The organism is Streptomyces sp. NPDC057617 (genome assembly GCF_042800555.1).
Classification (GTDB): domain Bacteria; phylum Actinomycetota; class Actinomycetes; order Streptomycetales; family Streptomycetaceae; genus Streptomyces.
Genome location: NZ_JBHVGV010000004.1, coordinates 113,344 through 171,014 on the forward strand (window position 1 = coordinate 113,344; position 57,671 = coordinate 171,014).

The 57,671-nt window shown below is 69.5% G+C and carries 44 protein-coding genes, 1 tRNA gene and 3 pseudogenes (2 of these 48 only partly in view); 41 read left to right on the forward strand and 7 right to left on the reverse strand.

Annotation, left to right across the window (positions count from 1 at the left end):
• Nucleotides 1-1,224, forward strand: partial view of an amino acid adenylation domain-containing protein gene (locus tag ACFU9P_RS12065; protein WP_384080020.1) — the 3' end only. The gene continues 8,859 nt to the left of window position 1, outside the view; only the last 1,224 of its 10,083 coding nucleotides appear in the window; its start codon lies beyond the left edge, outside the window; its stop codon occupies nt 1,222-1,224.
• A gap of 194 nt (nt 1,225-1,418) precedes the next feature.
• Complete coding sequence (locus ACFU9P_RS12070) at nt 1,419-2,312, forward strand: TauD/TfdA dioxygenase family protein (protein ID WP_384079136.1); 894 nt, start codon at nt 1,419-1,421, stop codon at nt 2,310-2,312.
• A 96-nt stretch (nt 2,313-2,408) separates the two neighbouring features.
• On the opposite strand, the gene ACFU9P_RS12075 is transcribed toward ACFU9P_RS12070, so the two are convergent.
• Nucleotides 2,409-4,697, reverse strand: a complete 2,289-nt coding sequence (locus ACFU9P_RS12075; protein ID WP_384079139.1) for a peptidoglycan recognition protein — start codon at nt 4,695-4,697, stop codon at nt 2,409-2,411.
• 463 nt (nt 4,698-5,160) lie between these two features.
• Between ACFU9P_RS12075 and ACFU9P_RS12080 the strand changes: the two genes are divergently transcribed.
• Together ACFU9P_RS12080 and ACFU9P_RS12085 are read left to right on the forward strand one after the other, a co-directional pair.
• Nucleotides 5,161-11,193 carry a DNRLRE domain-containing protein gene (locus ACFU9P_RS12080; protein ID WP_384079142.1) on the forward strand — a complete coding sequence of 2,011 codons (6,033 nt, stop codon included), beginning with the start codon at nt 5,161-5,163 and terminating at the stop codon, nt 11,191-11,193.
• A 112-nt stretch (nt 11,194-11,305) separates the two neighbouring features.
• Nucleotides 11,306-11,674, forward strand: a complete 369-nt coding sequence (locus ACFU9P_RS12085; RefSeq protein ID WP_384079145.1) for a hypothetical protein — start codon at nt 11,306-11,308, stop codon at nt 11,672-11,674.
• Nucleotides 11,675-12,294: 620 nt separating this feature from the next.
• Here the strand turns inward: ACFU9P_RS12085 and ACFU9P_RS12090 are convergent.
• Nucleotides 12,295-12,801 carry a hypothetical protein gene (locus ACFU9P_RS12090; RefSeq protein WP_384079148.1) on the reverse strand — a complete coding sequence of 169 codons (507 nt, stop codon included), beginning with the start codon at nt 12,799-12,801 and terminating at the stop codon, nt 12,295-12,297.
• Nucleotides 12,802-13,631: 830 nt separating this feature from the next.
• A tRNA-OTHER gene (locus ACFU9P_RS12095) sits at nt 13,632-13,716 on the reverse strand.
• A gap of 342 nt (nt 13,717-14,058) precedes the next feature.
• On the opposite strand from ACFU9P_RS12095, the gene ACFU9P_RS12100 reads away from it, so the two are divergent.
• Entirely contained in the window at nt 14,059-14,988 is a 930-nt protein-coding gene (locus ACFU9P_RS12100) for a DUF5655 domain-containing protein (protein ID WP_384079151.1), read from the forward strand.
• A gap of 95 nt (nt 14,989-15,083) precedes the next feature.
• On the opposite strand, the gene ACFU9P_RS12105 is transcribed toward ACFU9P_RS12100, so the two are convergent.
• Nucleotides 15,084-15,830: a DNA-methyltransferase gene (locus ACFU9P_RS12105; RefSeq protein ID WP_384079154.1), complete on the reverse strand. Its 747-nt coding sequence runs from the start codon at nt 15,828-15,830 to the stop codon at nt 15,084-15,086.
• A 587-nt stretch (nt 15,831-16,417) separates the two neighbouring features.
• On the opposite strand from ACFU9P_RS12105, the gene ACFU9P_RS12110 reads away from it, so the two are divergent.
• The 5 genes from ACFU9P_RS12110 to ACFU9P_RS12130 all read left to right on the forward strand — a co-directional run bounded on the left by ACFU9P_RS12110 (nt 16,418) and on the right by ACFU9P_RS12130 (nt 24,637).
• A complete protein-coding gene (locus ACFU9P_RS12110; protein WP_384079157.1) occupies nt 16,418-17,563 on the forward strand; it encodes a C40 family peptidase in 1,146 nt (381 codons plus the stop codon).
• Between the two features lie 330 nt (nt 17,564-17,893).
• Entirely contained in the window at nt 17,894-18,535 is a 642-nt protein-coding gene (locus tag ACFU9P_RS12115) for a TnsA-like heteromeric transposase endonuclease subunit (RefSeq protein WP_384079160.1), read from the forward strand.
• Nucleotides 18,532-20,577: an integrase gene (locus ACFU9P_RS12120; RefSeq protein ID WP_376376380.1), complete on the forward strand. Its 2,046-nt coding sequence runs from the start codon at nt 18,532-18,534 to the stop codon at nt 20,575-20,577. The genes ACFU9P_RS12115 and ACFU9P_RS12120 overlap by 4 nt, the downstream gene beginning before the upstream one ends.
• Complete coding sequence (locus ACFU9P_RS12125; RefSeq protein ID WP_376376382.1) at nt 20,574-21,662, forward strand: TniB family NTP-binding protein; 1,089 nt, start codon at nt 20,574-20,576, stop codon at nt 21,660-21,662. Before ACFU9P_RS12120 ends, ACFU9P_RS12125 begins: the two co-directional genes overlap by 4 nt.
• Nucleotides 21,659-24,637, forward strand: a complete 2,979-nt coding sequence (locus tag ACFU9P_RS12130) for a TniQ family protein (protein ID WP_376376384.1) — start codon at nt 21,659-21,661, stop codon at nt 24,635-24,637. Before ACFU9P_RS12125 ends, ACFU9P_RS12130 begins: the two co-directional genes overlap by 4 nt.
• Here ACFU9P_RS12130 and ACFU9P_RS12135 read toward each other — a convergent pair.
• Nucleotides 24,626-25,111, reverse strand: a complete 486-nt coding sequence (locus ACFU9P_RS12135; protein WP_376376386.1) for a hypothetical protein — start codon at nt 25,109-25,111, stop codon at nt 24,626-24,628. The genes ACFU9P_RS12130 and ACFU9P_RS12135 overlap by 12 nt on opposite strands.
• A gap of 275 nt (nt 25,112-25,386) precedes the next feature.
• Here ACFU9P_RS12135 and ACFU9P_RS12140 point away from each other — a divergent pair, with 275 nt between their 5' ends.
• The 16 genes from ACFU9P_RS12140 (at nt 25,387) to ACFU9P_RS12215 (ending at nt 41,166) form a co-directional block, all read left to right on the forward strand.
• Complete coding sequence (locus ACFU9P_RS12140) at nt 25,387-25,695, forward strand: DUF6112 family protein (RefSeq protein WP_384079165.1); 309 nt, start codon at nt 25,387-25,389, stop codon at nt 25,693-25,695.
• Nucleotides 25,695-26,381, forward strand: coding sequence for a hypothetical protein (locus ACFU9P_RS12145; RefSeq protein WP_384079167.1), 687 nt, complete (start codon nt 25,695-25,697; stop codon nt 26,379-26,381). Before ACFU9P_RS12140 ends, ACFU9P_RS12145 begins: the two co-directional genes overlap by 1 nt.
• A gap of 29 nt (nt 26,382-26,410) precedes the next feature.
• Complete coding sequence (locus ACFU9P_RS12150; RefSeq protein WP_384079170.1) at nt 26,411-27,772, forward strand: ATP-binding protein; 1,362 nt, start codon at nt 26,411-26,413, stop codon at nt 27,770-27,772.
• Between the two features lie 96 nt (nt 27,773-27,868).
• Complete coding sequence (locus ACFU9P_RS12155; protein WP_384079173.1) at nt 27,869-29,338, forward strand: SCO6880 family protein; 1,470 nt, start codon at nt 27,869-27,871, stop codon at nt 29,336-29,338.
• A 34-nt stretch (nt 29,339-29,372) separates the two neighbouring features.
• Complete coding sequence (locus ACFU9P_RS12160; protein WP_384079176.1) at nt 29,373-29,828, forward strand: DUF6238 family protein; 456 nt, start codon at nt 29,373-29,375, stop codon at nt 29,826-29,828.
• A gap of 32 nt (nt 29,829-29,860) precedes the next feature.
• Entirely contained in the window at nt 29,861-31,390 is a 1,530-nt protein-coding gene (locus ACFU9P_RS12165; RefSeq protein ID WP_384079179.1) for an ATP-binding protein, read from the forward strand.
• A 744-nt stretch (nt 31,391-32,134) separates the two neighbouring features.
• The gene (locus ACFU9P_RS12170; RefSeq protein WP_384079182.1) at nt 32,135-32,689 is read left to right on the forward strand and encodes a hypothetical protein; all 555 of its coding nucleotides are present in this window, start codon (nt 32,135-32,137) and stop codon (nt 32,687-32,689) included.
• A 27-nt stretch (nt 32,690-32,716) separates the two neighbouring features.
• Nucleotides 32,717-33,826 (forward strand): hypothetical protein, encoded by a 1,110-nt coding sequence (locus tag ACFU9P_RS12175; protein ID WP_384079185.1) that lies wholly within the window; start codon nt 32,717-32,719, stop codon nt 33,824-33,826.
• A gap of 93 nt (nt 33,827-33,919) precedes the next feature.
• Nucleotides 33,920-34,630: a hypothetical protein gene (locus ACFU9P_RS12180; RefSeq protein WP_384079188.1), complete on the forward strand. Its 711-nt coding sequence runs from the start codon at nt 33,920-33,922 to the stop codon at nt 34,628-34,630.
• A gap of 32 nt (nt 34,631-34,662) precedes the next feature.
• A complete protein-coding gene (locus ACFU9P_RS12185; protein ID WP_384079191.1) occupies nt 34,663-35,112 on the forward strand; it encodes a hypothetical protein in 450 nt (149 codons plus the stop codon).
• 43 nt (nt 35,113-35,155) lie between these two features.
• Nucleotides 35,156-35,911 (forward strand): hypothetical protein, encoded by a 756-nt coding sequence (locus ACFU9P_RS12190; RefSeq protein ID WP_384079194.1) that lies wholly within the window; start codon nt 35,156-35,158, stop codon nt 35,909-35,911.
• Nucleotides 35,912-36,009: 98 nt separating this feature from the next.
• Nucleotides 36,010-36,777 carry a hypothetical protein gene (locus ACFU9P_RS12195; RefSeq protein WP_384079197.1) on the forward strand — a complete coding sequence of 256 codons (768 nt, stop codon included), beginning with the start codon at nt 36,010-36,012 and terminating at the stop codon, nt 36,775-36,777.
• A gap of 268 nt (nt 36,778-37,045) precedes the next feature.
• Nucleotides 37,046-37,267, forward strand: a complete 222-nt coding sequence (locus ACFU9P_RS12200; protein WP_384080023.1) for a hypothetical protein — start codon at nt 37,046-37,048, stop codon at nt 37,265-37,267.
• Between the two features lie 194 nt (nt 37,268-37,461).
• The gene (locus ACFU9P_RS12205; RefSeq protein WP_384080026.1) at nt 37,462-38,604 is read left to right on the forward strand and encodes an AAA family ATPase; all 1,143 of its coding nucleotides are present in this window, start codon (nt 37,462-37,464) and stop codon (nt 38,602-38,604) included.
• Nucleotides 38,601-40,403 carry a hypothetical protein gene (locus tag ACFU9P_RS12210; protein ID WP_384079200.1) on the forward strand — a complete coding sequence of 601 codons (1,803 nt, stop codon included), beginning with the start codon at nt 38,601-38,603 and terminating at the stop codon, nt 40,401-40,403. The genes ACFU9P_RS12205 and ACFU9P_RS12210 overlap by 4 nt, the downstream gene beginning before the upstream one ends.
• Before the next feature lie 208 nt (nt 40,404-40,611).
• The gene (locus tag ACFU9P_RS12215) at nt 40,612-41,166 is read left to right on the forward strand and encodes a hypothetical protein (RefSeq protein ID WP_384079203.1); all 555 of its coding nucleotides are present in this window, start codon (nt 40,612-40,614) and stop codon (nt 41,164-41,166) included.
• A gap of 44 nt (nt 41,167-41,210) precedes the next feature.
• Here the strand turns inward: ACFU9P_RS12215 and ACFU9P_RS12220 are convergent, their stop codons facing one another.
• Both ACFU9P_RS12220 and ACFU9P_RS12225 read right to left on the reverse strand, forming a co-directional pair.
• On the reverse strand, nt 41,211-43,631 hold the full coding sequence (locus ACFU9P_RS12220; RefSeq protein WP_384079206.1) for an ATP-binding protein: 2,421 nt from the start codon (nt 43,629-43,631) through the stop codon (nt 41,211-41,213).
• On the reverse strand, nt 43,628-44,044 hold the full coding sequence (locus tag ACFU9P_RS12225) for a hypothetical protein (protein WP_384079209.1): 417 nt from the start codon (nt 44,042-44,044) through the stop codon (nt 43,628-43,630). The genes ACFU9P_RS12220 and ACFU9P_RS12225 overlap by 4 nt, the downstream gene beginning before the upstream one ends.
• 495 nt (nt 44,045-44,539) lie before the next feature.
• On the opposite strand from ACFU9P_RS12225, the gene ACFU9P_RS12230 reads away from it, so the two are divergent.
• The 15 genes and pseudogenes from ACFU9P_RS12230 to ACFU9P_RS12300 all read left to right on the forward strand — a co-directional run.
• Nucleotides 44,540-45,820: a hypothetical protein gene (locus tag ACFU9P_RS12230; RefSeq protein ID WP_384079212.1), complete on the forward strand. Its 1,281-nt coding sequence runs from the start codon at nt 44,540-44,542 to the stop codon at nt 45,818-45,820.
• A 6-nt stretch (nt 45,821-45,826) separates the two neighbouring features.
• Nucleotides 45,827-47,128, forward strand: coding sequence for an MFS transporter (locus ACFU9P_RS12235; RefSeq protein WP_384079215.1), 1,302 nt, complete (start codon nt 45,827-45,829; stop codon nt 47,126-47,128).
• A 68-nt stretch (nt 47,129-47,196) separates the two neighbouring features.
• Complete coding sequence (locus tag ACFU9P_RS12240) at nt 47,197-48,450, forward strand: ATP-grasp domain-containing protein (protein WP_384079218.1); 1,254 nt, start codon at nt 47,197-47,199, stop codon at nt 48,448-48,450.
• Nucleotides 48,451-48,565: 115 nt separating this feature from the next.
• Nucleotides 48,566-49,225 carry a hypothetical protein gene (locus tag ACFU9P_RS12245; RefSeq protein WP_384079221.1) on the forward strand — a complete coding sequence of 220 codons (660 nt, stop codon included), beginning with the start codon at nt 48,566-48,568 and terminating at the stop codon, nt 49,223-49,225.
• Between the two features lie 107 nt (nt 49,226-49,332).
• Nucleotides 49,333-51,121: pseudogene (locus tag ACFU9P_RS12250) on the forward strand (type IV secretory system conjugative DNA transfer family protein).
• Nucleotides 51,118-52,179 carry a hypothetical protein gene (locus tag ACFU9P_RS12255; protein WP_384079224.1) on the forward strand — a complete coding sequence of 354 codons (1,062 nt, stop codon included), beginning with the start codon at nt 51,118-51,120 and terminating at the stop codon, nt 52,177-52,179. The pseudogene ACFU9P_RS12250 and the gene ACFU9P_RS12255 overlap by 4 nt, the downstream one beginning before the upstream one ends.
• A gap of 174 nt (nt 52,180-52,353) precedes the next feature.
• Complete coding sequence (locus ACFU9P_RS12260; RefSeq protein ID WP_384080029.1) at nt 52,354-53,220, forward strand: hypothetical protein; 867 nt, start codon at nt 52,354-52,356, stop codon at nt 53,218-53,220.
• Between the two features lie 36 nt (nt 53,221-53,256).
• The gene (locus tag ACFU9P_RS12265; RefSeq protein ID WP_384079229.1) at nt 53,257-53,502 is read left to right on the forward strand and encodes a hypothetical protein; all 246 of its coding nucleotides are present in this window, start codon (nt 53,257-53,259) and stop codon (nt 53,500-53,502) included.
• The gene (locus ACFU9P_RS12270) at nt 53,499-54,674 is read left to right on the forward strand and encodes a DnaB-like helicase N-terminal domain-containing protein (RefSeq protein WP_384080032.1); all 1,176 of its coding nucleotides are present in this window, start codon (nt 53,499-53,501) and stop codon (nt 54,672-54,674) included. Before ACFU9P_RS12265 ends, ACFU9P_RS12270 begins: the two co-directional genes overlap by 4 nt.
• A gap of 34 nt (nt 54,675-54,708) precedes the next feature.
• Entirely contained in the window at nt 54,709-55,308 is a 600-nt protein-coding gene (locus ACFU9P_RS12275) for a hypothetical protein (RefSeq protein ID WP_384079232.1), read from the forward strand.
• 1 nt (nt 55,309) lies between these two features.
• Nucleotides 55,310-55,492 (forward strand): annotated as a pseudogene (locus tag ACFU9P_RS12280) (DNA methyltransferase); the annotation flags it as partial.
• 64 nt (nt 55,493-55,556) lie between these two features.
• Nucleotides 55,557-55,895, forward strand: a pseudogene (locus ACFU9P_RS12285) (DNA cytosine methyltransferase); the annotation flags it as partial.
• 252 nt (nt 55,896-56,147) lie between these two features.
• The gene (locus ACFU9P_RS12290) at nt 56,148-56,489 is read left to right on the forward strand and encodes a hypothetical protein (protein ID WP_384080035.1); all 342 of its coding nucleotides are present in this window, start codon (nt 56,148-56,150) and stop codon (nt 56,487-56,489) included.
• Nucleotides 56,490-56,642: 153 nt separating this feature from the next.
• The gene (locus tag ACFU9P_RS12295; protein WP_384079235.1) at nt 56,643-57,260 is read left to right on the forward strand and encodes a DUF4913 domain-containing protein; all 618 of its coding nucleotides are present in this window, start codon (nt 56,643-56,645) and stop codon (nt 57,258-57,260) included.
• Nucleotides 57,257-57,671, forward strand: the 5' portion of a protein-coding gene (locus ACFU9P_RS12300; protein WP_384079238.1) for a glycosyl hydrolase. It continues 344 nt past the right edge of the window; the window shows 415 of its 759 coding nt (coding positions 1-415); its start codon is at nt 57,257-57,259; its stop codon lies off the right edge, out of view. Before ACFU9P_RS12295 ends, ACFU9P_RS12300 begins: the two co-directional genes overlap by 4 nt.

Here is a 57,671-nt window from a genome sequence, read left to right on the forward strand (position 1 = left end):
GCGCACGTTTTCTACGAGCCCCCGGCTACGGCAGCCACCGAGTCCGTACGCGAAACCGCCTCGCCCGCCGACCAGTTGGCGGACAGCCTGCGCCGCCGCCTGGGCGTCGACGAACTCGACCCGGCCGCCTCCCTGTACGACCTGGGCGCGGACTCGCTGACCCTGCTGGATCTGATCTCCGAGGTCAAACGGCTGTACGGGGTCGATCTGGAGCTGTTCGAACTCAGCCACCAGGTCAGCCTGAACGAGGTGCTGAGCCGGCTGGAGCAAGAACCGGAGGTCAACTCCGGCGAAGCCGACCCGGTGCCCCTGGACATCTGGCAAACCGGCACGGGACACGATCTCGTGTGCCTGGTCCACCCCGTCGGCGGCGACATCCAGGCGTACCGGGCGCTCGTCTCGGCCCTCGACCCCGGCCCGACCGTCTGCCTGATAGCCGATCCGGCGCTACGGCACTCCGACGCCGACCGCCGCCCTGACCCCGGCCACTCCGACCCCCGTCACCCCGGCCCCGGCCACCCGGGGCTCGGCGACACCAGCCGCCTGGGCCCCAACCACCCGGGGCTCGGCCACCCGGGTCTCCGCGACACCGGCCGCCCTGGCGCCCATCACGCCGACCCCTCACCCTGGACACTCGCCGAACGCGCCCGCCAGTACCACGCCGCCCTCCAAGCACGCTTCCCGCACGGGACCTGGCGCTGGCGCCTCGCGGGCTGGTCCTTCGGCGCGTGGGTCGCGCAGGCGATGGCGGCCGAGGCGGAGGCCGCCGGGTGGCCGGCGGACGCGCTGTACCTGCTCGACCCGCCACCCCCTGACGCGGGACCGCGGCTCGGCGGCTACGACGAGCGCCAGCTCCAGGAGGTATTCGCACGCGAGCTGAACCAGAACGCCTCCGGCGATCCGCTGGGCGAGGGGCCGCAGACGTACGCCAACCGCCTCGCCCAGTGCTGCCAGACCAATCTGACCAGCATGCGCGACCACCGCCCGCCCCGGCTGACCCGTACCCCCAGCACCCTGTGGCTCGCGGCCCGTTCCGTACCCGGCCTGCCCACCCCCGAACCGCCGGAGGCCCAGCTCAGAGCCTGGCGTACCCACCTGCCCGAGCCCGTGGAGGGGCATGTCGTGGACACCACGCACTACGGCCTGGTGCAGCCGCCGTACGTCAAGGATGTGGCCGACGCCATCAACGCGGCGGCGCCCCGGCAGTCCCCCGCCACCGACTGACCCGCGCCGGACCACCGACCGACCCACCGCCGTTCCGCGATCACCACCGCCACGACTCCCGCTACCGCCGCTACCCCGCCCCGCCCCGGCCCCGCTTCCGCCCCCGCACGGAACGCCCGCCCCGTACCCCCAACGCCGCCCCGTACACCCCAGCGCCCCGTCGCCCCGCCCATCCGAGAGGACATCTCGACACCATGGAACCGTTCGCTTTGGACGCCATCGAACGCGTCACCACCAGGCCGCAGGAGGTCTACGACAGCATTGTGGTCGAACCGCTGACCCCGCTGCTCGGCGCGGAGGTGTTCGACCTGGACCTGTCGAAGGAGCTGACCCCGGCCGAGACGGACGACGTCCGGCGCGCGTTCCTGACCCACCATGTGCTGGTCTTCCGCGACCAGGACCTGACCGACGAGGACCACAAACGCTTCGCCCGGCTCTTCGGCGAACTGCACCCCGTGACCCCGCCCCCGCCGGACTCCGACCCGTACATCCTGGAAGTCAGCGCGAACAAGAACTCGCGGGTCGTGGCCGGCAACGGCTGGCACGCCGACGGCACAGCCGACGCCCTGCCGTCCCTCGGTTCCATGCTGTACGTCACCCGCACCCCGGAGATCGGCAGCGGCGGCGACACCCTGTTCGCCAATATGCACCTGGCGTACGAAATGCTCTCCCCGCCCATGAGGACCTTCCTGGACGGCCTCACCGCCATCCACGACGGCCTCCTCGCCTGGCGCGGCCACACCCCGCCGCCCGGGCTGGACATCCCGAAGACCGAACATCCGATAGTGGTCCGGCACCCCGACACCGGCCGCCAACTCCTGTACGTCAACGGCGCCTACACCTCGCACATCCCCCAGCTCTCCCGCAGCGAGAGCGACGCGATCCTCAAGACCCTGTACGACCACATCGCCACGACCCCCCTACTCCACTGCCGCGTCCGCTGGACCCCCAACACCCTGGTCCTCTGGGACAACCGCTGCGTCCAGCACCACGCGACGTGGGACTACTACCCCCACACCCGCTACGCCCGCCGAGTAGCCATCAACTCCTCAACGCCCCCGTCCGCCACCCCACCCCGAACCCCCTGAATCCTCGGCGCCGCGACACAGGCAACGGCGCGACACAGGCAACGGGAAGGGCCCCGGACATGGCATGTCCGGGGCCCTTCTGCACGCGTCAGCCGGTTACTTGAGGTAGACGAGGCCGTCCGTGGTGATGGCCGGGCGGCCGGTGGTGCCGACCACGACGATCTTGACGGTGTGTTTGGCGCTCGCGGACCAGGTCTTGGTCCAGATCGCGTCGCGGTACTTGGTGGTGGAGGACTTCAGGTCGACCGTCGCGACCTTGACTCCGTCCACGTACACGTATGCCTGTCCGGACGTGGCGGCACGGGAGACGACCCAGGCCGCGGACTTCCCGGTGAACGTCCAGGTCAGGCTCGCGTTCTTCGACGAGCTGGAGTAGGACTTGCCACCGAGATAACTGGTGGAGGACTTCGCCGTCCACGTCCCGCTCCGGACCGCCGACGTCTCCTGAAGGATCATCGGCGTCACCGACGCGGAGGCGGTGGCCGAGTTCCCGGCCTGGTCGTACGCCGTCATGCTCCAGGCGCTCGCCGCACCGGACTTGGCGGTGTGCGCGGCACTGTAGGTGGTCGGGCCGTACGTCTTGGCGACCGGCGTGGTCAGACGTACCTCCTTCAGCGCGGCGGTGTCCGTGGCCTTCCAGCTCAGTGTCACGGGCACCGCGGTGGTGTTGACCGTTCCCGTCTTCAGAACGAGCGCGGGCTTCGCGGTGAAGGTGGGGGCGGTCGTCTCCGCCACGACGGTCGCTGTCGCCGTGGTGCTGGTCCTGCCGGACTGGTGGACCGCCCGTACGGCGACCTTGTGGCTCCCGACGGCGAGGTTCGCCTTGGCGGAGGTGGCGCTGCCCGCGGCGGTGGCCGCGACCTTGCCGTCGACGAGCAGCTCGTACTGCTTGACCAGGGCGGCGGGCGTCGTGGCGGACCAGCTCACAGTGACGGCGGACTTGGTGTAATACGTCGTCCCCGAAACCCCCGCACCGGTCACGGACTTCAGCGCCAGCCCCGCGACGGGTCCGCCGGCCCAGGAACGGATCGTGGAGAGCTGGTTGTAGAAGGCGTCGCCGGGGCACTGCGTGTTGTAGCCGTCCCGGTGCCCGTGGATCGTGGGGAACGACAACTGGGCACCCTTGGCCCAGGTCTTGCCCGTGTAGCTGCGGCCGCTGTCACCGGCCGTGAGGGTGGTGGTGCCGGTGGGATCGACACCGTACTGTCCGAGCTTCCACGCGGCGATACGCGCCACCGAGACCATCGCGGCCTGCGGCGGAGCGGTGTCGGTGTACGTACCGAGGACGGATATACCGGTGGTCTCGGCGTTGAAACCGTAGGCGTGCGCCCCCATCACCGGGCGGTCGACTCCGCCCTTACGGCCCTCGTAGACCGTGCCGCACTTGTCGACAAGGAAGTTGTAGCCGACGTCCTTCCAGCCCAGCTGCTGCACGTGATACGCGTAGATACCCCGGACAACAGCGGGTCCCTGCGCGCAGGTGTAGTTGTTCGACTCGGCGGTGTGATGCACAACGACCGCTTTGATCTTGCCGCCGGGAAGGTAACCGGGCTCCTCGGGGCTGATCGACTCGTCCGCTCCCCAGCCCGCGCGGTCAACGATCGGCGGCTTCGGCACGGTCGAAGGCGGCGCGGGCGGAGCCGTCACGCTCGCCGAGGGACTGGCCGACACCGACGCCGAGACGGAGGGCGACGGTGTGCCACTGCCCGGAGGAGAAGCGGACGGCGACCCGTCAGCCGGCGGCGGGGGCGTCGGTGACGCGCTCACCGTCTCCTCGGGCGAAGACGTGGGCTGCGGGAGGTCACTCGGCCCGGACGCCGTGTCGGTGGGTACGTCGGAGGGCGTGGGCAGTTCGCTCTCCTCGACCGAGAAGGCGGCGGGCTCCATGCCGGTGACCTTGCCGGTTCCGGGGTCCACCATGTCCAGGCGCAGACCGGCGGGCAATGCCGTAGAAGTCCCCTTGCCGGAACTCACCCGCACCTCAACAGCGTCGGACGGCCCGACCCACGCCGGCTCCGTACCGCCGCGTGCGGCTCCCAATTCCCCCTGCCCACTGTCACCGTCGAGCCGCAGCCACGGCGACCACTGCCCGGAGCCACTGGCACGGGTACGGGCCTCCACGGTGCCGGTGACGCGAGCACCGGGATCGGTCCACGTCACCCCCAGCATGCTGAACGGACCGGTGTCCCGCCGCACAAGCGACGCACTGCGCCCGCCGTCCCCCGACGTCAACTCAGCAGTCTCCGCCCGCACCTTCACCGGGTCGGGCTTGCCACCGGCAGCCGTGACATTCTCATCACTGCCGGTCACCCCTTGCAGTACGAGCACCCCGGCCAGCCCCGCCACGGCTGTAGCCGCGGTCACCCATATCCGACGCCGCGTCATGCGGCCCCACCCCATTGTCAGTTACTCGCCGAAAAAAGCAGATACCGGTCTGAAAAGGAAACGTTGTTGGCGCGTCTCCTGTGAACACCCCCAGCGGGAACGTACACCGCCCGCAGCCGGATCCTCCATGTGGACCGACCACGAACAGACATCGTTCAAGCAAAGTCGGGTGGACGCATGGGTTTACCCCGCGAGCATGACTGATGTCACACGCGTGTTACATGAAGTGATGCCCTGACTGCACCCTGTATGGAAGTTCGTGGTCTTTTGGTGCTCGTTACGTTCACATAAGCGCCACAGACGTGTCGCCTGCGCGGGCTGAAGAGACAGAGGATTCATGACACTTCATAGACCTGCGCCCTACAAACGGGGGCGGCCGTGGTCCGGGGAGAGCCTGCGCTACATAGCCGGCGGTCTCGCCCTGACTCTGGCTGTAACTCTGCTCGATGCCACGAGCATCGCGATGGCCGATGCACCCCAGGCACCCGCCGCGACCAACAAGCCCGCACCGACCCAGGCTGCCGACATCCCGTCCGCGCGCGTGGCGGCGAGGCTGTCCGGCAAGCGCGTCGAAGCCATGTCCGAGCGCACCGAGACCTCCACGACCTGGGTCAACAAGGACGGCTCGCTCACCACCGAACTGGCGGCGGGCCCAATCCGTTTCGAAGACCCGGCCACTGGCACCTGGCGCGACGTCGACCTCGGCCTCGTCAGCACGGACGGCACCGTCGAACCCAAGGCGCACCCCCGCGGTCTGAAACTGGCGGGCAGATCCGCCGACGGCCCTGCCGCTTCTCTCAGCGCGGCGCAGGCGTCCGAAGCGGTCGACCTGGTCACGCTCGGCACGGGCGACGAGCAGATCACCCTGCAGTGGAAGGGCAGCCTGCCCGAGCCCGCGCTGAAGGGGCCGCGCGCCGAGTACGTCAACGCCGTGCCCGGCGCGGACGTGGTCGTCGAAGCGACCCGAACCGGCTTCGAGCAGTACGTGGAGATCAAGCAGCCCCCCTCGGAGAAACGTTACTCCTACACACTGCCGCTGAAGGCCAAGGGGCTGAAGGCCAAGCAGCAGCCGGACGGCAGCGTCCTGTTCACGGACAAGAAGAACAAGACCAAGGCCGTCATGCCGGCCCCGGTCATGTGGGACGCCACCGTAGACCCGGTCTCCGGCGAACACACCCGACGCGTGAAAGTGGCGATGAAGGCCGAGCAGAAGGGCTCGACCATCAATCTGGTGGTCACCCCGGACGCCGGCTTCCTCGCCGACCCGAAGACCAAGTACCCCGTGACGGTCGACCCCTCGACCTCCACCCTGGGCAACGTCTTCGACACCTACGTCCAGCAGGGCGAGACCGTCGACTGGTCCAGCGACGTCGAGCTCGACCTCGGCAACCCCGGCACCACGAACGGCGACGGCACACCACGCACCGCGCAGTCCTACATCTCATGGAACACCTCGCCCGTCCAGGACGCGCTGGTCCTCGACGCCAAGCTGAGCCTGTGGAACTTCCACTCCGGCAACAACATCGACTGCAAGGCCTACCCGTGGGAGGTCTGGTCCTCGGGTGCCGCCTCCACATCCAGCCGGTGGACGAACCGGCCGGCGATGACGGCGAAGAAGGCCACCTCCACCGAGACACGCGGAAACACCGCGTGCACCAGCCAGCCGGACGGCTGGATCAACGCCGATGTGACAGCTCTGGTGCAGGAGTGGGCCTCGGCCAGGGCCACCCGCGGCCACATGGGTCTGCGCGCCTCGGACGAGAGCGTCGTCGCGCAGTGGAAACGGGTCAACTCCGCCAACGCGGCGTCCAACCCTCCGAAACTGGTCGTGAACTACAACTACCGGCCGCGCACCGGCACCAAGCAGGAGGCGGGCCCGCCGTACTTCTCGTACAGCGGCGCCTACACCGTCAACACACTCACCCCGACACTGCGTGACACCTTCGTCGACGCCAATGGCGACAAGGTCAACGGAACCTTCCAGATCTTCGACAACACAACCAATGCGCAAGTCGGCGATGTCCTGGTCTCACCGTTCGTACCGTCCGGACAGGTCGCCTCGGTGAAGGTACCCGCCGGGGTGCTGGCCAACGGCAAGACCTACCGCTTCCGTACGTCCCCGTACGACGGTACGCACTACAACACGGGCTGGTCGGCGGAGAAGACCTTCACGGTCGACACCACGGCCCCCTCCGCACCCACGGCGATCACCTCGACGGACTACCCGTCGACCGCCTGGGTCAAGGGCGCCGGCCAGGCCGGCACCTTCACCGTCACCCCACCGGCCACCGACCACCAGTGGCTGGAGTGGTCGCTGGACGGCGAGACCTGGACCAAGGTGACCACCAACGGCTCCGCCGCGGCCAGGAACATCTCCGTCACCCCGCCGCGCGACGGCAATCACACGCTGCACGTGCGGGCCGTGGACAAGGCGGACAACAAGTCCGAGCCCCTCAGCTACGACTTCCACGCCGGTCCGGGCGGCTTCGCCCAGCCCTCCGAGGGACAGCGCACCGCCCGTCGGCTTCCGCTGGTCGCCGAGGCCGACGCGGCAAAGTACAACAATGTCTCCTTCTCCTGGCGCCGCTCCGCCGCAGACGCGTGGGTGGTGATCCCCGCCGGGGACGTCACCAAGGACGGCGTCGCCCTGTCCGCCTGGCCGGTGCCGCTGACCGGCGGCAAGAACGCCGCACTGGTCTGGAACGCCACCAACACCGTCGATCCGGACGGCAGCATCGAGATCAAGGCCAACTTCACCGGCCCCAACTCCGCCGTTGGCGGCACCGACCCGCTGACCGTGATCGTCGACCGCGCCGCGGACGATGCCACCACCGAGGAGGTGGGCCCCGGCACAGTGAATCTGCTCAGCGGCGACTACACGCTCACCGCCACCGACGCGTCCGCTTTCGGGCTCGCGGTGGAGCGCACCGCGTCCTCCCGCAACGGGGTAACCGCCGGGCAGGCGCCAATCTTCGGCCAGGAGTGGATGAGCGGCACCGTGGCCGAGCTGTCGGGCTCGGCATACAGCCACGTGAGCAAGGTGTCCGACACCGCGGTCGATGTGATCACTCTCGACGGCGATGCCATCCACTTCACCGCCACCGCCGACCGGACCGGCTGGACGGCCGAGCCCGGAGCCGAGTACGTCACACTGACCGGTTCCACGTCGGGTACGTTCACGCTCACCGGCGACGACGGCACCGTCACCGTGTTCACGAAGCCGGCCGGAGCCACGACCTGGCAGGTGTCCAGCTCCAAGAACGACGGCCAGGCCGACTCCACGACATCGATGGACTCCGAAACGGTCACCGTCGGCGGAAAGCAACTGGCACGACCCACCTGGGTGTACGCCCCCACCTCGGCGACCACAGTGGCGTCCTGCAGGGCCGACCACACCACCAAGGCGTGCCGGGCTGTCGAGTTCGTGTACGCCACCTCCACCACCGCCACTGCCACCGCCTTCGGCGATGTGTCAGGTCAGGTGAAGGAGATCCGGCTGTGGTCGACAGCGCCCGGTGCCACCACGGCGACTGCCAAGTCGGTGCAGGCGTACCTCTACGACAGCTCCGCCCGACTGCGCCAAGCCTGGAACCCGCAGATCTCGCCGCCGCTGAAGACGGAGTACGCGTACGACAGCAGTGGCCGGGTCAACAAGCTCACCCCGCCCGGCGAGTTGCCGTGGACGTTCACCTACGGCAACGCCGGCTCCAGCAGCGCGGCCGGTGAGGGGATGCTGTTCAAGGCATCCCGTCCGGCGCTCGCGCAGGGCAGTGCGGACACCGTCTCCGGCGAGGCCGTCACATCCGTGGTCTACGACGTGCCGCTGACCGGCGCCGCGGCCCCGAACAAGATGGGAACCACCGACGTCAGGACGTGGGGGCAGAGCGCCGCGCCGGTGGACGCGACCGCCATCTTCCCGGCGGACTCCGTTCCCGCCTCGAACGTCGGCAGTGCCCTGACCGCTGCCGACTACAAACGGGCAAGCATCAGCTACCTGGACGTCTCCGGACGCGTGGTGAACGCGGCCGCCCCCGGCGGGCGCATCGCCACCACCGAGTACGACCAGTTCGGCAACACGGTGCGCGAACTGACCGCCAAAAACCGTGAAATGGCCATCGCCAGCGACGCCGCCAACACGGCGGCCCGCACCGAGCTGGGCATTGCCGCCCTGCCGTCCGCCGAACGAGCCCAACTGCTGTCCACCAACCGCACCTTCGACACGAAGGGAACTCGCCTGCTGGAGGAGTTCGGGCCGCTGCGCCGGGTCGACCTGAGCGCGGACCTGAAGACCGGCACCACCACCCTGGTCGCAGCCGGTACCTCGGTGACGGCGCGCGCCTGGACGGTCTACGGCTACGACGAGGGACGCCCGACCGACGGCAGCGCCGTCATCCGCGACCAGGGCACCAAGGTCACCGCCGGTGCCGAGGTCCGCGAACACCCGGGCATCCAGGGCGAGACCCGCGTCGTGCAGACGGTCTACGACTGGGCCAAGGGCCTGCCGACCAAGACCGTCGAGGATCCGGGCGGCCTGGCGATCACCACCACGACCGAATACGACACGCAGGGCCGTGAGACCAAGCGCATCACGCCGGGCAGCAGCGGAACCAGCGCCACCAGCCGGGTGACCACCTACTGGTCCGCGACCGGCACCGGCGCATGCGCCGGCCGCCCGGAGTGGACCGACCTGGTCTGCTCGACGGGCCCGGCCGGGGCGATCACCGGTGGTGGCTCCAACCCCGCGCAGTTGCCGGCCAAGACCACCACGTACGACTGGTGGGGGAACGCCGCCACCACCACCGAGGCCGCCTCGGGCTCGACCCGCACCACCACCGTCGGCATCGACAACGCCGGCCGCACCACCTCGGTGAAAATCACCGGAGGGGTCGGTACGGCCGCGCCCGAAGCCACCACCACCTACGACACGGCCACCGGCCGGATCATCAAGACCCTCTCGCCGACCGGCGGCACGCTCACCACCGTCTACGACAAGCTCGGCCGGGTCATCTCCTACACCGACGCGGACGCGGGCACCAGCACCACCGAGTACGACCTGCTCGACCGCAAAGTCAAGCAAAGCAACAACATTCCGTCCTCGGTCACCTACACGTACGACCACACCGCCGAACCGCGGGGCCTCGCCACCAAGGTGGTCGACTCGGTGGCCGGTACGTTCACCGCGTCCTACAACGCGGACGGCGACCTTGTCGAGGAGAAGCTGCCCGGCGGCTACACACTGGCCCAGACCATCGACGCGGAGGGCAACGCGCTTGAGCGGACCTACACCCGCGACAGCGACGGCATCCTCGTCCAGTCCGACACCGTCAACCGCTCCATCTACGGTCAGGTCATCTCGGACGCACAGATCACCGCGCAGAACTACCGTTACGACGCGGTCGGGCGCCTGACCTCGGTCGAGGACACCGCCGAGACGGTGTGCACCAAGCGCACCTACACCTTCGACGCCCGCGCCAACCGTAAAACCCTCACCAGCGCCACAGGCACTCCCGGTACGGACTGCCCCGCATCGGGAGGCTCCACCACCAACTACACCTACGACAGCGCCGACCGGCAGGTCGACAGCGGCTACGCCTACGACGCCTTCAGCCGCACCACAGCCAAGCCGGGCGGCGTCACCCTGGAGTACTACAACAACGACATGATCCGCCAGGAGACCGTCGGCACCAAGCGGCAGACCTGGCAGCTCGACGGGATCCAGCGCATCCGCTCCTGGACCGTCGAGACCAACAGCGGCGGCACGTGGACCACCAGCGAGTCGAAGGTCAACCACTACGACTGCGGATGTGACACTCCCGGTTGGGTCACGGAAGACAGCCAGGGCAGTGTGACCCGCTATGTCGAATCGCTCGGCGGAGGCGTCACCGCCACCACGAGCAAGACGGGCGACACCGTCCTGCAGCTCAGTGACATCCACGGTGATATCACCCTCCAACTGCCGCTCGACACCAGCAAAGCCCCCACCGTCCAGGACACCGACGAGTACGGCAACACGCGCGCCAGCAGTACACCGGCGCGATACGACTGGCTCGGGGTACAGCAACGCTCAGGCGACACTCTCTCCGGACTCACGTTGGTGGGCGCACGGGCCTACGACTCCACCACCGGCCGGTTCCTTCAACTGGACCCGGTGGTCGGCGGCGGCGCGAACGCCTATGGCTACCCGCCGGACCCGATCACCATGTTCGACTTGGACGGCAAGGGCTGGTTCTCCTGGGGCCGCGCCTACCGGGTCACCGTGTGTGTGGGCGCCATTTTGTGGGTCCTCGGCACCGCCTACTTCGCCGCTGCCAAGATCCGCAGAATCTGGCAGGTGATCAGGCGTTGGGGCGGCATTCGGGCCGCCGTGACCCGTGTGATGAGTGCACGCACCCGATACCTGCGCGGCCGACGCCTGGCAACGATGATGATCACCGCAGGCTCGGCGATCTTGGGTATCGACGCCGTCTACGAAAAGTGCATCAAGACCAAACTGTAGACACGGGACGCCGTGGGAACCGACTCCGACGGCGCCTCTGTCGCATCTGCCACCAGAGTCTCCTCCGGCCGGGAACACCTCCCGGCCGGAGGAGGCTGATAGAAGGATCTTTATGAATTCACCGAGCCCCCTCCTGATCATCCTCGCGCTGCTGTGGACCGTAGCCGCCGGTACGGCGCTGATCGCATCGATCGTGCTCTCCGTCCGAGGCAAACGGCGGGAGGCAGAGTTCGTCGCCTGGAATCCGGTCGGCACGGGCTTCCTGATCGCCGCGACAGCCGCGATAGCCGGCTACGTGGTCGCCGCGGTCGCCACGAACCACTTCTCGCCCAGCAGCGCCGCCTTCAGCGTTCTGTGGCCTGCCATGGCCGCCATGGCCCTCTCCTATGTGGCGGCAAGACGCACACCCTCCTGGCCATGGTGGGCCGGCGCGATCTTCGCCGCTGCGGGCGCCGCGCTGTACGGCTCCCTCCCGATGTGACCCACCCGCGCCGACGGCGCGCGCAGCTCTGCCCTGCCACCCGAAGTGGCGGGGCAGAGCTGTGTGCAGGGCGTGCGGGATCCTCTACTTGAGATGGACCAGCCGATACTCAGGGCGAGAGCCGGTTTGGTGGTGAGGGTCGACGCAGTGTCTCGGCTACGACGGCTGTCGCCGCGCTGGTCGTCACTTTGCCGGACTGGTGGACGACACGGACGGCGACCTTGTGCGGCCATCGCCGTTCAGGGCCGCGTACTTGCCGCCTCGGGCGCGGCCGTCACCATGCGACCCGCCGCTTGGGCCACCGCGATGATGCGGGCATCGACTCGCACCGACCGCCTCCCGCGGACGCCCTCGGCGCCACGCGTCGCCCGCCCGGGCACCATGCTCGGACCTCTGAACACGCTACTTCCGGCTGGGAACCCGGCGGCCGAGGCCGGAGGCTGCAGCGCGTTCCGGAGCGGGAGAGATTTTCGCCCGACTGTCGGTGTCATGTAGGCGCGCGCGCTGTTCCGCGATGAACTTCGCGCTCTCCGGCCATGGTGTCTCGGACGTGGCACGGTGGTTTCTGCGCCATGCTTTGGCGCCGTCGCCGTAGATCTCGATCGGTTCGTAGAACCACTTCAGATGTGGCCAGGCAGGATTGTCCTGGCTCCGGTAGGCGAGTTCGAAGTGTTCCTGGCTCTGCTCGTCGAAGAGAACCTTTGCGAGCTGCGCATAGGCCTCTGTCGACCCAGCATTCCCGGCGCAGTCGGCGCCTTGTGCAGCGCCCAGGCGAAGTCACCTGCGTCGAGCAGCACGAACCGGTCACCATGGAGTCCTTCGGTCTCTACGGACCACGAGCCTCGGGGCTCCCATTCGTGCACGACGAGCCATACGAAAAAGCGCATGGCCTGTCCGGCCGTGATCCCGCAGGCCAGCAGGGCATCGACGAGCTTGCGGCGCAGATTCCGTACGGGAGGCGGCTCCAGCCCATCGGGCGTTATCTGGTTCAGCGTATGAGGGAATTCCACCTTCTCGTGGCCCAGAATGCGCGTCGTCAGGATCTGCGCGAGGTCGGGCAGCAGCGACTCGGCATTGGAAACACTCAATGCCCGGTCGACTGTGCTGGAAACGAGTCTGTCTCCCATGAACAGCCTCCTGCCCCATCGGTCTTGGCAGCCGCGTCCGCCACGCCCTGCAAGACCCACTCCATGACGTGGTGCATATCCTCCTGGGGACACGCAGTCGGCATGCCTGCAACGAAATGCTCGTACGCCCCGTACCGATCGTTGCTCGGCCTCTCGCTCAGCACTCCAAGCATTGTCGTGGTATCGAGAAAACGGGGCCAGAGAAGGGTCAGCAGAGTGCCCCGGAGGCTGAGGTCGGAGTCTGTGTCCTTACTCGGTCCAAGCGTGGCCAACACCTCCTTCAAGGCGGGGACGGCCAATGCCTCATCGCATGCGAAAGCTGCCCTGGCGGCCTGCGAGCGGTTGTCGCTCGGCCACCGAGGAGCTGCCGTCGCCTTCAGCAGTAGCGGTGCAGAGTCGGTGACGGGCACTGCTCCGCCAGATGAAGTGTCACCCGAGCCCGGGCCCAGGTCGGCCAGTCGCCGAAATCCTCAGGGTCGAGAGTGAGGGCCGGAACCAGTTGGCGAGCCAGGCCGGGATGTCCGAGCACCCAGCGGGTCGGAGGCCGGTGGATTTTCACCCGTCGCCCCATGGGCAGCAACAGCCTCCTGATGAGGTGTCACGCACGGCTGTCCACAGCTTATCCACCGGGACCCCTTGCGTCAGCGTGATCCATCCCGTGCGAGCAATCAAAAGACCAGGTCAGAGCATTGGATCAACGATTTCGCCACAGAAGCCAACCCTCCGACGTACGCATTACGATGCGCAGACGGACATTGCCGGATTGGCCCGAATCCCAAGGTCATCCGAAAGAGAAACCCCAGGTCAGAAGCTTGACCTGGGGTTTGCGATGGAGCCGCCTTCGGGATTCGAACCCGAGACCTACGCATTACGAGACCGTGAGCGTTCGTGTTGCGTGGTGCCGTGTCGTGCTGCCCCGTGACGTTCTGCCTGATCAGGGTATGTACAACAAGTTGACCTGTGCCACCTCGTGGTGCACCGTCCAAAGGCGTCTGTCCACCGGCTGTCCACCGGTGGGGCTGTCAGGGCCCATCGCCGAGAATGCCACTAGGTTGCTGGCGACACTGTCGACCGGCCGGAGGGACGAGCGGAGGTCACTGTTCGACCTCTACAAGCCGTCCGCCATTGGATTCTTTCACAGTTGCCTCCCCGACAGCGCCTCGTCCTAGCCGCTGTCGGCGCCTTCGTCCCGGATCCGGAATACCTGTGGGCGCGTTTCGATTGCTTCTCCTGTAGCAATCGCAAGAGGGGGCGCGGGTGACCGACCTGAAGCTATTCCGGCTGGATGCCGATGGCGGGGACGTCGAGTTGCGGGGTTCGACGGTGGCGCTGGAGGTGGAGCTGCAGCGTCGGGTCGAAGCTGGGATGGAGGCGATGCTTGGCATCCGCTTCTTGGCGTCCGAGTATCCGACGGGGCCGTGGCACCGGGGCCGGGTCGATTCGCTCGGGCTGGACGAGAACAACACGCCGGTGGTGATCGAGTACAAGAAGGGCAGTGACAGCGGGGTTCTGTCGCAGGCCGTGTCCTACCTGTCGTGGCTGTGCTCCGCGCGTCATGAGTTCGAGGCTCTGGTCAAGGAGAAGCTGGGTTCCGAGATCGCCGAGGCGATCGACTGGCGGAGTCCGCGGATGGTGTGTATCGCCGCCGGTTTTTCGCACCATGACCGGGTCGCGGTGCGCCGTCTGGACGAGCGGATCGACCTGGTGCGCTACCGGGTCTTCGACGGCGGACTGCTGAGCCTGCTGCTGGTCGAGTCCGCCCCTGGCTCGGCCAGATCTGTTGCCTCACGGCGGGAGCCTCGCGAGCGTGAGGTGTCGGCCGGTGCCGGCTGGGCGAAGCCAGCGCGGGCAGCTCTTGACGCGGCGCCCGCTTCGCTTCGGGCTCTGTACGGCGAGCTGGATGAGGTGCTGACCGCGTCGGGTGAGGTCGAGGTTGATGTCAAGCTGCATTACATCGCCTACCGGCGGATGGTGAACGTGGCCTGCATCGTGTTCCGGTCCAAGAACGCGGAGGTGCTCGTCTACCTGAAGGTGGACCCGGGCGCCGTAAGGCTGGAGGAGGGCTTTTCCCGCGATATGCGCGGTATCGGCCACCACGGTACGGGCGACCTGGAGGTCCGGATCGCCTCGGCAGCCGACTTGGAGAAGGCGGCGCCGCTGATCCGGCGGGCGTTTGAAGCGGCCTGACGCAAAGGAAGGGCGGCGTGTGCATCGGTGTCACGATGCGCCCGCCGCCCTTCGGCCTCTGCGGTCTGTGAGCCCTGGTCTGGGCGTTCTCATGTTCATGCCTCCGGTCCGGCGAGGATAAAATCGTCCTGGGTGAGTTCAGCTCGGAGCCTGCGCTCGGCGATGTCGGCGTAGTGGGAGGAGAGTTCGACGCCGACGAAGTGCCTGCCTTCACGCAGTGCTGCGACACCTGTGGTTCCGGAGCCGGTGAAGGGGTCGAGGACGGTGCCGTCTTCGGGGCAGATCTGAACGAGTTTCCGCATGATCTCGACGGGTTTCTGGGTGATGTGGACGCGGTCCTTGCGGGGCTGGGACGCCGTGAAGTGGCCGGGGAGGTAGAGGTTGCGGGTTTTGTCGAGGCCGCCTTTGACGCCCCAGGTGATGAACTCGGCGGACTGTTTGAAGCCGCCCTTCCGGGGGCGGCTGGCGGGTTTGATCCAGGGGATGGTGCCGCTCCATGTCCAGCCCGCCATCTGCAGGGCATCGGACGTGGTGGGTTCCTGGCGCCAGTCGGAGAACACCATCGCGACAGTGTGCTCCGTCGCGGCCCGGTATGCCTCGGTGAGCAGGGCGGTCAGCCAGCTCCGGTACGAGCGCTGGTCGCGGTTCTCCCCGGGGAAGTTCTGCAGGTCGTGGGCCGAGCCGGTGGTGACGTACTTGGCTCGGGCGGTGCGGCTGGTCCGGTCCGAGCTGGTGCGTCCGCCGCTGTTGTACGGGGGGTCGGTGATGACGGCGTGGATGCTCTCGTCCGGGAGGGTTTTCAGGACGGTGAGGGCGTCGCCTCGGTGCAGCGTGTAGCTCATACGCGGGGCCTCTTCTTCTGGGCGCGGCGGGACTGGGCCCGCCCGCTCCGCTCGGCGGTCGGCGGAGACCGGTCGGAGGGGGATACGCGGGAGGGTAGACGCGATTTCCGGCCGCACCCAACCGACCCGAAGCCGTGCTCGGCTGGCCGGTTCGCAGAGCGTTTGGTGCGGCCGGACTTCGCGTCTACTGTCTCGCCAAGTCACCGGGGCCGAGTCCCGCTCCACCCCTACTGACCTGTGCCGATCCGTGTTGCCGTGTCCACATGCGCGGCGAGGAAGGCACATTGGCCCCCATTCTGGAAGACGCATGGAGACCCCCGTGTACTGCCTGAGATTACGAGCGCGGCCGGCTGCCGCGCATGACCTGAGACCGGCGTCCAGGAGTTACCAACTCCTCTGACCCGGGACCGCCTTCATCAGGGCGGATTCACATCGGCGCGGTGCCGGCGGCTTTCCACGAGGAACCGGCACCGCGCCTCCTACAAACCCCGAGGAGCCGCTGCGATGCAGCATGCCCTGATACGCCCACGCCCTGACCCAACCCCGTTGCCCTGCCGGACCGTCCGCCCCGGCGAACGGCGTCGGCAGTGAAGAAAACCACCGGTGCCTTCGTCGGGCTCGTCTCCGCCGGAGCACTACTGCTGGCCTCCCCTCTCCTGGCCGTCACTGCCGCGAGCGCCTCGGCCTCCTGCTCCACCGGCGGCACACAGGCTGTGGATACCGCGGCCGTCGCCGCGCAGGTGAAGGCCATCCTCGACGGCGGTGGCAAAGGCCCGGTCTCCATACCGGGTCTGGATGACCCCGCCGAGCAGGTGCCCAACGCCCGGACCATCCAGGCCACCGGCGTCGCGATGCACATCCCGGCCCGCGGGCAGATCGTGGCACTGGCCACCGCCCTTCAGGAGAGCGGTCTGCGGAACCTGACCTACGGCGACCGTGATTCGCTGGGCCTGTTCCAGCAGCGGCCGTCACAGGGCTGGGGAACCGCCGAGCAGATCATGCAGCCGGTGTACGCGGCGACGAAGTTCTACGAGTCGCTGCGGAAGGTGCCGGGCTGGGAGTCGTTGACGGTCACCCAGGCCGCCCAGGCGGTGCAGCGTTCGGGCTTCCCCGACGCCTACGCCAAATGGGAGCCGCTGGCCACAGCCCTGCAGAAGGCGATCGAGCCCCTGCTGACGGCGACCGGCAATCCGTCACCGGATCCCGTAACGTCCGGTCCCGGTACCCCGAGTGTTCCCTCGGCGGATCTCGCGGGCGGCTGTGCGGCTGGTGGTGACGGCAGTGGCTTCGGGACGATCCCGGCCGGTGCCCTGCCGGCCGGTTACGCGATTCCGGCCGACGCTCCGCTGAAGGTGCGGACCGCGATCCGGTGGGCGCTGGGCCAGCTCGGTACGCCGTACCAGTGGGGCGGGAGCTGTACGGACTCGCACGGGCCGGATCCGATGGGCCGCTGTGACTGCTCCTCGCTGATGCAGCAGTCGTACAAGGCGGCCGGGGTCACCCTGACGCGGACCACCTCCACGCAGGTCAGGGAGGGCAAGCCGGTCCCGGTCAACGCCCTCAAACCCGGCGACCTGCTCTTCACCGAGGGGACCGTCCGAGTCCCTGAGCATGTTGGGATGTTCATCGGCCAGGGGCTGATCGTCAACGCCCCGCACACCGGTGACGTGGTCCGTATCGCGACCCTCGCCGACTGGAGGCCGCAGATCCTCGCGGCCCGCCGAGTCCTCTGACCGGCACCTGTAGGTTCCGAATAGAGATGTCGTTTTCCAAGTGACTTGTCATCAACTTGTCGTTCGACTCGTCCGGCTGAGTCTCCACTCGGTACGGCGCCAGCGTCACGTCGGCAGTCCGTGGTCCAGCCTTTCGTTTGGTTTGCCCGCTTTTCCGCTCAGGCTAGCGCTGGTGGCGGCCAGTGTCCTGGTGTCGAAGACATCGGACACGAAGGGGCGGCCATGGGGACTGGTGCAGGCGGAGAGGACGCGACAGATAGCCGGACAGTCCGGGCCACGTATCGACGAGGCAACGGACGGCTGGTCGAGGACGATCTCGACCGGATCCCGGTGGACGAAGTCGCCAGCGGGCTCCCTGTACGCGAGTTCCGTTGGTACCGGGGCCGAAAGCACTACTCCGGCTGGTATCACGCCTCGACGACGGGCCGGACGGTGGCCTACGAGAGCCGGTTGGAACTCGCGCGCATCCTGATCGCCGACTTCGCCAGCGACGTCACGGAGATCGCGGCCCAGCCCTTCCTACTGATCGGCCGGGACGGTACGCGCATCCGCCAGCACGTTCCCGATCTGTTCCTCGTCCATGCCGACGGTCTGGTGACTGTCGTGGACGTCAAAGCCCCCTCACGCATGAAGGATCCCAAGGTGATCGCACAGTTCGACTGGACACGCCAGGTGTGTTCGCGTCGCGGCTGGGTCTATGAGACCTGGTCGGGCGCCGAGCCTGCCGTGGTGGAGAACGTGCGCTTCCTGGCGGGCTACCGGCGTCGTGACCTAGTGGAGACCTCGCTCATCTCCCGGGTGCTGGAGGCTGCCGCGGACCAGCCGACGATCGGCGGTATCGAGGCCGCACTGGCTGGACGGCCATGCGAGACCGTCCGCCCGGTCGTCCTGCACTTGGTCTGGTCCGGCCAGCTCGTCACCGACCTGTGTGCTCCGCTGAACCGTGCGAGCCGGATCCGGGTGGCGGCATGAACGGTTACGCAATGCACCTGTTCGCGGGGGCCCGTCTCTTCTTCGGCGGTGACGTCGTCGAGGTCGTGGACGTCGAGGGCCTGCGCACGACGGTCCGCAACGAACGGACGAGTGAGTACAGCTCCGTTCCGCTCGGGCGGCTGGCCGCTGGAGCCCGGTCGATCGGTGATCCCACACCAGCCGCCGCGGACGGGGTCGGCATGCTGCTGGCGGGCTTGTCGGCCGACCAGCGTCAGCGGCTGGAGGAACGGGCGGGGCACATCCGCGAGGTGCTCAGCGGCTACCGGTCCGGGCACCCCGGCCGTGCTCTGCCCAACGAGCCCAGGCCCGCCTACGATCCCAATCTCCCGCTGAAGGACCGGACTGCGGCCAAGGCCGCTGATCTGGGTGTTTCCGCTCGCACGCTGGAGCGGTGGCTGACCGCCTACCGGGAAAGCGGTGAGGCGGGTCTCGTCGATGCCCGCGCGGGAAGGACTTCAAGCGTCGATCCCCGGTGGGAGGAGGCCGTGCGCCGGGTGATGGCAGAGTCGGTGACCGGCTCGACTCCCACGCGGTCGGCTCTGCTGCTGCGGGCCGAGGAACGGCTGAAGGCCGAGTACGGCAAAGGGACTGTTCGTGTCCCGTCCCGGAGCACGGCCTACGCCCGCCTGGCCTGGCTGGCCAAGGGCACGAACGCGGTCTCCGGCAGCGCCAAGGCACGCCGCTCGATCGCGGAGAGGCCGCAGGGAACTTACGGACGACTGCGGGCCACACGGCCCGGCGAGTACGTCGTGCTCGACACCCAGGACCTGGACATCTACGCCATGGAGCCGGTGACCTGCCGCTGGGTTCCGCTCCAGCTCACCGTCGCCCAGGACCTGTTCTCCCGCTGCATCGTCGGACTGCGGGTGACGGCCTGCTCCACCAAGGCAGTGGACGTCGCCGGCGTGCTGTTCGAGGCGGTCTGCCCTCCGCTGGAGGACACGGCCCACCCCGCGCTCGCTCCTTACCACGGGCTGTGGGACGAGGTGGTGTTCACCGAGGACGCACTCGTTCCGGGCCGCGGGCTGTGTCCGCCGGAGACGCTGGTCATCGACCACGGTCGGGCCTTCATGTCCGCACACGTGATCGGGGTCTGCACCCGGCTGGGGATGTCCATTCAGCCGGCCCAGCCGAAGAAGCCCACGGACAAGCCGACCGTCGAACGCTTCTTCCGCACCTTGCGGGAGGGCTTGATCCAGCACCTTCCCGCCTACAAGGGGCCCGACGTCCACAGCCGCGGCCAGGCGGTCGAGGACGCCGCGTTCTTCTTCATCCACGAGGTGGAGGAGATCATCCGTGAGTGGATCGCGGAGGTCTACCACCGTCGTGAGCACGACGGGCTCGTCATCCCGCAGTGGCCGAAGCTGTCGTTGTCCCCGCTGGAGATGCTGCGCATCGGCCTGGCCCGCGCCGGACGACTGCGGATGCCAGCCTCGCCGGACCTGGCCTTTCAGTTCCTCGCGGTCAAGCCGCGCACGATCCAGCACTACGGTGTCGAGGTCGATGGCCTGCGTTACAACGGGCCGGTGCTGGACGGCTACCGCAACGCGCCTAGCCCCTACACCGGTCTGGGCCGGCAGTGGCCGATCCACGTCAACCCCGACGACGTGCGGTTCGTCTACTTCCAGAACCCGGACGACAACTCCTGGCATCCGCTGATCTGGGAGCACGCTCCCGCACTGAAGATGGCCTTCAGCGGGGAGGCCGCCGCCTATGCCCGCCGTCTGGCCGCACGCGAGGGCCGGCACATTGACGCCTCGCAGGCCCTTTCGGATTTGCTGGCCCGCTGGGACCAGGGCATGGTCACCGACCGGCGCGAACGCCGCATGGCGGTGCGCCTGTCGGCAGAGCGCGACGCGCTGTCCCTGCCGGTGCTGCTCGAGCAGTCCGGCCCGCTGACACCTCCGGAGCTGAGGCTGGTGCCCGACCTGCCGGCCGGGGACAGCGACGAGGAGGACGAGCTGTTCGACGCCCCCGAGGGCGACGACTTCTACGCCGACGCCTTCGAGGTGATCGAGTGAGGCAGCCCAATCTGTTCAGCCTCTCCCGCAAGGAGGGCTGGCGCCGCTTCGCCGACGCCCCGCCACGGCAACGGCCCGAGACCCTGGCCCGCGCCCAACTGGCCGCCCTGGGCGAGGCCGCAGCCGAGGACTACAACGATTCGCGCCACGACTGGCACGCGAACTTCGGCATCGTGCAGACGCCTCAGCTCGCAGGCATCCACGACGAACTCGAACAGATCGTGGCCAGCAACCGGCAGGACGGTGACCGCATCCGCTCGGCCGCTGTCATCGACGCGCTGCCGGGCCTGGGCAAGACCACCATCGCCAACCTGTTCGGCCGTGACTTCGACCGCCAGCAGATGCGCCGCCTGTCCACGGTCACCGAGGCCGGACACGAACGCATCCCCGTCTTCCGTGTCGGACTGACCTCCAACACCACCCTGCGAACTCTGAACCGGATGATCTGCGAGTACTACGGCCACCCTGCCACCGACCGGGCGAACGCCGCCGCCTTGGCCAGTTATGCCCTGGACTGCGTCCTGTCCTGCGAGACCCAGCTCGCCATCATCGACGACATCCACTTCATCGACCTGGACCGCCGCGACGGCTTGGCGGTGTCCAACCACCTCAAGTGGCTCGCCAACGAGCTGCCGGTCACCTTCATCTATGTCGGTGTCGGCCTCGCCGAGCGGCGGTTCTTCGCCGACGGCCTGACCGGCAAGAACGTCGCCTTGGCCCAGACCGCCCGCCGCTGGACCCGCCTTGGTGTCGATCCGTTCCGCCTCGACACCGACCAGGGGCGACGCCACTGGCGGAGCCTGATCAAGTCCACCGAACGCCAGCTCGTCCTCGCCGAGCACCGGCCCGGAATGCTGCTACGCAACGCCGACTACCTCTTCGAACGCACCAGCGGCCACATCGGGTCGTACTTCACCCTGCTCATGCGCGGCTGCTACCGCGCGATCCACACCGGCACGGAAGCCATCACCCGCGAAGTCCTCGACGGCATCCGGCTCGACGAGGCATCCGAACAGGCCCGCAAGCAGCTGGCCGCCACCATGGCCCACGCGAAGATCACCGCCGCGCTCGGTGATGCCTCGTGACCGAGACACGCGTGCTGCCTCTGCGGATCCCGATCCTGGATGGCGAGAGTCTCGACAGCTGGCTGGAGACGCTGGGCCGCCGCAACGGCCTGACGTTCTCCGCGTTCTTGCGCGTCCTGGGTCTGTCCCGGCACTACCTCACCCGCCTGCTGGTCAGTGACCTGCCCGTCTCCGTGCTGCGCGAGCTGGAGGTCCGCACCGGTCTTCCGGCCGGCCGTCTCGATCACGCGGTGATCGGCAGCGGCTTTCCCTTCGGGCCCAGGCGGCAGCGGCGATGCCGCTTCTGTCCCCAGTGCCTCGCCGAGCGGGAGGGACGCTGGCTGCTGAAATGGTGGCTGTCCTGGACATTCGCCTGCACCACGCACAAGGCCCTGCTTCACGACGCCTGTCCCGGCTGCGGCGAAGGAGTGCGCGTCAGGCTCCCCGGCCACACCCTCCGTTTCCCGGCGGGAACCTGCACCCGCGGCTCCCGGCTCGCGTCGGTCTGCGGCACCGACCTGACTAGCGCCGACCTTCTGCCGTTGCACTCCGATCATCCGTTGCTCGCCGCCCAGAGCCGCGTCGACGTCCTACTCGCCGATCCGTTCACCGCCAGCACGGTCCTGACCGACCTGAACCAGTGCACGCCATGGCTGATGCACACGGTCGACGACAACGACATCCAAACGATGGGCCGGACGGTCCAAGACCGCTGGCGCCGCCGGCCGCTGGCCATCCGGACTCCCGCCGACCGGGTCAAGCCGCTCGACGCCGCCGTGAGCGGTGTCATCGCCCACTCGGCTCTGCCCTTCCTCGCCGCACCCGACGACGCCTCGGCCGTCCATGCTGTCCTCGGCCTGCGGTCCCGGCGCGACACCCCGAACAAGGTGATCCCCCGGGGCATGACAGCCGAGCAGTGGTCCCAGCTCTCGCCTGGCACGCAGCGCCGATTCCTGCGCGCCGGCGACCAGATCATGGGCGCCCTGGACCGCGTCCGCTTCTCATCCTCGACCCCACGCGCCCGCGTCCCCCAACCCGGCGATCACAGTGCAAGCGCACGCATCCGGAACGTTCCGCAAGCTCTCTGGCCTGGCTGGACAGTGCGGCTCATGCCCCAGGAGGGGATGCAGGAGAACCTGTTCCGCGGCATCGCAGCCGCACTGCTTCTCCTGCCCGGGGAACCAGTCCTTCGGGCGCGCGGCGTCACCGACCGGCTGGGACCGCACCTACCGAACGCCATGACCGTCACCTTGCAGCGAGCCCTCAAGTCCGGGCACCCAGACGTGCTCGCCGCGCTCTGCAACCTCGCCCACTACCTCGACGACCACGGCAGCCCCATCGACTACGAGCGCCGGCGGCGCCTGATCCCCGCGACCCCGATCAGTCCCGACCAGTGGCGCGAGCTCTGTTTCCGCACCGGCACTCAGCCCGGTGAACAGCTCAGCGCCAAAACCACCCAGGCCCCGCGCTATCTCAACGCCCAGCGCTACCTCAACCAGCTCCTCACCGGCGCCGACCTGACCGATCCACGCCACCCCCTCGTCCTGCGATCGGCGCCCGACCGCTCCCGGTACTTCGCCTTCCCGCCCTCCCTGACCCTCGACCAGCGCGACGCTCTCCATCAACACGCGATCGGCATCCTGCACGACCTGAACATCCACGAACCCCTGACATGGGAGCCGCCGCAAGAATGCGCCGATGGACTCGACCTCCCCGGCTGGCGTCTCGACGACATCGACTTGGAAGAAGTACGCCGCATCGTCGTCACCCAGCAGCGGGCCCCACGCGAAGCGGCCAGGGAACTGAACACCACCCTCACCCATGTCCGCTTCGCGCTCGAACAGGTTCCCCGCGAACCCCGCGAGTGGGGCAGGTCATCGAGTCTCGGCTCCTGGCGCCTCCACCAACGGGCCAAGGCGGTCCTCACTACGGAATTCCTACAACGCGAGTACATCGACAGCGACAAGCCCCTGGGCCGCATCGCTCAAGAAGCCGGAGTCCCCCGTCACATCGCTATCGCCCATGCCCGCACCCTCGGCTTCACCATCCGCCGCACCCGCAAGCCCTTCCCTATCGACGAGACCTGGCTGCGCGAGCAATACCTCACCCACAAGCGCTCGACCCTCGACATCGCCGAAGAACTCGGCACAGAAGACGAAACAGTCCGCCGACGCCTCAAGCACCTGAAGATTCCCCTGCGACCCCCAGGAGTGCACAGCCGCACCATCATGACCAAGATCGACACCAGCCTCCCCCGTGACGTCCGGTCCGCCGTCGAAGGCACCCTCTACGGCTGGCTCCGCCTCCACCGCTTCCAGATCGCCATGCGCTTCCCCTCACTCGACAGCGCCGCCCACCACCTGAAGACCGAACCCAACGCGCTGGTCACACAGTTCCAGCGGCTAGAACGCGACATCGGCACACGCCTCTTCACCAGGGCAGCCTTCGGCCGCCCTCAACAGCCCACCCCACGCGGCCAACGAATCCTTCGACACCTCGAAACCGATCGCGTCCAGGCTCTGATGACCGCCTCGCTCCAGCGCGACCACACCTCCGCCTCGCCCGATGACTACGTCCTGGAAGCCGCCCATGCCAAGTTCCAAACCCGCCGCAACCCGGGCCCGCCCACCCCCTTCGACGACATCGCCGTCGAGCGCATCCGCATCACCAAGCCCACGCTCGTCCTCCTACGGGATCTGCTCGCCCAACCGCAACAGGAGTTCTACGGCGCCGAGGTCATCACACGCACCGGACTCGACCCAGGGACTGTCTATCCCCGGCTCAAGAAGCTCCAACAAGCGGGCTGGCTGACCAGCCGACTCGAAGACGACGTCACCTGGATGAACAGAGCCACCCCAGGACGCGGACCCGGCAAACGCCGCACCTTCTACGCCCTCACAACCGAGGGCCACCGCGCCGCCCGCCACGAAACCCAACACCGCACCGTGACCGGAAGAAACCGAACGATCAACAGTCGCCCGAAGTCACCTGACTAGCGGCTCCGAGAGGAGGACGACTCGATCAGCCTCGACATCGAAGCCGAGCACCGGATGGCCATGGCCACCCTCCGGATCCATCAGAACCGGCTTGCCCAACCGCCGCCCGATCTCTCGAAGGAGGCCACAGAACACATCAAGTCGGTCCTGCCCTTGCAACTCTCGCAGGTCGACATCGAAGTCGACTTCGTCGTCGGCATGGAAGCGGAAGATCGCCAGAACATCGGCAGCTAGCCAAACGCGCAGGTTCGGGCACTCCGCGTCAACCGGGCGTGACAGCACAACCTCCGCCCGAAGCAGCGGAAGCACCGTCTCGCCTTCGGAGTACTGGCACTGCCAGCCCCTTTCCGCGACAAGATCGAGGACCGCCTGCCAGTCCTCCACTGAGACGCCAGGGACGCGCACGTCCGGCAGCGACCCCATCAGATCCGGGTCGAAAAAGCACTTCACGTCATCCCACAGCAGATCAGCCACACTGCCATGCTGCCCGACCCCCGGGTTCCACGGCACCCCCCATGGCCACCGACCACCCGCCACGAAGCCCTTCACCATCAACCTGAAGAAACCGACAGATCAGCCGGACAAAACCCCGACAAGAAGCCTGGACAGCACCCCAAAACACCAGGTCACGCCACCACCGGCCGACAACTGAAATCGGAACCTACAGCACCTCCCTCCAGCATCTTCCCCCTTGTTCCCGCCTTCCTCCGTGTGCACCTCCGCGCACGCAGAACCGAACTGGAGTTCACATGTTTCTCGCCGACACAGTCGTCCCACTCGCCTACGACCCCGGTATCAAGCCGAACGAGGGCGGGCTGCCGGGCCTTGAGGTCCTCAAGCAGGTGATCGGCTCCATCAACCTATTCGGCATCATCGCCGTGGTCGGCGCGCTCGCGGTCAGCGCGGGCGTGTGGGCCTGGGGCCACCACTCCGGCGGCCACCAGGCCGAAGCCAACGGCAAGAAGGGCGTACTCGTCTCCGCCGGCGCCGCTCTGCTGCTGGGTGCGGCCAACGGTGTGGTCGCGTTCTTCTCGACGCTGGGGACGCAGGTCCGCTGATGTCTCCCCGTTCCACGAACCCCGGCGGCGCGTCGCCCCTGCGCCGCCGGGCGCTGATCGGCGCCGCCGTCCTGGCCGTACTCGTCGCCCTCGCCGGCCTGACCGCCTACCTCACCCGCGACGACAGGACACCCTCCAAAGATCCCGCGCCGCAGGCGAGTCCGGCATCCCCCTCCTCTCCGACCGCTTCGGCTTCCGCCTCGCCACCGGGAGGAAGCCACAGCGCCTTTCCCGTTCCCCCTTCCACGCACGATCCGATCGCCTTCGGGAAGGCGGCAGCCGCAGCACTGTGGTCCTACGACACCCGAGCCTCCTCCCAGCCGGAGTGGCTGGCAGCCCTGCACACCTGGCTCACCGGCGAGTCGAGGTACGCGGACCCGGCCTCGGTAGACGCCCTTGTGCCCTCGCCCGTGTTGTGGGGGCGGATGGCTGACCACGGCCAGTACGCCACCGCCACCGTGAACGAGGCCCACTTCCCGGACTCGTTCACCCGGGCCCTGCAGGCGGACCCCGGCGCGATCACCGCCGCGTACATCTACGCGGTCACCGTCTCCGGCAAGCAGTCCATCGCCTGGACCGGCGCACCCGCCGGGGGCGCCGAGGCACGCACCATCACCCTCGCCGTCCAGTGCCGCCCGTCCCGGCCCTGCGCTCTGGCCGGCGTCCTGCCGGCCGTCGCCCCCTGACCCCAACCCACAGATATGGAGGTACTGCCATGGATGTCTGTGACCTTCCGCTGATGGGGAGTGTCTGCGACACCGTCGACTTCGTCACCAACCCCGGCGGCGCCGTCACCGACGGCATCGGCGCATGGATCGCCAAATCCATGGGCGAAGTCGCCGCCACCGCGGCCGACCTGGCTGCCAATGCCGTCAACACCACCACCGCCATCGACCTCAACGCCTCCTGGTTCCGCGCCAACTACGAGCTGCTGCTCCCCATCGGCCTGGCGATCACCGTCGGCACGTTCTGCCTCCAGCTCGTTGCCGCCGCCTGGCGGCGCGACGAACGCGCCCTCGCCCAGGCCGCCATCGGCACCATGACCGGTGTTCTCTTCTCCTTCTGCGCCATCGCCTTCACCACCGTCGCCCTCACCGTCGTCGACGCCCTGTCCGCAGGGCTGTTCCAGGCCGCCAACTCCTCGGTGGACGACGCCATCCGCCGCGTCATCAGCGTCAACGAACTCGGCGCCATGTACGGGCTCGGCTGGGGCGTCCCGGCATTCGTCGCCCTGGGCTGCGCGATCGGAGCGTTCCTGTACTGGGGCGTCATGGTCGCCCGCAAAGTCGGCGTACTGATCCTCGTCGCGCTCGCGGTCTTCGCCGGGGCGGGTGGCGGCTGGGAGGCGGCGAAGCGGTGGCGGCGGGGCTGGATTGAGGCTACCGCCACCCTGGTGGTGAGCAAACTCCTGATGACCGTGGTGTTCCTCATCGGGGTGAGCGCGATGGGCAAGTCCGACCCGCAGGACGGCATGGCCGCCCTCTCCGACGCGCTGGCCGGCATCGTCGTCATGATCCTCGTCCTCCTGTGCCCGTATGCGACGTACCGGTTCGTGCGCTGGGCCTCGGACAGCGGCGGCCACGACGACCTCCACCGCACCGGCATCGCCGGACTCGCCGTCACCGCCGGCGCCGTCAAAACCGCAGGCAGCCTGGCCATGCAGGTAGGCACCGGTGGCCGCGCTCCGCAGGGCCCCAGCCAGGTGCCCGGGGCGGGCCCCGACGGCGTCGCGACCGGCATCGACCCCACCGGCGGCCGTCTGAGCAAGGAAGGCATCGATCCCGGACCGGCCAGGCCCCAGACCAGCTTCCGGTACGGCGAGGACCCGAACGCTCCCGGCGACAAGGGCCGCGCGCTGATCCAGCGCCCCGGCATACCCCCGCTGATCACACGGCCCGCCGAGGACGGGGCGGACAGCTCCGCCGCTCCGGCCGCCAGCGCCCCCAGCGGCAGCTTGGCCAAGGACGGACCGGCTGCGCCCTCCGGACCGGCGCCGACCGCTACGGGGCCGTCGCCGACCGGCTCGGCGAGCCCGACGCGCTGGGTCTACCCCGGCAAGCCGCCGTCCGGATCCTGACCAACCATCACACCCGGGGCGGGATGTGTCTCCTGCCGGTGCACACCCCGCCCTGGTATCCCGCTGCCATTCCTGATCTACGTGAACGGAACAACCATGTCCGATATCCCCCGGGCCGAAGCCGCCGCCACGGTCAAGTTCCCGCACCGCTCCAGGCGCGGCGTCCTCCTCGGCCTGACCGCCGCGCAACTGATCACCGCCGCACTCACCGGCCTGCTCCTGCTCGCCGTGATCCTCACCCGTGGCGTGGTCGGAGCCCTCGAACTCATACCGGTGTGGGCGACGATCGTCCTGTTCGTCTTCGTCCGGCACCGGGGGCGGTCCCTGGCCGACTGGACACCGGTCGTCACCCGCTACGCCCACCGGCGTATGCGCGGTCAGTTGCTGTGGCTGACCCGCCCGTCCCAGCGGCCAATCCGCGAGGGTATGTTGCATCTTCCCGGCACTGCGGCGAGCCTGCGCGTGGTCACCGCCCCAGACGGCCGGTATGGCGCGGTCCACAACCCGCACACCGGAGCACTGACCGCCGTCGTCAAGGTCAGCAGCCGCGCGTACGCCCTCCTCGACCCGGGCACGCAGAATGCCAACGTCGCCGGGTGGGGCCGTGCGCTCGCCGCGCTGGCCCGTACGGGTCAGGTGGCCCGGATCCAGGTGATCGAACGGACGGTCCCGGACTCCGGCGACGCCCTTCGCCGCTACTGGGAAGAACACGGCCAGCCCGATGCCCCGCTGGCGGGTGCCGTCTACAGCGAGCTGATCGCTTCCGCCGGACCGGCCGCCGCTCCGCACGAGGCATACGTCGCGGTGTCGCTGGATGCCAGGGCGGCCCGGCGGCTGGTCAACCAGGCCGGAGGCGGACTCACGGGAGCCTTCAGCGTCCTGGGCCAGCTCACCTCCACCCTCGACCAGGCCGCACGCACCGCCGGGCTCACCCCCACCGGCTGGCTCACCGCCACCGAGATCGCGGCCGTCGTACGGACTGCCTACGACCCCAAGGCCCTTGCGGCGCTGGACCGCTGGTCATCGTCCAGCCGCCCCGAGGCCGATCCTGCCGCAGCCGGCCCGGTCGTCGTCGTGGAGAAGTCGGACCATATCGCCACTGACTCCGCCTTTCACACCACGTACTGGATCGAGAACTGGCCCCGCACCGAAACTTCAGCGGGATTCCTGCACCAGCTCCTGTTCACCGCCGGAGTACGCCGGACCCTGTCACTGTCGTACGAGCCGAAGGGCCTCGACGCCGCGCTGCGGGATGTCCAGCGCAAGAAGGCCAGCGTGATCGCGGACGCCGCCGAGCGCGCCCGGCGCGGGCAGGTCGACTCCGAAGCGGACGCGATCGAGTACCAGGACATCAAGTCCCGCGAACGCCAGCTCATCGCCGGCCACGCGGATGTGGCGATGACCGGGCTGCTGACGGTCTCGGCCGACTCCGAGGAGGAACTGCGGACGGCGTGCGCGGTGGTGGAGACCGCGGCGGTCGGCGCGCAGATCGATGTCCGGCCGCTGACCTGGCAGCAGGCCGAGGCGTTCACCGCTGCTGCCATGCCGCTCGCCCTCGCCGCCTGATGCCGGCCCTCGCCCCGTCTGAAAGAGGACCGTCATGTCCCGCAGCTCCGCTTCGTCGACCGCGCAGGACTTCGTGCCCTTCGCCTCCGCCGCCCTCGACTTCCACCGCGCGCTCAACATCCCCGGCGGACCCCTGGTCACCTCCCGGGCCGAGCTGGACTCCCTGCACGCCCATCTCATCTCTGTGCACGGACTGCTCGACGCCCACGCCGTGCGCACGGGCGCGCTCGTGCAGGTCGAAGGTGACCTGCTCCGTGCCGCCCGGACCCGGATCTGGCAGGCCGCCGACCACCTCCACACCGCCTACCACACAGCCCCTCGTACGGGATCCGGTGAGATCCCCGACCGCGAGGAGTGCCAGTCTGGCCTGCCCGAAGGGGCTCCGGAACTAACGATCTGCCGGCGCCACCAGGCAGCCGCCCACCTCGTACGGCGCCGCACCACCCCGGCCGACCTGCACGCCCCCTTCACCGGCCTCATCCGCCACTAACCCCCTGCCTGCCACCGACCGGAGACTCCGCCATGCCCAGGATCCGCGCCACCGCCACCCACCTGTTCACCCCTCGCAAGACATCCCGCGCCGAACAACGGGCCGCGCGCGCCGGATTCGCCGAGGCCCGCCGCCAGGCCCGCCTCGCCGGAGTGACACCGAAGCGCAGCAACGAGGCGACCGACGCGTCAGAGCTGCGGTCGACGTATCCGCCGTCGGGCCGCCCAGGGCCCGCCTCGGCGCGTGGCGGCAGGCTCCGTCTGCCCGCGCACCGGTTGACGACCGCCACCGTGTCCGGTGCCTATCCCTTCCTCGCCGAGGGCGGCCTGGGTGCGGAGGGCATCTTCATCGGCCGTGACGTCCACGCGGAGGCGGCGTTCTGCTACGACCCGTTCACGCTGTACAGCAGCGGACGGATCGAAGGGTTCACCAATCCGAATGCGGTGCTGGCCGGAATTATCGGCATGGGCAAGTCCGCACTCGCCAAGTCCATCGCCACCAGGTCGATCGCGCACGGCTACCGGGTCTACGTCCCCTGCGATCCCAAGGGTGAATGGACCGCGGTCGCACGGGCGCTCGGCGGCTACACCATCGCCCTCGGCCCCGGCCTGCCCGGCAGGCTCAACCCGCTGGACGCCCCCGCCCGCCCCGCCTCGGTCAGCGAGGACGACTGGGCCACCGAAGTCCGCAAGCGACGCCTCCTGCTCCTGGCCGCCCTCGCCCGCACCGTCCTCACCCGCGACCTGCAGCCCATGGAACACACCGCCCTCGACCTCGCCCTGGACCTGGTGGTCACCGACGCCCAGGCGCGCGGCACCGTGCCGCTGCTCGGCGAGATCGCGCACACCCTCGGCTCACCCGAACGCCTCGACCAGGCCCTCGGCGACCAGGCCGGGCGAATGGGGCCCGCAGCCCAAGACCTGGCCCACGCCCTGCGGCGCCTGGTACACGGTGACCTGTCCGGCATGTTCGACGCACCGTCGACCGTCGCGTTCGACCCCACCACGCCCATGCTGTCCATCGACCTCTCCCGCCTGGGCGGGGCGGGCGATGACACCGCGCTGGTGCTGGCGATGACGTGCGCGAGCGCCTGGATGGAATCGGCCCTCGCCGATCCCGACGGCGGCAGGCGCTGGGTCATCTACGACGAGGCGTGGCGCGTCATGCGCCACCTCGGCCTGCTGGAGCGCATGCAGAGCCAGTGGAAGCTGTCGCGTGGCCTGGGCATCGCCAACCTCATGGTCATCCACCGCCTCAGTGACCTGCTCTCCGCTGGCGACGCCGGATCACGCGGCCGGGTCCTCGCCGAGGGCCTCCTCGCCGACTGCTCCACCCGCATCATCTACCGCCAGGAACCCGACCAACTTGCCGCCGCCGCAACGCTCCTCGGTCTCACCGGCGTCGAAACCCAGGCCGTCTCCGCCCTCACCAAAGGCCGCGGCCTCTGGAAAGTCGCCGGCCGCTCCTTCATCACCCAGCACATCCTCCACCCCGCAGAACGCCACCTCTTCGACACCGACACCCGCATGACCGCCAAATCCGCATTCCAGATAAATCACTGACAACTGGAAAGTCGATTGGAAATCCCTGTGCCAGCCTTCCTTCATCTCGTCATTGTCGAGGGCGCTCCGTACGGCCCGTACCTAGGTGCGTCCGAGCGACCCACGATGACCGGATATGACTCTCTGTCCTTCACTCGGCAGACGGCGGAGCGGATCGTCGCCGACCTCAACACGGACGCTTCCGGACTGACCGGCTCCTGGAACGGCGACTCGCTGACCTTCACCGCAACCAAGGACTACGACGGCGAAGGCTTCACGTACACCGTCACGCCGGATGCACAAGGTCACTACACCATCGAAGCCATGTGGCCATGGGATACATGGAGCGCAAACCTCGACCCGGCCGAGCAGAGCCATGCGTACGCACGCGGCGCCCTGACACCTCTAGAACCGGTTGATCCGACGTATTCCGACGCCACCCGCGCGGCGTGGCAGAGCGGACAAACTGAGGCAGCGCGTCTGCTCCAGACCACACCTACCGCGCAACGTCAGTCACCTCCTCGTCAGTTGACGAGCAAACCGCAGCCGCCACTCCTGGTCCCTCTTGAGAGGCCCTCCCTGTCTGCCCTTCCCGACGTCGTCATCACACGGCAGCCAAGCGGAAACGTCACTGCCGAAGGCGGCAACGAACTGAACCGCCATCCCTCTCTCGTCGGAGCCGTGCACCAAGGCGCCCGCCCGCAGAAGAAAGACCCGGCGGCAACACAGACGTCGCCCACACACACTCACACCGAGGAGTTCACAATGCAGCGCCCCAGCAGCACGCCCGACTACTACACCTATGAGTACGGGCGTCGCGTACCGGTCTGGATCCCCCGCGACGCGACCGGGGCGGTCATCGTCCCCGGTCGCCGCGCCACGGCTGCGTCTCCGGAACCGGACTCGGGGGCGTCGGTCCTCGCCGCGACGGACCGCCTCCTGGCCGCCACCACCCGCGAAGAGTTCACCGAGGTCTTCGAACACACCACCAGTGACGACCACGGGGCTCTCGCCCGCCTCCACCAGTTCCTGCAGAGCGCATCCTCCTGGTGCCACGACCACGGTGCCCCCCACAGCGCAGCCGAACTGAACACGTTCGCGATCTCGCTGGAGGAACTGGGCGACGACCTCGCACTCCTGGCCGACGACCTCGCGACCGAACTGGCACAGCCCGCCGCCCGGTCCTCCACAGCCGAGGCCGCCCTCCGTCCCTCCCCAACCGCCTCCGCCCAAAATCTTCCGCCGACCAGCCCGTCCACCGGCCCATCCCCTGAACCTCCCCCGCCGAACAGCGCCCGCACCGCACCGCGCTCGCGGTAGGCCCGGACACCGAAACGAGACCCGGTCATGACCGACATCCCAACTGCCCCATCCAGTCCCGCCGAACCGCTGCAGGATCCCGCCTGGCTGTCTCCCGAGGAGAGCAGTCCCGCCGACCTGCGGGGATTCGCCTCCACGATGGCCGCCCGGCTGCCCGGCTGGACCGCTCGGGCACACGATCTCACCGTCGGCGAGCAGCCCCGCGAGGTGGACGAGCGGGTCTGGGACAACGGAACGCTGTCCCATGCCTTCGAGCAGTACGTTCTGGACGAGGCCGCCGTACTCACCGGCCCCGGCGGCGCTCAGCTTGTTGCTGTGCACCGGCCCGGCGCACGCGGCCAGTTCCTCGTCGGTGCCCTGCGTCCCGCATCCATACCCGCCCGTCTGATCGCGCCCGACGACAGCCCAGTGCCGTCGGCCATCGCTGTCGGCGCCGATCCGGTACGGGCTGCCGCCGAGGTGCGGCGCCGACTCCTTCCCCGCTACGAACAAGCGGTATGGCGGGTACGCGTGAGGGCCCTGGCCGCCGCAGCCGTCGGCATCACCCAGGCATCCGATGCCTGGGACGCGGTGTCCGACAGCTTCTGCGACGAGGACGGCTGGCCGGCCGACGAAACCGGCTACGACAACGGCAAGGTACGCCGCGACGCGGCGGCGTGGGAGCACGTCGAGACCTTCCTCGCACACGGACCAGAGGTCCTCGCCGGAGTCCGGGCCACCGTTACCGGGGCCGATTACCTCGATGGGCCGATCAGCGGTGACCTTCAGCGGCTGCGGGGCGTCGACACCATCCTCGCACGAGCCCAGCAGATTCGCCACGAGTGGGAGCAGGTCACCGCGCTGCTGACCGCCTCGCCGCCCGGCGCACGCGAGATCTATGAGGAGCGAGCGGTGGAGCTGCGCAACGCCGAAGGCTGGCACTACGCCGACGAACTGTCCTACAGCGGCCAGGCGCTGGCCAGCGCCGCCGAGTACCTGACCGAGCGGATCGGCGCCGAGCAGCCCGGACCCGCCCGGCGTGTCCACGCCGCGATCGCCCGCTCCGCCCCGGGCCTTCACCGTCCCGGGCCCGCGCTGCCGCCACCGTCCACACCGTCAGTGTCCCTGCGGCGCGCCGCTCGCGCTGACCGTCCCTAGCACCAGTTCCCGGCGCGGCCAAACCGCCGGATCTCCGGATCCTCAATGACGTGCGCTGAACCGCCGCTCCTGTTCCCTCTTGAGAGGCCCTCCATGTCTGCCCTTCCCGATGTCGTCATCGCACGGCAGCCGAGCGGAAACGTCACTGCCGAAGGCGGTGACGAACTGGCCACAGCCCTTCTCCAACGCGCGGGGTTCGTCGTCCAGACCGCGCCCCGCTTCGCCCCCTGGTACCGGCTGCCGTGGGACCTGGGCGAAGAACGCGAGAACGAGATGGCCGACCACGCCGCCCGGATGCTCACCGCGGTCGGCTACCAGGTCGACCTCGACCCGAGCCTCGGCACCTCACCCATCACCACACCCACCGATCCGAGCGGCGCCCGCGTCCACGGCCAGCTCATCCTGGCACTGACCGAGCAGCTCACGGCATCGGAAACGTACGACACGACGGCATCTCTGACCGAGGAGGTCCTGGATCCGATCGACGGTGTACTGGCGCGGTTGAGCGAGTTCTTCGACGCCGCCGCCGAACAGGCCAACGCCGCCGACAACGAGGACGGCTTGGACCTGGGCGGCCGTTTCACCGACGCCGCCCGGCGGCTCACCGAGATCAGCGAGGACCTCCACGTCGCCGACGACCGGCTGCGCGCCCTCGGCCCACCCGCCGTACCGAACTGGCAGGCCCAGCTCACCGCCTACCGCGAAACCGCCCCGCCACAACACGCAGGCGCCCCGGCCACCGTGCTCACCCAGTCCGCCGCCACGGCGCTGCCCACACCGCCGGCGCCCCGGCGCTCCCGCTGACCACCAACTTCCGTTCCCCGAAAGGCCGCTTCATGTCCTTCCTCCACGAGGAGTACGGCACCGACGCCGAGATCTACCGCAGGCAGTTCAGCACCGAGGTCATCGCCGACAGCAGCAACGCACACGCACACCGGATCCTGAAGGCGTGCGGCTTCACCGAGAGGTCGATACCGCCCCTCTACGTCTGGCACCAACTCCCCGCAGGTCTCGGCGAGGAGGAGAAGAAGGCCCGGTCCACCCGCGCCGTGTGCCTTCTGCGCGCTGCCGGACTCGACGCGAACATCGACGAAACCCTCCTGTCCCCCACCGCACACGCAGCCGTACCCGCCGAGATCCACCAGGACCACACGCTCCACAGCAGCGCCGCCGCGTCATCGTCGCCCGCCGCCGAAGCACACCCGCCGACAGGCACCGATGCGATCACAGCAGTCCCCGCCGCGTCCGGCACGTCCGCTTCTGCCGTTCGGGGCCATGGCCGCTAGGAATACCGGCCCCCGATGCAACAAGGAAGGAGAAGCATCCCTCATGCGCCCAGAGCCGACCACGGTCACCTTCCAGCGCGACAAGGGCCTGGTCACCGCGCGGATCAACGGTGACTCCTCCGGCGGGGAGCCCGCCGCTGCCGTGCTGCACCGCGCGGGCTTCGTCCCCGTCGCCCGCCTGCACGAGCACTTTCACCGGCTGCCCACCGACATGACCGACCCGGACGAGCAGCGGCGCACTGTCACGCGCGCCGTCGACATGCTGCACGACGAAGGCTTCGCCATCTCATCCGACGCCGAACTGATCGATCACAGCCAGCGGTACTCCGCCGGACCGGAGAGGAGTCCCGGCGACCAGGTGGGTCATCTGACCGAGGTGATCTCCACGGCCGGTCACACGCGTGACGTCGTCGCCGCGCTCGGTGAGCTGACCGCTCCCGGTAACGGTGTCGTGCACGCGGTCGTCGACGCTCTCGACGCGACCGCCGACTGGTGGGAGGGCCTGGGCGAACCGGCCGATCCCCACTACGCGAACCGTCTGCGCCACATCACCCGTGAACTCGACTCCTACGCCCTGGAAATCCGGGCAATGCGCGGCGACCTGGCCGACCGGCACACCGAACAGCCCTCACGGGGCCGGCCAGCCGCCGACCCGGATCCGGCCACGACAGCCCGGGTATCTGCGGCCCGATCCGTCTCACCCCACGGCCAGGGCATCGCCACCAGCACCGTCACGGCCGACCATGCCACGCAATCGGGCCTGCCGCCCACACGCCCCTCGTCCGCGCCCGGCCGCTGACCACCGCCTCCCCGGAGACCCACCGATGCCCTCTGCCCGCAGATTCGGGACCGCGCCTGACTGTCCCCTCGTTGCCGCCCGTCCCGGATGGATCCGCCATGCCCACCACCGAGCACCACCCCCGCCCCGACATCGCGATCGGGCACCACCCCCATTACGGCATCACGGCCGCCAACCCCAAGCGCCTCCCCGCCGGCCAGTGGATGCTCGAACGCCTCGACTTCCGCCCCGTCCCCGGCCACCCCACCCTGTATGCCCTCACCGACCAGGCCCGCTGGGGGCAGGACCGCGCCACACGGGCCGTCGCCTACCTGCGCAGGGCCGGCTACCGAGTCGACGCAGACACCGCGTTCGAACCCCTGACGGACCACCGCCCCGCTCCCCAGCACGACCAATCAGTGCGTGTCGAGCCCGACGTCGCGTTCGCCGAACATCCGCAACTCGGCATTGTCGCCGCCACCGCCGACGGCGGCGACCTTGGCGGCCAGTTCCTCGAAGAGCACGGATGGCGGCACAACCTCCGTCTCGATATCTATGCCCTGCCCGCCACCACCGACCGCGGCGAGGCGCTCAGCAAGGTCACCCGAGCCACCCTGGCCATGCACCGAGTCGGCCTTCAGGTAGCGGTGCATCCCCACCTCGCCCGGGAGACAGCCGCACGCCGGCCAACCGCGCCCACGTCGGCAGCGCACGACAAGCGCGACCAGAGCTTCGCCGCTCCCACGTCCCGCGTCAGTACTGCCGCGCTCGCCGCCAGCCCCACTCGCGCCGGCCTGCCCGCCAAGCCGCCGCTCCCCGCCCCCGGCGTCCCTGCCCCGGCGGCGCGCCAGGTGGATCCGCGCATCGCGTTCACCCGCAACCGCTGACTTTCAACTCTCGTAAGGGGACGTTCCCATGGCCGTTGTTGGTACACCCGGCTATTAGCACGTGCGGAGAGGCGAGTCAGGTAGCTGCGGGGCGGTGAGGCCCGCCCTGGAGCATGTCGGCAGTCATTGCCCATCGTTCGTGGTCCAGCCACGCACCGTTGATGTGCTGGAAGCTCCGGGCGCGCCTCGCCTTCGCCCAACACCCCACCGCTTTTCCGCCACCACCGATAGGAGATCCGCCTTGCCCGAAGCACCAGCAGAGCCGTTCATGACGATCCGGCACGCCATCACCGGCGAGATCACCACCACCGGCTACAACGCCGCCGCCCGGCGGATCCTGCTCCAGGCCGGCTTCGAAGAGACGCCAGGCTGCGCCTGCCGGGCGACGGAACCCGGTACGGAGCGGACGCACGGGCCTGCTCGGCAGCCGGCGAGCTGCTCGTCGCCGGCCATCCCCTGCACCTGGACCGAGCCCTCGGTCGGCCGGTGAGCGCCGACGGTACGCCCCGGTTGGCCCGGTCGCCGATGTCGGCACAGTCCGTGATCCGCTCCGAGAGCGGCCAGCCTCTCCAGCACGTCGCCAGCCCCGCCCGCACCCGTACCTGTTGAAGGGAGCCCGTTTTGACCACACCAGGAACGCCTACCAGTCCAGCGCGCACCAAGGGCGGCGAACTACGGGCCAAGGTGGCCCGACTGCTGGCCGACCGGCCGGCGGACACGCTCACCATCGGGGACATGGCCAGGCAGCTGGGCCACTCCCACGGCGCCGTCCGCAACGCCGCCCTCACCCTGGTGCGACGCGGCGAGGCCGACCAAAGCGGAACCGGACAACCGGAGTTCCGCGCGAACGCGAAAACCGCCGCAGCCGCGCAGACCGCTGTGATCAGCCCACCGGGCACCCACTCTCCCCGCGCCCAGGCGGCCACGGCCCGCACGACCATTCCCGCAGCAGCCACGCCCAGGCAGACCGGCCCGATCCGCCGCGCGGGGGGCCAGCTCTACCACCCCCGGGAGCTGGCCGATCTGCCCGACGTCGAGGCGTTGAATCGCTTGCGCGACGCCGACGTGCCGGTGCTGCTCTACGGCCCTCCGGGCACCGGCAAGACGAGTCTGGTCGAGGCGGCGTTCCCGGACCTGCTCACCGTCGCCGGTGACGGCGACACCACGGTCGGCGACTTGATCGGCGAGTACACGCAGGACGACGCGGGAGCCTACGTCTTCCAGTACGGTCCGCTGGTCACCGCGATGACCGAGGGTCGCGCTCTGCTGATCGACGATGCCACCTTGATCTCACCGAAGGTCCTGGCGGCGCTGTATCCCGCGATGGACGGGCGCAGGCAGATCCAGGTCAAGGCCCACAAGGGCGAGACCATCAAGGCCGAGCCGGGCTTCTACGTGGTGGCGGGCCACAATCCCGGCGTCCACGGCGCGGTGTTGACGGAGGCGCTCGCGAGCCGGTTCAGCGTGCAGATCCAGATCGGCACGGACTATGACCTCGCCCTGGCCTTGAGGATCGATGCCCGGGTGGTCCGGGTCGCCCGACACCTCGCCCACCAGGTCGAACTCGGCGAGCTGGGCTGGGCCCCCCAACTGCGGGAACTGCTCAGCTACCAGAGGACCGAGGCCGTCCTCGGCTCCAAAGCCGCGCTCGCGAACCTGGTCGGCATCGCTCCTGTGGAGGATCGCGACGCCGTCGCCGCTGCCGTCGTCAAGGCTGTCGGCGTCAAGGAGGTCGCGCCCCTCACCCTCGGCAAGCAGCTCTCCGCCTCAGCCGCCCGGCAGCCCCCGGGCCACGCCGGCTCCGCACACCGGGGCCGCTCGCGATGAGCGCCCGCCACCACGTCCAGTCCCCCGCCACCACGCCGGACGACGACGCCGACCTCGCGCGCTGGGACGACGACGGCGCCCCGCCCGCGCGACCCCGTTCCTCCCCGCACTTGTGGCTGCGCGTGGGAGCCGAACTCGGCGACCGGCTGGTCGACCTCTCCGGCCGCCAGGACCTCCTCGTCACCTGCCGCCCCGGCACGCGCAGCGGCGCACCGGCCGCGTTCTTCCCCACTCTGGGCGAGGTCGAGTTCGACGCCGGCCTGTTCGCCCCGCTCCAGCCCCACGAGATCCATCCGCGGATCGTGGGCGACGAGGACCGGTATCCCGCCGCCTGGGGAGTGTTCGTCCACGAGGCCGCGCACGCGGCCCACTCCGTCTGGACACAGCCTGCCGGAGCGGACCCCCGTGTCGTCGAGGCCGCGCTCCTGCTGGAGGAGAGCCGCGTCGAAGGCGCACACCTGATCACGCGGCCCACGGACCGCACGTACCTGCGCACCAGTGCCCGAACCCTGGTCATGCCCGACATCGCCCACCCCACCCTCCAGGGCATCGAGCACGCCGCCGGCGTGGCGGCCCTGGTCCTCGGCCGCCGTGACGTCGGCATCCTGGACGCCGGCGAGACCCGGGCCGTCGCCGATCTGTGCGAAAAGGTGCTGGGCGCAGACCTGCTGGCCACACTCACCCGCATCTGGACCGCAGCCCATCAGTGCGCCGACCACGACGCCACGACCATGCTCGCGCACGCTCAACAATGGTGCGACGCTCTGGACACCGCGGCCCCCGCCCTGCCCGTGCCGGAGAACCTCACCGATCTGCTGTCCGGCGCCGTGCGGGTCGTCATGGACAGCACGGCCGCCACCGACGCCGCCGACCTCGCGGCACAGGCCGCAGCGGCCAACGCCATGGCCGCGCAGTCCAAGGCGCAGGCACAGGACCGCGCCCAGCGGGCCGGCCAGCGACGCAAAGCCGCCGCTACCGCCAAGTCGGTCTTCAACGCCCGTGGCACCACCGTCACCCCCGACGGCACACCGGCGCCCTACGGCAGCAACCCGGTTACCGGCACCCGCAGGCCCACCGCCGCCGAGCAGAGTGCCGCCGCGCGCCTGAGCCGCGCCCTGCGCGCCGCCGCCTACCGCGAGCGGACCGAGGAGCGGACCACCAGCCCCACCCCGCCCGGCCGCCTCAACATGCGCGCGGCCCTCGCCCGCGACGCTCAGCGCGCGGCCGGATCGGTCCCCACCGCACAACCGTTCACCCACACCCGCCGCCGGAACTCCCCCACCCCACCGCTGCGTGTGGGTATCGCCGTCGACGTCTCCGGCTCCATGCGTGCCGCCTGCGCGCCCGTCGCGTCCGCCGCCTGGATCGTGGCACGCGCAGCAGCCCTGACCGACCCCGACTCCCTCACCGCCACCATCGCCTACGACAGGCACCTGACCGCACTGACCCGACCCACCCACCGAGCACCAGAGCGCGTGACCACGTTCAATGCCAACGGCGGCCACCACAACCTCGGCGACGCCATCGACGCACTCGACCACGGCCTCGAACTCAGCCGCCCCGGCACCGGCCGCCTCCTCGTGATCGTCACCGACGCCGTCTACACCCCCGACGAAACCGCTCAAGCCGTCACCCGCGTCAAGCAGCTCACGACCGCCGGCTGCGCCGTACTCCAGCTCACCCTCACCGCCAAGTCCCGCCACTTGCCGGGGACCACCTTGCTGCACCTGCCCCAGCCCTCCAGCGCTCCCGTCGCCATCGCCGCGGCGGCCACAGACGCCATCCGCAGGACACGCTGAGACGACGCAGAAGGCGGAAGCGTCCCCGAGACCACCGCCAAGCACTCCAGAACACCTCCGTCCGCCGCATGAATCGTGCATCTGATGCACGACCCTCCGCAACGACGCAGGCCACCACCCCAACCGCCAACGAAAGGCACTCGATTTGAAGCCCCAGACCAGCAGCCCGACCTCGAACGTAACGCCCATCAAACGGAATTCCCCGGGGGTGAAGAAGCTCTGGCACATCACCCATTCCTGCGGGCACAAGGCCGAGCGCGACTTGTCCAACCGTGCGGCCGACCGTCGCGCGGGCTTCGCCGAGTGGCTCGCCAATCGGGAGTGCACCGACTACTGGCGGGCCGCGAGGACGACCGGCGAGCAGGACAAGGCCGCCTGGCTGGAAGCAAGGCGCGCCGAGGAGCAGGCCGAATCGGACGCCTGGTCCGCGCAGTACCGCATGCCACCGCTGGAAGGCACCGTGCGTGCCGTCGCCTGGGGCGTGCGCTGCCGCCACCAGATCCTGGCCGACGCCTACACCGCCCTGGTCCTCGAAGGCGACACCAGCGAGGCGCAGTGGGAGGAGATCGAGGAGTCGACGAGCGCGATGGCGTCCCGCTTGAACTCCTCTGTGTACCGCTTCGTGTACTTGCTTCCCACCTGGTGCTACTTCCTCTGGAACCTCAGGTCCCAGTCTCCAGGTGTCCACGATCAAGGGGAAGCTTTAGCACGCCCTCGCGCCGCCCCGATCGGCCGGTACCGCCGATGGCCGGTACCGCGGTGATCGGGGTGGTATTGCATCCGCTGGCCACCGCCATCGGCCTCACTTCAGGTGTCGGTCCAAGAACCGGCACCCGTCCTCCAGCTGTCACAGGTCACTTTGAACTGCACAAGGGATTGGGCGGCGGCGGGGGCTTCGGCCGCGCCAATCCGCTGGTAGAGGCTCACCGCTTCGCGGAGATTTGAGAGGGCTGCGGGGTAATTCCTGGTGAGCTCGCAGCAGCGGGCGACGCCTTCGAGAGCGCGGGCTTCCTCAAGCTGATTGCGGATCGTGCGGGCGAGTTCCAGGGCGCGCTGGTGATGAGCCTGCGCCTGTCTCGGGTCCCCACATTTCAAATGAAGCGTTCCGATGCGGTTCAGCACCTCCGTCTCACCGGCCCGGTCACCGATGTAACGGTAGGCGTCGTGAACTTGCTCCAGTACAACAGCGGCACCTGTGTAGTTCCCGGTTGCGATCTGCACAGCCGCCATGTGGTTGAGCGCGTTAGCCTGACCGTTTCGGTCGCCGATGTCGCGGTAGACGTCCAACGCTTCCTCCAGCACCACGGTGGCGCCGGGATGATCCCCCGTCGCGATCCGCACAACCCCCACACCGTGGAGGGCGTGGGCATGGCCGAGCCGGTCTCCAGTGTCGCGGTAGGCGGCGAGGGCCTGCTCCAGCACCGCGGTGGCGCCGGGGTAGTCCCCAGTCGCGATCCGCACAGCCCCCAGGTAGTTGAGAGCGTGGGCTTGGCCGTTGCGGTCGCCGATGCTGCGGTAGGCGGTGAGGGCCTGCTCCAGCACCGCGGTGGCTCCCGGATAGTCCCCGGTCAGCCACCGCACACCTCCCAGGTAGTTGAGCGCGTTGGCTTGGCCGAGCTGGTTGCCGGCGGTGCGGTAGATGTCCAGGGCCCGTTCCAGCGCCACCGTGGCCCCCGGATAGTCCCCAGCCAGTCGTCGTACAGCCCCGAGTTCGTGGAGGGCGCCGGCTTGGCCAGCTTGGTCAGCGACGTGTCGTGCCGCGGTGACGGCAGCGATATGCAAGGTGGTGGCTTGCGCCCAGGGACCGTTGTTGCGCAGGTGCGCAGCGATTGCAGCGGTGAGGCCGACGATGCGGGCGTGGTGGTGTGCGGTGGCGTGGTCGATGCAGGCAAACAGGTTGGCGCGCTCCATGACCATCCATGCCTGCGCTCGGTGCCGGTCGGGCAGGTCGGGTGCCACTGTCGGAGGGGCGACGGATGCAGTGACAGCGGGGCGGGGGCTGCGGGCGAGTTGGGCGTCGGCGCGGTCGGCAGTGTGCTGGTAGTAGTTCAGCAGTCTCCTAAGCGCCTGGTCGCGCTCGACGGCACGGTCACCGGCGGCGAGGTTGTGAGCGTAGGTGCGCAGCAGGTCGTGCAGGCGGTAACGGCCGGCGGCCGGAGAATCGATGAGGTGGTCGTCGTAGAGGGCTTCCAGCTCTCGTCGTGCTCGGGCGAGCGGGATGCTGGCGATGGCAGCCGTGGCGTAGGCGTCCGTATCGGTGCCCGGATGCAGGCCCAAGCGACGGAAGAGGCGTTGCCGTTCGGTGGGCAGGGCGCGGTAGGAGGTGTCGAAGGCTGCGGCGACGGCGCGGTCATCTACGGCGAGTTCACTCAGGCGATCGCGGGTGGCGGCGAAGTCGTCGGCGAACTCGGCGAGGTTCCAGTGAGGGCGGTGCGCGAGACGGCCGGCGAGCAGCGCGATGGCCAGTGGCAGGTAACCGCACAGTCGCACGATCCGCGCAACGGCATCGGTGCCGGCGGCCGTCGTGATGGTGCGGTGGGCCAGACGGGTGAACAGCAGATGCGCGTCGTTGGGCGGGAGGGTGTCCAGTGCCAGGGGAGTGGCACCGTCCAGGGCGGCGATGCGCCGCCGGCTGGTGACCATCACCAGGCAGCCCCCGGATCCTGGCAGCAACGGCTCGACCTGCGCGCGGCCGGCGGCGTCATCCAGCACCAGCAGCATTCGCTTCCCGGTCATCCGGTCCCGCCACAATCCGACGCGGGCTTCGAGGCCGTCGGGGATGTTGCGCGGGTCCACGCCGATGCAGAGCAGCAGTGCGGCGAGAGTGTCGGCAGGGTCGGCCGGGTTCTGGCCGGGGGTATGGGCCTGCAGGCGCACGAACAGCTGCCCGTCGGGGAAGCGGTCGGTGAGCTGGCGGGCGGCGTGTACGACGAGGGCGGTCTTGCCTACCCCGGGCATGCCGTCAACGGTGTGGATGGACACCACCTGGGCCGGCTGGGCGGCGGCGGCCAGGAGCTGTTCCACCTCGGCCTGGCGGCCGGTGAATTCGGCCACGTCCCGCGGCAGGGTCCGCAGCGTGGTGACCGGCGCGGGCGTCGTGGACGCCTCCGGGGTGACGTGCAGGTCCCGCCCGGCCATGTAGACCCGCGCGTTGCCTTCGGCATGCGCCTCGATACGCATCGGCGTTGTGAAGTTCTCACCTACGTCTTCGTTCGGGGAGGTGGTCATGAGCCGGTGATGTGCTGGTCGCGGCCAGCCATATACACCCGGGCGTTGTCACGTGCTTCCGCCCGCATGACGAGCGACTGGATCCATGCCTGCTCGCCTGGGGGCAGAGCCGGGGTGAGCTGTTCGTCCAGCAACCGCTGCAGCTCGGCGGCCAGGGTGGGGTCGTCGAGGAGGAGCTGCTGCAGGTGCAGGCGCCAGGTGCCCGCCAGGGCCTGCTCGGTGTCTCCATCACCTTGCTGCCGGGCAGCGAGGACCCGGGCGCGGAGGGCTTCCAGCTCGGCTCCTATGTGGTCGGCCTGCTCGGGACGGATCCGTCTCCATAGGGCTACCGTCGCCGCTCTTGCCTGCTGCCAGGCGTCCGTGGCCATAGCGCTGACCAACGCCGTTCCTGCCGCGAGCACGATCGGATCCATCCATCCCCCTTGCGGAAGGCACCCGGAGAATCACTATACGTGCGCAGAGGGTTACCAGGGAGGGGCCCCGGCAATGTCGGCCCGTGGCCGGTCTGGGCAAGTGACCGCTGGCGTTGCCGTGTGTGCGGCCGGGTTGAGTGACAGGACGACTACCTTCGATGACAACGGACACCCGTCGACAAGTGACGTCACTACCGCTCGATAAAGCCACCGCCACGGACATCGGGCCGGAGGCCGACCCGGTTGCCTGCCCGGCAGGCTGCGGTCTCGACATCGTCGCCACCGCTGGCCACGCGAACGGCCACTGGCCCGTCTACGCAACGACGCCTACACCTCGTGCTCCGCCTGCACAGATTTCGCTTACAGCCACGGCCTTTGAACGGACAGTCCTGACCGGGGTGCGTCTACCACCCTTTTCCGGCCGGGCCAAATCGCGGAATGTGCGGATCGTCTCTCCTCGGTGGCCGGTACCAGGCCCATGCGACTACCCCGAGGTTGAACGTGATTCCCCACCTGCGACGGGGCGATACAGCCCTCTCCGCTCTCACCTATCTCTACGATCAGGCCGCGCAGGAAACCGGCGTGCGCCCTCGCCTGATCGACGGCGACTGCCACGGTGCGCCGATGGACATGGACGACGTGGCCGGCCTCGCGACGGCGGTCCAGGTTCGTCACGGGCGAGAGGACGCACAGCCCGCCTTCGACCGTCCGATCATGCTCTGCACCATCCGGTCGAGTCCCGACCTTCCCTCTCCGAACGACGAGGAGTGGGCGATGTTCAGTCGTCGCGTGCTGTCGGCGGCCAGCCTGCTCGGTGAGATCGACGGGCAGGGATGCCGATGGCTTGCGCTGGGCACCTCCGAACGGCAGGTGCACCTCGTGGCGAGCCTCGTCCACGATGACGGGCGGCCCGCACGTTCCCTCTACAACCTCAACATGGCTGTCTGGCGGGAGTGCCAGAGCATTGACACCGAGTATGGAAGCCGTTACCCGGACGCGGCGGTCACCGTGCGCCCGGTCAACCTCAGCCCCGCGCCGAGCGTCACCGTCGTCATCACCGGCAACCCCACCGGCAGCGTGGTGGCCGAGGGCGCCAGGGACGACCTCTCCGCCGCGCTCCTCAAGCACGCCGGCTTCCAGCAAATCCAGGACTGGTATGGCCGCCGTCACCGGTTGCCGACCACCACATCGGAGGCGGACCGCGCCTCCATCGCGTCTCACGCAGCCGCAATGCTCCGCGCCGCCCGGTATAGCGTCGAGCTGGATTCCGCGCTCGACAGTGGTCGGCTGACCACCCCGACCGACCCGTACGGGGCCTATGTCGCCGGAGGGCAGATCTTGCGGCTGACGGATCACATCCGTGGTGCCGCGAACGCTGCCGAGGCCGCCCATGCGGTCGATCAGCTCCTCGATCCGGCCGACGGTGTTCTGGTCCGGCTTCAGGAGGCCCTCGAAGCCGCCGGGGAACAGGTCACCGACTTTGATGACGAGGCCTGGGAACTCGCCGACCGCTTGACCGCCGCCGCCGAGCAACTCACCACCGTCGGAGAGGAACTGGCCGGAACGGCTGCGGAGATACGCATCCTCGACAGCCCGCCGCAATGGGAAAGCAGCGACCGGTCCAGGAGCGCCGCCCGCAGCGGGGTCCCCGTCGCCGGCGCGGCCCGCGCCACGTCACCTGCTTCGGCCAACGTGCCGCCCTCGCTGGGCACATCGGCGCCCGCGTCCATCACGCCCGCGTCTCCCGCGCAGGGCCCCAGCCCGCGGACTCGGTGAACCGTGATGCTCTCCTCCCGTTCCTCTTCACCCGGCCTGACGCGTACGTATCTCATCCGTGCCGCCGATGGTCTGGCGAGTATGACGGCCTCGTACGCGATTCCGCTTCTGGTGCTCCTCACCACGAACTCGACGACGCTGACGGGCGTCGCGTTCGTTGTGCAGTGGGTACCGCGACTGGTGTCCTTCTCCTTCGCCGGATCGCTCGTGGACCGGTGGGGTGCCGGCCGGGCCTTCCGTACCGCCAACCTCGTCCGGGCTGCGGTGGTTGCGGTGGCCGGCGGGGTGCTGCTGGTTCTGCCTGCGACCGGTACGGCGACCACCTGGGTCGTCATGACGTTCGGGGCTGTTGCGGGGCTGGTGGCGGAGGTGTCCTTCGTCGCGGTCGAGACCCTCGGCGCCGCAGCCGGCCGCCGGCCCGGCGAGCGGGCGCACCGGGTCCAGGCGGTGCAGACCGGTATCGACCAGGGTGCCCTGCTGCTCGGGCCGCTCCTCGGCGCTCTGGTGCTGCTGGCCGGTCCGCCCGTGCTGATGGCGGTCATCGCCGCCCTGGCCGTGACGGCGGCGGCCGGTGCGCGGGGTCACGGTGGCCTGGTGGATCACCGTCCGGTTCCCAGCAGTCTGCTGACCGGCTGGCGGACCCTGCGCCACATCCCGGCGCTGGCCTGGCTGGTGGGCGGTCTGGCCGCCTCCAATCTCTCCCTCGGTGTGCTCCAGGCCGCCACGCCCATCACCGTGGTGCAGCAGTTCCGCCGGCCTGCTGTGGACGTGGGGATGATGTGGAGTCTGGCGGCCGTGGCGTCCCTGTTCGCCGTCTGGGCCGCCCACCGCGCCCTTAGCCGCTGGCCCGTGTGGCCGGTCGGCGCGGCAGCCGCCGCCTTCTCCACCGCGGCGTGCCTGGCCACCGCCCTCGTGCCCGGCTTCCGTTCTTACACCGTGGTGGTGGCGGTGCTGATGGCCGCCGACGGTGTGCTGACCGTGGTCCTGCGCACCCTGCGCGGCCGTCTCATCCCCGCCCGCGCGTTCGGCTCCACCCTTGCGGTCACGATCATCCTGCTCCTGCTGCCGTTTCCCGCCGCCGGAATCCTCGTCGCCGCCGTACCCGCCGCCGGCCTCCCTCACCTGCTGCTGGCGTGCGCCGTTGTCCAGGGCGTCGTGCTGGGCGCGTGCTTCGCCGGGCTGCGCCGGCACCGCGCCGAGGGCTACCGGGCGCTGTCGCCGGTCCGCGCATCCGGCCCGGCCACAGCTCACACGGCTCCGGCTGACACGCAGGCCAGTGATCCGGCTGTCCCGGTCGATGCCCCGTGAACACCCTCACACGACCGCGCCCGGTTCTCCTCTCCTCTGCCCAACCCCCTTTCTGTGGAGGCTTTTCCATGTCACGGTCCACGCTTGTCGCTGATCCGGTTCTGATCGTGGTCGGTGGTACGGACCCGGTGCTGCGCGGCTACTGCATGGAACAGGCTGCCGCCGCGTACCCGGTCGCGCTGATTGACGCCAAGCCGCCGACATGGCAGCAGGATCTCGTGGTCGACCACGAGGTCGCCGATCCCCGGGACTCCGCCTCGGTGATTGCCGCCGGACTCGCGCTGGCCGAACGCCACACCATCGCCGGCGTCCTGACCTGGGACGAATACGCCCTCGTCGCGACCGCGCACCTCACCGCCCGGCTCGGGCTGCCGGGCAACACGGTCGCGTCGATGAACGCCTCCCGGGACAAAGCGGCCAGCCGCCGTCACTTCGCCGAGCACAACGTGCCGTCCGCGACATCCACCCGCGTGCATACCCTGCCGGAGGCGACCGCCGCCGCGCACCGCACAGGCTTCCCTGTCGTGCTCAAGCCTTCTTCCCACGCGGGGAGCATCGGCGTCATCCGTATCGACAGCCCCGAAGACCTCACGGCCGGGTGGGAGTTCGCTGTATCCGGGGCCGGGGAGCAGGGGCGGGAGGGCAGCGGTGTCCTGGTCGAGGAGTATCTGGACGGTCCGGAGATATCCGTGGAGTGCGTCACCCTGCACGGCGTGACCACCGTGGTGGCGGTCACCCGTAAGGACGTTGGTTTCGCGCCGTACTTCGAGGAAGTCGGTCACACCGTCACCGCCGGCGACCCGCTCGTGTCCGAGGTGGCCCCGGTCGCCGCCCACGCGTTGCAGGCCCTCGGTGTGACGGACGGGGTGCAGCATGTGGAGATGCGCCTGACGGCCACCGGGCCGAGGATCGTCGAGGTCAACGCGCGTATCGGCGGCGACATGATCGGCGAACTCGTCCGCCTCGCCACCGGCATCGACCTACCCCGCATCGCCGCCGACATCGCCTGCGGAAACACACCCGACCTCACCCCCACCAAACACACCACCGCCGCGATCACACTGCTCTACCCACCCACCGCAGGCACCCTCACCGCCCGCCACCTCCCGGCCGTACCCGGCCCGTTGAATCCGTGGCTGCGCCAGGTGACCTGGCTGCGCAATGTCGGCGACCAGGTCTGCCTCCCGCCCACCGCCATCCCCGGCGCCGCCCGCATCGGGTTCCTCATCGTCACCGCCGACAGTCCCGATGACGCACGCAGCCGCCTGGCGTCCCTCACCGAACAGCTCACCCTGGCGGTCGAACCCCACGCCACCACCTGAACCGCCGCCGGCCCGCAACCGCCCCGGGCCCGGAGGGCTCCGCCGCGCTCCTCGCCCACCCGGCATCACCCCGCTGATCACTACACCCACAGCCCCTACCGACCAAGGAGGACCAGTGCCCGAGTTTCACCCGACTATCGGCGACGCGATCGGCGCCGCCATGGCCCACAACATCCGGCTCGCCCACAGCAATGAACCCGCCACAGCCGCACCACCCAACAGGCCCGACCCGTACTCCGTGCCGGGAATGCTCCTCCGGCTCACCGAGACCACCGCACCCGCCGATGTAGCACGGATGGTCGAGGAGATCACCAGCCCCCTCTTCGGAGTCCTCCCCCAGGTAACGGAACTCGTCGCCACCACCGCCGACTGGACCCGGTCGCGGCTGAACTTCGACGGCCCCCTCCACAACCCGGTCTTCGAGGTGTGGCAGCGCCTCGCCGTCTGCACCTCGCTGCTGCAGGACGCGATAGAGGAACTGGACGACGCCTACGCCGGGATCGCCGCGTGCCCGGCCGCCCTCAGCGACCCCAAGCACCAGGACATGGTCCGCATCCTGCGCACCCGGGAAGGCGAGGACGACATCTTCACCACACCCGGCCAACCCCCGGCCGAGCCAACCGCCTTCCAGCACCCGCAGGCCGAGTCCACACGACAGCAGGCCGCCAGCGCCGCCTCCCCACGGGCCACCGCCCAGGGTGCCACTCCCTCCGCCACCGTGCACACCGGCACGCAGCCGCCCGCTACACCGACCCGCCCTCCCCGGACCCGATAACCCCCTCTGCCCGACCCGCCAGAACAGGAGCCACCCCCGATGACCAGCACAAGAGCGCCGCGCGCACCGCCCCCGCCCGCTGCCCGCCGCCAACTCCTGGATCAGCCATGCCCGCTCCGCGTACCAGCGCGCCCTCGTCCACCACCGGGACCGACGCGCTCCTCTACCTCCTCTTCGGCGTTCTCGGCGCCGCGACAGCCGTCGGTTCTTTCGCCTGGCTGACCGGCAACGTCACCAACCTTCTTGCCGGTACGGGCCCCTGGGCGCCCTACGCCGCCACCGACGCACTACTACGGCCCCACGAACTGTGGCCCCACCTGAGCCCCACCGCCCTGCTGATCGGCGCCCGGATCGTCCCAGGCCTGCTAACCCTCTCCCTCACTGTCACTGGGCTGGTCCTGTGGACACGGTGGCGGGGTCCACGCAACGGCCTTGCCCGTAGGGCCGATCTCGCGCCACTGCTGGACAAGCAGATCACCGCCAAGGCGAAAACCCTGCGGCCGAGTCTGTCCAGCCTCAAGGGGAATGAGATCGCACCGGCGGACCGGGGGATCCTCGTCGGCACCCTCTCGCCCGGCCGCGCCGAGGTCCGCGCCTCCTGGGAAAGACGTCCTCGTCGCGATCATGGCCCCCCGTTCCGGCAAGACGTCGGGCCTGGCGATCCCCGCGATCCTCGCCGCGCCCGGACCCGTCCTGCTGACCTCAAACAAGGCAGCCAACGACGCCTTCACCGCCACGGTCGACGTCCGCGCCGAGGTCGGCACGGTGTGGACGCTAGATCCACAGCAGATCGCCCACCACCCACGTCAGATGTGGTGGGACATCCTGGCCGACGCCCAGGATCTCGCCGGGGCGAAACGGCTGGCCGGGCACTTCGTCGCAGCCAGCGTGGACGAGTCCAGCGGCTCCGACTTCTGGTCCACCGCCGCCAGCAACACCCTCGGCGCACTGTTCCTCGCTGCCGCCGGCCACCACCGCCCGATCACCGACGTCCTCGCCTGGCTGGCCTCGCCAGCAGACCGTACTCCGGTGGACCTGCTCACCGATGCCGGCCACGACGCGGTCGCCGCCCAGCTCCAGGGCACCGTCAGCGGCGCCACCGAAACCCGGGACGGCATCTATGAGACCGCCCGCCAGTACGCGAGCTGCCTCCTCGACCCGGAGGTCGCCGCCTGGGTCACCCCCGCCAAGCACCTGCCCGAGTTCCGGCCCTCCGCGTTCGCCACCTCCCGCGACACGCTCTATCTGCTCAGCAAGGACGGCGGCGGTTCGGCCTCGGCGATCATCGCGGCAGCAGCGGATGCGGTGATGCGCGCGGCCGTGGTCGTGGCGGAGCGCTCGGGCGGGCGGCTCGACCCGCCCGCGCTGTGCGTCCTGGACGAGGCCGCCAACGTGTGCAAAATCAGCGATCTCCCCGACCTCTACTCCCACCTCGGCTCCCGGGGCGTCATCCCGATAACGATCCTCCAGTCCTACCGGCAGGGCCAGAAATGCTGGGGCGAGGCCGGGATGGACGCCCTGTGGTCCGCAGCCACCGTCAAGATCATCGGTTCGGGAATCGACGACAGTGACTTCGCCGACCGGTTGTCCCGGCTGATCGGCGACCACGACGTCCAGACCACCTCCGTCTCCACCAGCGAGAGCGGCAAGTCCACGTCGGTGAGCACGCGTACGGAGCGGATCCTGCCCCCGGACGCGATCCGGGCCCTCCCCAAGGGGCGGGCGCTGCTGTTCGCGACCGGTATCCGGGCAGCCATGCTGGACCTCCGGCCCTGGTACGACCAGCCTTCGGCGAAGACGGTCGGCCCGGCATCCGCCCGAGCGACGCAGGCCATCACCGAGCGGGCGATCGCCAAGTCCCTCAACAGCCGTGACGACTTCGGGCTGTCGGCATGAGCGTGTGGAACACCCCCGCCACCGACCGCGTCGCCGCCCTGCGTGAACAGGCCGCCCGGTACGGGGAGGAGTCTGCTGCCGGCCTCTCGGATCTGGAGCTGCTGAACGCGGCGTACGAGTCGGTCCTGCGCGAACAGATCGACACCCGCGACCGCTACATGAGTCTGCTCACCTCCCTGCGCCACCACGACGACGCGGTCCGTACCGCCGCCACCAGCGCGTTCAGGGACCACGCCGACCGCTACGCCCAGCACGCCGTACGTCAGCACATGCGCCCGTTCGACGCCCTTCTCTACCGCGTCGAGCAGCTTCCCGACCGCCCCGGCCCCCAGCAGATGGACGGAGTGCGCTCGGCGGCCGTACGGGTGCGGTTCGAACTGAAGGAATCCGGACCGGCAGAAGACCTCATCGACCCCGAGGGCGCGCGGCACACCCTGCGGACCCTGCGGCATGTCATCGGTGTGCTGGAAGCCCGGGAGGGACTGGACGCATCCGATGTCCTCGGGCTGGTCAAGAACGCGCTGAACGACGAGACGCTGATCGATCTGTTCACCGTCGCCGACCGCGGCACACCCGTACCGGCCGTGGAGCCGCCGGCCCCGCCGTTCGCAGGGCCCGGCTGGAGCGACCTGGGCGGCTTCTGGGCCTACCAGCCGGACGGCTCCGGCGCTCATGTGAAGGCGTATCCGATCGGTGAGGACTGGTACCTGGACCTGTGGTCCGCCCGCGGGCAGTTGCTCGCCTTCGGCACCGTACCCGCCACCGAAGTCGCCGCCCTCGCACCCGCACTGATCGCCCAGGCCGACACGTGGACCCGCGACCGGTCCGAGTACGCCTGGCGCCGCTTCACCGACACCGCCCAGGCCACCCGCACCGCTCCACGGCCCGGACAGGACACCGGCCAGGTGCCCGCCCCGGGAGCCTCCGCAGCCGCCCGGGCCCGCGCGGCCACTGTCTCCTCGCCCAACCGCCTGGCCGGCTCTGCCGCGAGCAGCCCGTCCTCGCCCCCGTCAGCCGCGCGCCCCGCGACGCCCGCCGCACCCCGCCACAGCCGCTGACCACAACGCGCCACGCCCCACTCCACACAGCAAGGACCCACCATGTCTTCCCTCACACCGGACGCAGCAGCATCTCTGGCTTCTCCTGAGCCGGTACCTCCTGCCCGTCCCGCTCCAGGCGGGGCTCCCGCGCTGCGCGTTCTTTCGCTCGGCGCCGGCGTGCAGTCGACCAGCCTGCTTCTCATGGCCGCCGAAGGGCACCTGCCCCGGCTTGATGCGGCGATCTTCGCCGACACCGGGTGGGAGCCGCGGGCGGTGTACGAGCACCTCGACCGGATCGAACGGGAGATAGCCGAGCCCGCGGGCATCCCGGTCCTGCGGGTCTCCTCCGGCAACATCCGTACGGACGCGCTGGATCCGTCGAAGCGGTTCGCGTCGATGCCGCTGCACATCCTCAACCCCTCGGGCGGCAAGGGCATGTCACGACGGCAGTGCACAGGTCAGTACAAAATCCGGCCGATCAAGGAGAAGGTCCGCGAGCTGCTCGGCCGTCCGCACCCGCAGCGTATTCCGGCGGGGGTGTTCGTCGAGCAGTGGATCGGTATCAGTGTGGACGAGTTCCACCGGGCAAAGGACGCCGACGTCGCCTACATGAAGAACCGTTTCCCGCTGATCGAACAGGATCTCTCCCGCGCGGACTGCCTGCGGCTGCTGCGCTCGCGCGGATTCGGCAGCACCCCCAAAAGTGCGTGCCTGGGGTGTCCGTACCACGGCAACGCCCAGTGGAGGGCCCTGCGCGACAGCTCCCCCGACGAGTGGCGCGACGTGGTCGAGTTCGACGCCGCCATCCGTACGGGCAACGCGCGGGCGACCGCCGAAGGCAAGCCGCTGCTGGGCCAGGCATATCTGCACCGCAGCCGCCGCCCTCTCGATGAGGCGCCGATCGACCATGTCACCGCCCACGAATGGGCCGCCCGCCAGAGCGACGTCTTCAACTCCATGGCCGATACGGAGCTGGAACTCGGTGAGCCGGACGGTTGCTCGCCCTGGTCCTGCCGCTCCGGCGCCCCCACCCAGGCCGACCTCGACCTCACCGCCTGACTCCCCATGTCTCCCCCATTTTCCAGGAGTTCTGCCGTGTCCTCGCCCACTCCTTCCGCTCCCACGCCGCGTTCCGAGCGGTTGGTCGGTTCGCCGGCCGTACGGTGCGACGGCCGGTGGTGGCTGGTCGGCAGCACCGGTTCGGTCCTCGCCACCGACCCGGACTTCACCGGCGAGCTGGACCGCCTCGCCACGGCGCTCGCCGCCGCCGACCAGGCCGTCGCCGACCTCCCCGACGAGCAGCACGAATCCTCCGCCTCTGGTCCACGGGGGCAGTGGTGAATCCGCTGCTGCGCGCCGAACAGGCGGTCCTCGGTGCGGTACTCCTCGACCCGGGCCAGCTCGCGCGCCTGGGCTGGCTGGCGCCGGAGCACTTCTCCCGGCCGGTCCACCGGGCCCTGTTCGCCGCGATGCGCACACTCCACACCAACGCCCACCCCGCAGTGTCAACCAAGGCGAAGGCAGTGGTGCCGTTGTCGTGGGTGACCGACACGGTCGCCGAGGCGAGCCGCCATGTCCGCGGGCTCACCGCCCCCTATGCCCACGTCCTGATCGCGGCGTGCCCCCGTTCAGGGAATGCTCCGCTGTATGGCCGGATGGTGCTCGAAGGCGCGATTCACCGCACCGTCACCGAGCATGCCGTCCGTCTGCACCAGGCCGCGCGCGCCGACGCGCTGCGGGGCGATGTCGAGGGGGCACTGCACCAGGCGGATGTCCTGGCCGGGGTGCTCGGCGATCTCGCACGCCGCTGGGGAACCGAACCACGCCCGCTCGCCCCAGCCGCGCCGCCGGCCACCGCAGCCGCCGAACCCCCGCTCGCCGGTACGGACGAGGTGGCCGAGGACGAACGATTCCTGCTGGCAGTCCTGACCGAACGGTCCGGGGCGATGAACGAGGTGGTTGGCTGGCTGCGGCCGGACGACTTCGCCGACCCCGCCCACGCCCACCTCTACCAGTGCCTGGGCGCACTGCATCACCGCGGCGAGCCCATCGACCGGATGACGCTCCTGTGGGAGGCCCAGCGACGCGGCCTGCTCGCAGACGGCACACTGACCGCCGAGCAACTCGCCGGGATCTGCGACGGCGTCGGTGCCGGCACCGCCGAGTGGCTCGGCGAACAGGTCATCCGTTCCTCGCTCACCCGCACCGCCGCCGAATCAGCCCGTGCCATCCGCGCGCTGGCCGAGAACGAAGCCTTGGCCCCGGGCCAGCTCATCAGCCATGCCCTGCACGCCCTCGGCCCGCTCGACAATGTCCGTGCCCGCTGGCAGAGCGCCAACGGCATCCCCGCGCCAACGCCCGCGCCAGCTCCGACCACCGGCGATTCCCCGCCGGCCCGGGTTCACGCCGCGCTCGCCCGCAGTACTCCGCGACCACCAGCCCGGCCCCCACAACGCTCCGGCGCCCTCCCCTCAGCGCCCGCCGCGCGTACCTCGTCACGGACCCCCATCTGAACCACCCGGCCCCTGTCCCGTCCGCCTCTCACCCTTGGAACACTCCGTGGTCAACACCCCCACCACCGACGCCCTGACCCTGCGGGACATGGCGTCCTCGTTCGACGCCCAGCGCGGCAAACTGCCCGTACCCGGCGACCCGCACCGCACGCCCGAACCCACCGCCATCTGCCGCCAGATCGCCGAACTCAGCTCACTGCTAACCCAGTTGAGCGACGAAGTCCTGCTCCGTGTCACCGCCCAGGACCGGGCGCCGCACAGCGACCGGGTGATCACCGCGTTCGCCTCCGCCGTCGAGCCCGCCGGCGAAGCCGTCGCCATCCTGGGCACGGTGAGCCACCAGCTCGCCTTCCTCGCCCAGATCGAACCGTCACACAACCATGCCGACGTACGCGAAGCACGGGAGGCGTCCGTCCACGTCCTGGAAGACTCGCTCGCCCTCGCCGAAGCTGCTCTGTACGACGCGGCCAACAGGCTGCACGCCGCCTCGACAACACTTCTGCCTCCGTCCGTACGGCTCCGGGCCGCCCTCAGCCGATCCCACAGCGCCGCCGACACAGCACCGTCACCCGCCGTCGGCGCGAAAACCGCTTCTGCGGCAGCGGGTTCCCCATCGGCTGTACGGGGCCGATGACATGGATACCAGCGCCTCGCACGGTCCACTGATCGGGTCGCTGTGCTCCGGGTACGGGGGCCTGGACCTCGGTGTGCAGGCCGCCCTCGGCGGCCGGGTCGCCTGGCACGCCGAGACCAGCCCCGACGCCTCCCGCATCCTCGCCCGTCACTGGCCCGGCGTGCCCAACCTGGGCGACATCACCACCGTGGACTGGGCCGATGTCAAGCGGGTGTGTGTCCTGACGGCGGGTTTCCCGTGTCAAAGACGTGTCGGTCGCCGGCCGCCGGGCCGGACTCAACCCCCGTACCCGCTCGGGGCTGTGGCTGCACGTCGCCCGTGCGGTCGAAGCCCTCCGTCCCTGCCTGGTGGTGATCGAGAATGTCCGCGGACTCCTCACCGCGCCCGCCGGTTCCCCTGGCGACGTGGAACTCTGCCCGTGGTGTCTGGGAGACGACCCAACCCAGCCTCCTCTGCGGGCACTTGGTGCCGTACTCGGATCCCTGGCCGACCTCCGGTACGACACACGATGGCTCGTGCTACGCGCCTCCGATGTCGGAGCCCCGCACCGCCGCGAGCGGACCTTCCTCACCGCCTGGCCCGCCGGACACACTCCTCAAAACCCCGACGAGCAACATCGGCAAGAACGGCGGCTCCCAGCACCCCGCCAAGAGGAAGAGCGGCGGCCACGGCCCAAATCTGGCGGACGAGGTGGAGTGGCTGCTGCCCACCCCGAAGGCGTCGGACGGGATCAAGGGCTCTCCGAACCAGCGCCACGGAAACGGCGACATGACACTCCCCTCCGCAGCGGCCTCGCTGCTGCCGACGGGCACACCCGGCCGCAGCCCGGGGAGCAGCCGATGTCCGCGGCTGTCTGCGGACGTCCTGCCGCTGTGGTCCGACACGAGCCCGGCGACGGAGGATCTGACGGGCGATGGGGACCGTACGGCGCCGCCATCACCCGATGGGAGACGCTCACCCGCCCGGCGCCACCGCCCACCGACGCGGGCGGGCGTCTGCGCGCGGAGTTCGTCGAGTGGATGCAAGGGCTCCCACCGGGCTGGGTCACCGCCACTGAGGGGCTCGGACGGCCGGCCCAGCTCACCGCGCTCGGCAACGGCGTCATCCCCCAACAAGCCACCCGAGCCGTGGAGTTGCTGGCCCCGCCGTTCCCGCGCTGCCCCCGCTGCACCGCCCGGTAGCCCTCTACTCCCTTTTTCCGGCCGGGCCAAATCCCGGAATCTGCGGATCCTCTTCCCCATGCCGCCTTCGAACCGATGGAGCACTGCCGTGACCTGCAGAAGAGCGCCGAGCGCCCCGTCCCGCCCTGCTCGCTCTCACTTCTTGGATCCGTCATGTCAGACCCCAGCACGACCGCCCCCGAACCCGAGCCGTTCCGCGTTCCCGACGAGGATCTCGACGACCTCGCCACCACGCTCGCCCGCACCATGGCCGAGGTCCGCCACCACGGCGTCATCCTCGACCGCCTCGGCACCGAACCACCCACCGAACCCACGATCGATCCCACGCCCCGGCCGACCGCCGCAGCCGAACCCCGCGCCGAGGACACCAGCGTCGGACAGGGCGACGGTCCGGCGTCCGTGTTCATCCTCGCGCTGGGCGGCGAGGTGTATGCCGCCGAGCTTTCGGCGCTCACGGACTGGGTGAATTACCTGTTCCTGCCGGTCTACGGGCGGGAGATCAGCACTACCCGTCCCTGGTGCGACCAGTGGCATGAGCATCCCGAGGCCGTCGCCCGCCTCCATGCGCTCTGGCTTGCGTGGCAGCAGCTCACCGATGCCGAGGCCGGCCTCTCCGGTCCCTCGACGTGGCACCGCGACCACCTCGACCAGACCCTGGTCCACCTGCGCGCCCCGGACGGGCCGTTCGCCGCCTGCACCACCAGCCCGGCCAGGCCCAACCACCGCCTCCTCGCCACCCCGGCACCGCAGATGGCGGGAGCGGTCCAGTGAGCGCCGAAGCCGACTTCTGTCTCGACGGCTTCGAGCCCGCCGACACCGACTCCGCGGAAGCGGAGCAGAGTGTGTGGGCCGGGGATCTCACGGTCCTGGCCGAACACCACACCCCCAGCGGATCGCACAGCTACCTCCTCGCCCACGACACCTCGGCCACCTGGGGTGTACCGGGCGAGCCACAGCTCATCGCCATCAAGATCAGCCGGGCTCCGGGCGACCGTACGTTCACCTTCGAGTGCGCCCCGCACACCGTCCTGGCCTTCGCCCAGAGCTGGCTCATCGAACGCGACTGCCCGCCCGACCTCATCACCCAGGTCACCACCGGCATCGCGCCCGCGGACGACATCACCGTCCAGACCGAGCGGAAGATCCGCGACGCGGCCGGCCGCTACGAGGTTCTCCACAGCG

Coding starts and splice junctions, on each gene's coding strand:
- ACFU9P_RS12070 (WP_384079136.1), top strand. CDS start 1,419: ATGGAACCGTTCGCTTTGGACGCCATCGAACGCGTCACCACCAGGCCG.
- ACFU9P_RS12075 (WP_384079139.1), bottom strand. CDS start 4,697: ATGACGCGGCGTCGGATATGGGTGACCGCGGCTACAGCCGTGGCGGGG.
- ACFU9P_RS12080 (WP_384079142.1), top strand. CDS start 5,161: ATGGCCGATGCACCCCAGGCACCCGCCGCGACCAACAAGCCCGCACCG.
- ACFU9P_RS12085 (WP_384079145.1), top strand. CDS start 11,306: ATGAATTCACCGAGCCCCCTCCTGATCATCCTCGCGCTGCTGTGGACC.
- ACFU9P_RS12090 (WP_384079148.1), bottom strand. CDS start 12,801: ATGGGAGACAGACTCGTTTCCAGCACAGTCGACCGGGCATTGAGTGTT.
- ACFU9P_RS12105 (WP_384079154.1), bottom strand. CDS start 15,830: ATGAGCTACACGCTGCACCGAGGCGACGCCCTCACCGTCCTGAAAACC.
- ACFU9P_RS12120 (WP_376376380.1), top strand. CDS start 18,532: ATGAACGGTTACGCAATGCACCTGTTCGCGGGGGCCCGTCTCTTCTTC.
- ACFU9P_RS12140 (WP_384079165.1), top strand. CDS start 25,387: ATGTTTCTCGCCGACACAGTCGTCCCACTCGCCTACGACCCCGGTATC.
- ACFU9P_RS12145 (WP_384079167.1), top strand. CDS start 25,695: ATGTCTCCCCGTTCCACGAACCCCGGCGGCGCGTCGCCCCTGCGCCGC.
- ACFU9P_RS12150 (WP_384079170.1), top strand. CDS start 26,411: ATGGATGTCTGTGACCTTCCGCTGATGGGGAGTGTCTGCGACACCGTC.
- ACFU9P_RS12155 (WP_384079173.1), top strand. CDS start 27,869: ATGTCCGATATCCCCCGGGCCGAAGCCGCCGCCACGGTCAAGTTCCCG.
- ACFU9P_RS12160 (WP_384079176.1), top strand. CDS start 29,373: ATGTCCCGCAGCTCCGCTTCGTCGACCGCGCAGGACTTCGTGCCCTTC.
- ACFU9P_RS12165 (WP_384079179.1), top strand. CDS start 29,861: ATGCCCAGGATCCGCGCCACCGCCACCCACCTGTTCACCCCTCGCAAG.
- ACFU9P_RS12170 (WP_384079182.1), top strand. CDS start 32,135: ATGCAGCGCCCCAGCAGCACGCCCGACTACTACACCTATGAGTACGGG.
- ACFU9P_RS12175 (WP_384079185.1), top strand. CDS start 32,717: ATGACCGACATCCCAACTGCCCCATCCAGTCCCGCCGAACCGCTGCAG.
- ACFU9P_RS12180 (WP_384079188.1), top strand. CDS start 33,920: ATGTCTGCCCTTCCCGATGTCGTCATCGCACGGCAGCCGAGCGGAAAC.
- ACFU9P_RS12185 (WP_384079191.1), top strand. CDS start 34,663: ATGTCCTTCCTCCACGAGGAGTACGGCACCGACGCCGAGATCTACCGC.
- ACFU9P_RS12190 (WP_384079194.1), top strand. CDS start 35,156: ATGCGCCCAGAGCCGACCACGGTCACCTTCCAGCGCGACAAGGGCCTG.
- ACFU9P_RS12195 (WP_384079197.1), top strand. CDS start 36,010: ATGCCCACCACCGAGCACCACCCCCGCCCCGACATCGCGATCGGGCAC.
- ACFU9P_RS12200 (WP_384080023.1), top strand. CDS start 37,046: ATGACGATCCGGCACGCCATCACCGGCGAGATCACCACCACCGGCTAC.
- ACFU9P_RS12210 (WP_384079200.1), top strand. CDS start 38,601: ATGAGCGCCCGCCACCACGTCCAGTCCCCCGCCACCACGCCGGACGAC.
- ACFU9P_RS12220 (WP_384079206.1), bottom strand. CDS start 43,631: ATGACCACCTCCCCGAACGAAGACGTAGGTGAGAACTTCACAACGCCG.
- ACFU9P_RS12225 (WP_384079209.1), bottom strand. CDS start 44,044: ATGGATCCGATCGTGCTCGCGGCAGGAACGGCGTTGGTCAGCGCTATG.
- ACFU9P_RS12235 (WP_384079215.1), top strand. CDS start 45,827: ATGCTCTCCTCCCGTTCCTCTTCACCCGGCCTGACGCGTACGTATCTC.
- ACFU9P_RS12240 (WP_384079218.1), top strand. CDS start 47,197: ATGTCACGGTCCACGCTTGTCGCTGATCCGGTTCTGATCGTGGTCGGT.
- ACFU9P_RS12255 (WP_384079224.1), top strand. CDS start 51,118: ATGAGCGTGTGGAACACCCCCGCCACCGACCGCGTCGCCGCCCTGCGT.
- ACFU9P_RS12290 (WP_384080035.1), top strand. CDS start 56,148: ATGTCCGCGGCTGTCTGCGGACGTCCTGCCGCTGTGGTCCGACACGAG.
- ACFU9P_RS12295 (WP_384079235.1), top strand. CDS start 56,643: ATGTCAGACCCCAGCACGACCGCCCCCGAACCCGAGCCGTTCCGCGTT.